The sequence below is a fragment of the Cupriavidus sp. USMAHM13 genome (genome assembly GCF_001854285.1).
In the GTDB taxonomy this organism is placed as follows: Bacteria; Pseudomonadota; Gammaproteobacteria; order Burkholderiales; family Burkholderiaceae; genus Cupriavidus; species Cupriavidus malaysiensis.
Window position 1 is genome coordinate 338537 of the sequence record NZ_CP017751.1, and the last position, 57671, is coordinate 396207.

45 protein-coding genes (2 of these 45 running past the window's edge) are annotated in these 57671 nt (G+C 69.9%); 23 read left to right on the forward strand and 22 right to left on the reverse strand.

Annotation, left to right across the window (positions count from 1 at the left end; genetic code table 11):
- The 3 genes from dprA to BKK81_RS01610 form a co-directional block, all read left to right on the forward strand.
- On the forward strand, window positions 1-797 hold the 3' portion of the coding sequence (dprA, locus tag BKK81_RS01600) for a DNA-processing protein DprA (RefSeq protein ID WP_071010464.1). It extends 349 nt beyond the left edge of the window; only the last 797 of its 1146 coding nucleotides appear in the window; its start codon lies beyond the left edge, outside the window; its stop codon occupies window positions 795-797.
- Window positions 798-902: 105 nt separating this feature from the next.
- Entirely contained in the window at window positions 903-1301 is a 399-nt protein-coding gene (locus BKK81_RS01605; RefSeq protein WP_071010465.1) for a thioredoxin domain-containing protein, read from the forward strand.
- Between the two features lie 142 nt (window positions 1302-1443).
- A complete protein-coding gene (locus tag BKK81_RS01610; protein ID WP_071010466.1) occupies window positions 1444-4122 on the forward strand; it encodes a DNA topoisomerase III in 2679 nt (892 codons plus the stop codon).
- A 57-nt stretch (window positions 4123-4179) separates the two neighbouring features.
- Here BKK81_RS01610 and BKK81_RS01615 read toward each other — a convergent pair whose 3' ends face one another.
- A complete protein-coding gene (locus tag BKK81_RS01615; RefSeq protein ID WP_071010467.1) occupies window positions 4180-5076 on the reverse strand; it encodes a LysR family transcriptional regulator in 897 nt (298 codons plus the stop codon).
- 191 nt (window positions 5077-5267) lie between these two features.
- Here BKK81_RS01615 and BKK81_RS01620 point away from each other — a divergent pair, with 191 nt between their 5' ends.
- Window positions 5268-5531, forward strand: coding sequence for a hypothetical protein (locus BKK81_RS01620; protein ID WP_071010468.1), 264 nt, complete (start codon window positions 5268-5270; stop codon window positions 5529-5531).
- A 361-nt stretch (window positions 5532-5892) separates the two neighbouring features.
- Here BKK81_RS01620 and BKK81_RS01625 read toward each other — a convergent pair whose 3' ends face one another.
- From BKK81_RS01625 to BKK81_RS01635, 3 genes are all read right to left on the reverse strand, one after another.
- The gene (locus tag BKK81_RS01625) at window positions 5893-6345 is read right to left on the reverse strand and encodes a hypothetical protein (RefSeq protein ID WP_071010469.1); all 453 of its coding nucleotides are present in this window, start codon (window positions 6343-6345) and stop codon (window positions 5893-5895) included.
- A gap of 210 nt (window positions 6346-6555) precedes the next feature.
- A complete protein-coding gene (locus tag BKK81_RS01630; protein ID WP_071010470.1) occupies window positions 6556-6753 on the reverse strand; it encodes a YbdD/YjiX family protein in 198 nt (65 codons plus the stop codon).
- A 20-nt stretch (window positions 6754-6773) separates the two neighbouring features.
- Window positions 6774-8846: a carbon starvation CstA family protein gene (locus tag BKK81_RS01635; RefSeq protein WP_071010471.1), complete on the reverse strand. Its 2073-nt coding sequence runs from the start codon at window positions 8844-8846 to the stop codon at window positions 6774-6776.
- Between the two features lie 372 nt (window positions 8847-9218).
- On the opposite strand from BKK81_RS01635, the gene BKK81_RS01640 reads away from it, so the two are divergent.
- Entirely contained in the window at window positions 9219-10601 is a 1383-nt protein-coding gene (locus tag BKK81_RS01640) for a cache domain-containing protein (protein WP_071010472.1), read from the forward strand.
- Window positions 10601-11293, forward strand: coding sequence for a response regulator (locus tag BKK81_RS01645; RefSeq protein WP_071010473.1), 693 nt, complete (start codon window positions 10601-10603; stop codon window positions 11291-11293). The genes BKK81_RS01640 and BKK81_RS01645 overlap by 1 nt, the downstream gene beginning before the upstream one ends.
- Window positions 11294-11388: 95 nt before the next feature.
- Here the strand turns inward: BKK81_RS01645 and BKK81_RS01650 are convergent, their stop codons facing one another.
- Window positions 11389-13245: a phosphoenolpyruvate carboxykinase (GTP) gene (locus tag BKK81_RS01650; protein ID WP_071010474.1), complete on the reverse strand. Its 1857-nt coding sequence runs from the start codon at window positions 13243-13245 to the stop codon at window positions 11389-11391.
- A gap of 498 nt (window positions 13246-13743) precedes the next feature.
- Here BKK81_RS01650 and BKK81_RS01655 point away from each other — a divergent pair, with 498 nt between their 5' ends.
- The 6 genes from BKK81_RS01655 (at window position 13744) to BKK81_RS01680 (ending at window position 22880) form a co-directional block, all read left to right on the forward strand.
- Window positions 13744-14766, forward strand: coding sequence for a D-2-hydroxyacid dehydrogenase family protein (locus BKK81_RS01655; protein ID WP_071010475.1), 1023 nt, complete (start codon window positions 13744-13746; stop codon window positions 14764-14766).
- 257 nt (window positions 14767-15023) lie between these two features.
- The gene (locus BKK81_RS01660) at window positions 15024-16196 is read left to right on the forward strand and encodes an MFS transporter (protein WP_071010476.1); all 1173 of its coding nucleotides are present in this window, start codon (window positions 15024-15026) and stop codon (window positions 16194-16196) included.
- A 49-nt stretch (window positions 16197-16245) separates the two neighbouring features.
- Window positions 16246-16893, forward strand: a complete 648-nt coding sequence (locus tag BKK81_RS01665) for an MOSC domain-containing protein (RefSeq protein WP_071010477.1) — start codon at window positions 16246-16248, stop codon at window positions 16891-16893.
- Window positions 16894-17135: 242 nt separating this feature from the next.
- Entirely contained in the window at window positions 17136-18374 is a 1239-nt protein-coding gene (locus BKK81_RS01670; RefSeq protein ID WP_071010478.1) for an efflux RND transporter periplasmic adaptor subunit, read from the forward strand.
- A gap of 4 nt (window positions 18375-18378) precedes the next feature.
- Window positions 18379-21561, forward strand: coding sequence for an efflux RND transporter permease subunit (locus tag BKK81_RS01675; RefSeq protein WP_071010479.1), 3183 nt, complete (start codon window positions 18379-18381; stop codon window positions 21559-21561).
- A gap of 440 nt (window positions 21562-22001) precedes the next feature.
- A complete protein-coding gene (locus tag BKK81_RS01680) occupies window positions 22002-22880 on the forward strand; it encodes a ChaN family lipoprotein (RefSeq protein ID WP_083383866.1) in 879 nt (292 codons plus the stop codon).
- A 106-nt stretch (window positions 22881-22986) separates the two neighbouring features.
- Here BKK81_RS01680 and BKK81_RS01685 read toward each other — a convergent pair whose 3' ends face one another.
- The 9 genes from BKK81_RS01685 to BKK81_RS01725 all read right to left on the reverse strand — a co-directional run bounded on the left by BKK81_RS01685 (window position 22987) and on the right by BKK81_RS01725 (window position 33102).
- The gene (locus BKK81_RS01685; protein WP_071010480.1) at window positions 22987-24471 is read right to left on the reverse strand and encodes a dihydrolipoyl dehydrogenase family protein; all 1485 of its coding nucleotides are present in this window, start codon (window positions 24469-24471) and stop codon (window positions 22987-22989) included.
- A 107-nt stretch (window positions 24472-24578) separates the two neighbouring features.
- Window positions 24579-25475 (reverse strand): patatin-like phospholipase family protein, encoded by an 897-nt coding sequence (locus tag BKK81_RS01690; protein WP_071010481.1) that lies wholly within the window; start codon window positions 25473-25475, stop codon window positions 24579-24581.
- A gap of 10 nt (window positions 25476-25485) precedes the next feature.
- On the reverse strand, window positions 25486-25902 hold the full coding sequence (locus tag BKK81_RS01695; RefSeq protein WP_071010482.1) for a PaaI family thioesterase: 417 nt from the start codon (window positions 25900-25902) through the stop codon (window positions 25486-25488).
- A gap of 167 nt (window positions 25903-26069) precedes the next feature.
- Window positions 26070-27128, reverse strand: a complete 1059-nt coding sequence (locus tag BKK81_RS01700) for an AbrB family transcriptional regulator (protein ID WP_071010483.1) — start codon at window positions 27126-27128, stop codon at window positions 26070-26072.
- 145 nt (window positions 27129-27273) lie between these two features.
- Complete coding sequence (locus tag BKK81_RS01705; RefSeq protein WP_071010484.1) at window positions 27274-28788, reverse strand: tripartite tricarboxylate transporter permease; 1515 nt, start codon at window positions 28786-28788, stop codon at window positions 27274-27276.
- 67 nt (window positions 28789-28855) lie between these two features.
- A complete protein-coding gene (locus BKK81_RS01710; protein ID WP_071010485.1) occupies window positions 28856-29329 on the reverse strand; it encodes a tripartite tricarboxylate transporter TctB family protein in 474 nt (157 codons plus the stop codon).
- A gap of 262 nt (window positions 29330-29591) precedes the next feature.
- Window positions 29592-30554: a Bug family tripartite tricarboxylate transporter substrate binding protein gene (locus BKK81_RS01715; protein WP_071010486.1), complete on the reverse strand. Its 963-nt coding sequence runs from the start codon at window positions 30552-30554 to the stop codon at window positions 29592-29594.
- A gap of 384 nt (window positions 30555-30938) precedes the next feature.
- Window positions 30939-32426 (reverse strand): sensor histidine kinase, encoded by a 1488-nt coding sequence (locus BKK81_RS01720; protein WP_071010487.1) that lies wholly within the window; start codon window positions 32424-32426, stop codon window positions 30939-30941.
- Between the two features lies 1 nt (window position 32427).
- A complete protein-coding gene (locus BKK81_RS01725) occupies window positions 32428-33102 on the reverse strand; it encodes a response regulator (protein ID WP_071010488.1) in 675 nt (224 codons plus the stop codon).
- Window positions 33103-33287: 185 nt separating this feature from the next.
- Between BKK81_RS01725 and BKK81_RS01730 the strand changes: the two genes are divergently transcribed.
- Complete coding sequence (locus BKK81_RS01730) at window positions 33288-34448, forward strand: ABC transporter substrate-binding protein (RefSeq protein WP_071010489.1); 1161 nt, start codon at window positions 33288-33290, stop codon at window positions 34446-34448.
- 24 nt (window positions 34449-34472) lie between these two features.
- Here BKK81_RS01730 and BKK81_RS01735 read toward each other — a convergent pair whose 3' ends face one another.
- Window positions 34473-35186, reverse strand: a complete 714-nt coding sequence (locus tag BKK81_RS01735) for a TetR family transcriptional regulator (protein ID WP_071010490.1) — start codon at window positions 35184-35186, stop codon at window positions 34473-34475.
- Between the two features lie 476 nt (window positions 35187-35662).
- On the opposite strand from BKK81_RS01735, the gene BKK81_RS01740 reads away from it, so the two are divergent.
- The 4 genes from BKK81_RS01740 to BKK81_RS01755 all read left to right on the forward strand — a co-directional run bounded on the left by BKK81_RS01740 (window position 35663) and on the right by BKK81_RS01755 (window position 43172).
- The gene (locus BKK81_RS01740; protein WP_071010491.1) at window positions 35663-36883 is read left to right on the forward strand and encodes an efflux RND transporter periplasmic adaptor subunit; all 1221 of its coding nucleotides are present in this window, start codon (window positions 35663-35665) and stop codon (window positions 36881-36883) included.
- Between the two features lie 30 nt (window positions 36884-36913).
- Complete coding sequence (locus BKK81_RS01745; protein ID WP_071010492.1) at window positions 36914-40069, forward strand: efflux RND transporter permease subunit; 3156 nt, start codon at window positions 36914-36916, stop codon at window positions 40067-40069.
- A gap of 1 nt (window position 40070) precedes the next feature.
- Window positions 40071-41549: an efflux transporter outer membrane subunit gene (locus BKK81_RS01750; RefSeq protein ID WP_071010493.1), complete on the forward strand. Its 1479-nt coding sequence runs from the start codon at window positions 40071-40073 to the stop codon at window positions 41547-41549.
- A 297-nt stretch (window positions 41550-41846) separates the two neighbouring features.
- Window positions 41847-43172 carry an RNA polymerase sigma factor gene (locus BKK81_RS01755; RefSeq protein WP_071010494.1) on the forward strand — a complete coding sequence of 442 codons (1326 nt, stop codon included), beginning with the start codon at window positions 41847-41849 and terminating at the stop codon, window positions 43170-43172.
- Window positions 43173-43188: 16 nt separating this feature from the next.
- Here BKK81_RS01755 and BKK81_RS01760 read toward each other — a convergent pair whose 3' ends face one another.
- The 6 genes from BKK81_RS01760 to BKK81_RS01785 all read right to left on the reverse strand — a co-directional run bounded on the left by BKK81_RS01760 (window position 43189) and on the right by BKK81_RS01785 (window position 50378).
- A complete protein-coding gene (locus BKK81_RS01760; protein ID WP_071010495.1) occupies window positions 43189-44037 on the reverse strand; it encodes an OmpW/AlkL family protein in 849 nt (282 codons plus the stop codon).
- A 90-nt stretch (window positions 44038-44127) separates the two neighbouring features.
- Window positions 44128-45489, reverse strand: a complete 1362-nt coding sequence (locus BKK81_RS01765) for a DUF2957 domain-containing protein (protein WP_071010496.1) — start codon at window positions 45487-45489, stop codon at window positions 44128-44130.
- A 275-nt stretch (window positions 45490-45764) separates the two neighbouring features.
- Complete coding sequence (locus BKK81_RS01770; RefSeq protein WP_071010497.1) at window positions 45765-46682, reverse strand: DUF1571 domain-containing protein; 918 nt, start codon at window positions 46680-46682, stop codon at window positions 45765-45767.
- 233 nt (window positions 46683-46915) lie between these two features.
- A complete protein-coding gene (locus BKK81_RS01775) occupies window positions 46916-47854 on the reverse strand; it encodes a TetR/AcrR family transcriptional regulator (protein WP_071010498.1) in 939 nt (312 codons plus the stop codon).
- 282 nt (window positions 47855-48136) lie between these two features.
- Window positions 48137-49732 (reverse strand): GMC family oxidoreductase, encoded by a 1596-nt coding sequence (locus BKK81_RS01780; RefSeq protein ID WP_071010499.1) that lies wholly within the window; start codon window positions 49730-49732, stop codon window positions 48137-48139.
- A 7-nt stretch (window positions 49733-49739) separates the two neighbouring features.
- Window positions 49740-50378: a hypothetical protein gene (locus BKK81_RS01785; RefSeq protein ID WP_231907958.1), complete on the reverse strand. Its 639-nt coding sequence runs from the start codon at window positions 50376-50378 to the stop codon at window positions 49740-49742.
- Between the two features lie 189 nt (window positions 50379-50567).
- On the opposite strand from BKK81_RS01785, the gene BKK81_RS01790 reads away from it, so the two are divergent.
- The 6 genes from BKK81_RS01790 to BKK81_RS01815 all read left to right on the forward strand — a co-directional run bounded on the left by BKK81_RS01790 (window position 50568) and on the right by BKK81_RS01815 (window position 56723).
- On the forward strand, window positions 50568-51650 hold the full coding sequence (locus BKK81_RS01790; protein WP_071015902.1) for an AraC family transcriptional regulator: 1083 nt from the start codon (window positions 50568-50570) through the stop codon (window positions 51648-51650).
- 329 nt (window positions 51651-51979) lie between these two features.
- On the forward strand, window positions 51980-53560 hold the full coding sequence (locus tag BKK81_RS01795; protein WP_071010500.1) for a flavin-containing monooxygenase: 1581 nt from the start codon (window positions 51980-51982) through the stop codon (window positions 53558-53560).
- Window positions 53561-53741: 181 nt separating this feature from the next.
- A complete protein-coding gene (locus BKK81_RS01800; protein ID WP_071010501.1) occupies window positions 53742-54641 on the forward strand; it encodes an SDR family NAD(P)-dependent oxidoreductase in 900 nt (299 codons plus the stop codon).
- Window positions 54638-55696 carry an alpha/beta fold hydrolase gene (locus BKK81_RS01805; RefSeq protein ID WP_071010502.1) on the forward strand — a complete coding sequence of 353 codons (1059 nt, stop codon included), beginning with the start codon at window positions 54638-54640 and terminating at the stop codon, window positions 55694-55696. Before BKK81_RS01800 ends, BKK81_RS01805 begins: the two co-directional genes overlap by 4 nt.
- Window positions 55693-56562 (forward strand): metal-dependent hydrolase, encoded by an 870-nt coding sequence (locus BKK81_RS01810; RefSeq protein ID WP_071010503.1) that lies wholly within the window; start codon window positions 55693-55695, stop codon window positions 56560-56562. The genes BKK81_RS01805 and BKK81_RS01810 overlap by 4 nt, the downstream gene beginning before the upstream one ends.
- Window positions 56559-56723 carry a rubredoxin gene (locus tag BKK81_RS01815; protein WP_071010504.1) on the forward strand — a complete coding sequence of 55 codons (165 nt, stop codon included), beginning with the start codon at window positions 56559-56561 and terminating at the stop codon, window positions 56721-56723. Before BKK81_RS01810 ends, BKK81_RS01815 begins: the two co-directional genes overlap by 4 nt.
- A gap of 908 nt (window positions 56724-57631) precedes the next feature.
- Here BKK81_RS01815 and BKK81_RS01820 read toward each other — a convergent pair.
- A protein-coding gene (locus BKK81_RS01820; RefSeq protein WP_071010505.1) for a MerR family transcriptional regulator crosses the window boundary here: on the reverse strand, window positions 57632-57671 show its end. It continues 827 nt past the right edge of the window; only the last 40 of its 867 coding nucleotides appear in the window; the start codon falls outside the window, past its right edge; the stop codon is at window positions 57632-57634.

A 57671-nucleotide genomic window follows, 5' to 3' on the forward strand; every position in this document is an offset into this window, starting at 1 on the left:
TGCTCTACCTGCATGGCGATCTCGCGGCGCTGCGGCGGCCGGCCATCGCCCTGGTGGGCGCGCGCAGCGCCAGCGCCCAGGGCGCGCGCGATGCGCAGGCCTTCGCGCGGGCGCTGGCCGGTGCCGGCCTGTGCGTGGTGTCGGGGCTGGCCGCCGGCATCGACGCGGCCGCCCATCTCGGCGCCCTCGAGGGCGCCGGCGGCACGCTGGCCGTGGTCGGCACCGGGATCGACCAGGTCTATCCGGCGCGGCACCGCGCCCTGGCCGGACGCATCGCCGGGCACGGCGCCATGCTCAGCGAGTTCGCGCTGGGCACGCCGCCGCGCAGCCACCATTTTCCGCAGCGCAACCGGCTGATCGCGGCCCTGGCGCGCGGCGTACTGGTGGTGGAGGCGGCAGCGCGCTCGGGCTCGCTGATCACCGCACGGCTGGCGGCCGAGCTGGGGCGCGAGGTCTTCGCCATTCCCGGCTCGATCCATGCACCGTTGTCACGCGGTTGCCACCTGCTGATCCGTGATGGCGCCAAGCTGGTCGAATCGGCGCAGGATGTGCTCGAGGAGCTGGGCACCCCCGGCCAGCCGGCCGCCGAAGCCCGTGGCGCGGTCCCGCGCGGGCGGCACGCTGCCGAGGCGGGGTGCGCGCTGGGGGCTGCCCTGGGATTCGAGCCGGCCAGTCTCGACGAACTGTGCCGGCGCAGCGGCCTGGGCGCCAGCCAGGCCCTCGCCGGCCTGCTCTCGCTCGAACTGGCCGGCCTGGCCGAGCGGCTGCCGGGCAACCTGTTCCGGCGCCTGGCTTGAAGATCCACAGGGAGGCCGGCAAGGCGGCCCGGGTTCGCCCCCTTTTCCGCACAGCCGCTACAATCAAGCCAAGTCAGCCCCAGAAGGGCTTATGTTTCACTTGCCATGACCGTTTACCTCCCCGAACGCGACGCCGACGCGCTGGCGCAGGCCCTCTCCGACCGACCGCAAGGGCGGCTGGTGGCCTGCCTGTGCGCGGCGTGGTGCCGTACCTGCGGGGAGTACCAGGCGGCGTTCGCGGCCGTGGCCGCGCAGTACCCGCGGGATTGCTTCGTCTGGATCGATGTCGAAACCCATGCCGACCGGCTGGGCGACCTCGATATTGAGAACTTTCCAACCATACTGGTGCAACCGATCACTGGTGGCGCGCCGCAATTCTATGGGACGCTGCTGCCACATGCAGAAGTGCTCCAGCGCATGCTGGGGCGCGACGTTTCGATGCAAGGGACGGCGCAGGAGTTGCCGGATGTGCTCGACTGGCTGCTTGAGAGCCGCGCACACTAGATCCGGGCAGCGGCGGTGGCTGGCTTGCACCGTCGTCGAGACCGCGCTTATTATTGGCGCCTCAAAGAAGCCAGCGCCCTGTTTACATACGCCGTAGTGCAATTCGCAGGCTGCCAGAAGGTGGCCGGCAAGGACCCGTTCAATGTCAAAAGCCCTCATCATCGCGGAAAAGCCATCGGTTGCTGCCGATATCGCCCGTGCCCTCGGGGGCTTTACCAAGCACGACGAGTACTTCGAGAACGACGACTTCGTGCTGTCGTCCGCCGTGGGCCACCTGGTGGAGATCGCCGCCCCGGATGAATACGAAGTCAAGCGTGGCAAGTGGAGCTTCGCCAACCTGCCGGTGATCCCGCCGCACTTCGACCTGCGGCCCATCGCCAAGACCGAGTCGCGCCTGAAGGTGCTGAACCGGCTGATCAAGCGCAAGGACGTCACCGGCCTGATCAACGCCTGCGACGCGGGGCGCGAGGGCGAACTGATCTTCCGCCTGATCGCGCAGCAGGCCAAGGCCAAGCAGCCGGTGCGCCGGCTGTGGCTGCAGTCGATGACGCCGCAGGCGATCCGCGACGGCTTCGCGCGCCTGCGCGAGGACGAGGAGATGCTGCCGCTGGCCGACGCCGCGCGCTGCCGCTCGGAGGCCGACTGGCTGGTCGGCATCAACGGCACCCGTGCCATGACCGCCTTCAACAGCAAGGGCGGCGGCTTTTTCCTGACCACGGTGGGCCGGGTGCAGACGCCGACGCTGTCGATCGTGGTCGAGCGCGAGGAGAAGATCAAGCACTTCGTGCCGCGCGACTACTGGGAAGTGCGCGCCGAGTTCATCGCCGCCGCCGGCCTCTACGAGGGCCGCTGGTACGACCCCAAGTTCAAGAAGAGCGAGCTCGACCCCGAGGCGCGCGAATCGCGCCTGTGGAGCGAGGCCGAGGCCATGAGCATCGTCGCGGCCTGCCGCGGCAAGCCCGGCACCGTCAGCGAGGAATCCAAGCCCTCGACACAGCAGTCGCCGGCCCTGTTCGACCTGACCACGCTGCAGCGCGAGGCCAACTCGCGCTTCGGCTTCTCGGCCAAGAACACGCTCGGGCTGGCGCAGGCGCTGTACGAGAAGCACAAGGTGCTGACCTACCCGCGTACCGATGCGCGCGCGCTGCCCGAGGACTACCTGGGCACGGTCAAGCAGACCATGGACATGCTGGCTGAGAGTTCGCACAACTACCTGCCGCACGCCAAGAAGATCCTGACCAACGGCTGGGTCAAGCCGAACAAGCGCATCTTCGACAACAGCAAGATCAGCGACCACTTCGCCATCATCCCCACGCTGCAGGCGCCGAAGAACCTGTCGGAGCCGGAGCAGAAGCTGTACGACCTGGTGGTGCGCCGCTTCCTGGCGGTGTTCTTCCCGGCCGCGGAATTCCAGGTCACCACGCGTGTCACCGAGGTGGCTGGCCATCACTTCAAGACCGAGGGCAAGGTCCTGGTCAACCCGGGCTGGCTCGAGATCTATGGCCGCGAGGCGCAGGGCAAGGACGACAAGGACGCCAACCTGGTGCCGGTGGCCAAGGGCGAGAAGGTCAAGACCGACAAGGTCGAGGCGGTGGGCCTGACCACCAAGCCGCCGGCGCGCTACAACGAAGCCACGCTGCTGTCCGCCATGGAAGGCGCCGGCAAGCTGGTGGACGACGACGCGCTGCGCGAGGCCATGGCCGGCAAGGGCCTGGGTACGCCGGCCACGCGCGCGGCCATCATCGAAGGCCTGCTGACCGAGAAGTACCTGGTGCGCGAAGGCCGCGAACTGATCCCGACCGCCAAGGCCTTCCAGCTGATGACGCTGCTGCGCGGCCTCGGCGTGGAGGAACTGACCCAGGCCGAACTGACCGGCGAGTGGGAGCACAAGCTCGCGCAGATCGAGCGCGGCCGCCTCAAGCGTGACGAGTTCATGCGCGAGATCGCGCAGATGACGCAGCAGATCGTCAAGCGCGCCAAGGAGTACGACAGCGACACCATCCCCGGCGACTACGCCACGCTGGACACGCCGTGCCCGCAGTGCGGCGGCCAGGTCAAGGAGAACTACCGCCGCTTCGCCTGTACCGCCTGCGAGTTCTCCATCAGCAAGATCCCGGGTGGGCGCCAGTTCGAGATCGAGGAAGTCGAGGAACTGCTGCTGAAGAAGGAGATCGGTCCGCTGCAGGGGTTCCGCAGCAAGATGGGCCGGCCCTTCGCCGCCATCCTCAAGCTCGGCAAGGACGACGACGGCCATTACAAGATGGAGTTCGACTTCGGCCAGAACGATGACGAAGGCGATGGCGAACCGGTGGACTTCAGCGGTCAGCAGGCCGTCGGCACATGCCCGAAGTGCGGCGGCGCGGTGTTCGAGCACGGTATGAAGTACGTCTGCGAGAACACGGTGGCCAGTCCCAAGTCCTGCGACTTCACCACCGGCAAGATCATCCTGCAGCAGGAGATCTCGCGCGAGCAGATCGGCAAGCTGCTGACCGACGGCCGCACCGACCTGCTGACCGGCTTCAAGTCTTCGCGTACCGGCCGCAATTTCAAGGCCTTCCTGGTCAAGCAGGCCGACGGCAAGATCGGCTTCGAGTTCGAGGCACGCGAGCCGAAGGCCGGGGCCAAGCCGGCGGCCAAGTCCGCGCGCGCGGCGGCGGCGGCGGACGATGGCGTGGCAACGGCCGAGAGTGCGGTGCAGAAGGCGCCGGCGCGCAAGGCGGCGGCCAAAACCACCAAGACCGCAGCGGCCAAGACCACCAAGGCCCCGGCAGCCAAGACGGCAGCGGCCAAGAAGAGCAGCAGCGGCAAGGCTGCCGCCTGAGGCCAAGGCGGCTGCCGGGGGAGGATTCCCGGCGGCCCGCCCTGCGCTGCGCCAGTTTCAGGCGCGCCGGTTCTCGCCCTCGCTCAGCAGGAAATCGATGAAGGCCCGTACCTTGGTCGGCAGGAACTTGCGGCTGGGGTAGACCACGCTCACGTCGCGCCGCGGCAGCTGGTATTGCGGCAGGATGTGCGTCAGGCGCCCCGCTTCCACATTGGGACGCGCCAGGTAGGACGACAGCATCGCCACGCCCATGTCGGCCAGGGCCGCCTGGTGCGCCAGTTCGGCGTTGCTGCACAGCAGGCCTGGCCGGATCGGCACGGTCACCTCTCCTTCCGGCCCGGACAGGGTCCATTCGTGCGCCACGTTGGGCAGGCGCAGCAAGATGCAGCGGTGGTTGGCGAGATCCTGCGCGTTGCGCAGTGGCGGGTGCTGGCGCAGGTAGCCGGGCGAGGCACACAGGATGATCTCGGCCGACAGCAGCGGCCGCGCCACCAGGTGCGAGCCCAGGCCCAGGTCCGACAGCACGATGCCGATGTCGCGCCCTTCTTCCACGATGTCGACGATGCGGTCGGACAGCAGCACGTCGAACACCATGTCCGGGTACTGCTTCTGGAAGCGCGCCAGCATCTCGGGCAGCAGGTGCAGCCCGAACATCACCGGCGCGACCAGGCGCAAGGTGCCCGACAGCGACTGGCTGCGCGCGGTGACCAGCGACTCGGCCTCGTCGACGTCCTCCAGGATCTGCTGGCAGCGCTGCAGGTAGGACTCGCCGGCATCGGTCAGCGACAGGCTGCGCGTGGTGCGGTTGAGCAGGCGGGTGCCCAGGTGGCTTTCCAGGTCGGCGACGTAGCGCGTGACGACGGCGTTCGACATCTCCAATTGCTGCGCCGCACGTGCAAAGCTGCCAAGTTCAACCACCTTGGCGAAAACGCGCATCGATTGCAGCCGATCCATGACATAGTCTCCCGTCCGTTTTGCGGATCTTTACGCTATCCGGCCTATTTATTGTGAAAACTACAATCAATCATTGTCGTTGGCAATATTTATTCATATAAGGGGAATGCCTAATATCTAGCCATCGGATGCCGCACCGCAGCGAACCAATGCCGGTGAAGAGGCGTCCCAGCCTGTGGAAAGGATTAGCCATGAAGACCCAACGCTCCGCCCTGATCGCTGTCGCGACCCTCGCCGCCGCCCTGCTGGCCGCCCCCGCCTTTGCCAAGGCAGGCAAGTTCGACCCGTACACCGACGGCGCCAAGGTCGGCAAGTTCGACACCTACACCGATGGCGCCAAGTCGGGCAAGTTCGACACCTTCACCGACGGCGCCAAGTCGGGCAAGTTCGATACCTTCACCGACGGTGCCAAGATCGGCAAGTTCGATCCGTACACCGACGGCGCTGCCCTCTGACCGGTCCTCGCGACCGGCCGGCCTGCATCGCCCGGGGCGCGCCTGCCGCGCGTCCCACCGCTTTCGGCTGATCTCCACAGGCCGGCGGGAGGGGGTCACAAGCCCGCTTCCCGCATCTCATGGAGCCAACGCCCGTGCCTTCGGCACGGGCGTTTTCGTTGGCGCGGGCAAGTCCTGCGCGCCTTGCTGTCGTGCGCGCAGGGGGAGCATACGTCACCACCTCGATCATTATGCCCGACCCCGCACATGAAAAACGGGCCTGTTGGCCCGTTTCCCTGATGCGGAGCAATCGCCCGCTGGTGGTACACGAGGGCGGGAACGGGGATGCCGTTGCCTGCGCCCGCCGTGCCGCCGGCGACGTTCAATCGTCGTGGCGATGCCACTTCTTGCGCTTGCCGTGGTGCCAGCGGTCGTCACGGCGCTCGTCCGCATAGGAGTTGCTGCGCGAGACGTTGCCACCCAGTGCCGCGCCGGCGCCGCCGCCCACGGCCGCGCCGACCAGGCCACCGGCGCGGCCGCCCATGGCATTGCCGGCCGCGGTGCCGGCGCCGCCGCCCAGGGCACCGCCGATGATGGCGCCGGTGCGCTCGCGGCGGTTGGAGGTGACCGCACCGCCGGCGCCGCCGCCGACCGCGCCACCGATCACGGCGCCGGTGCTGCCGCCCAGGGCGCCGCCGACCGCGGCACCGGCTACGCCGCCGAGGGCGCCGCCGAGGGCATTGTTCATATCGCCTGCAAATGCCGGCAGCGCCGGGAGCGTGGCAGCGGCCATGGCGATGGCCAGGGTCAGGTGGCGGACGGAGTGGCGGTTCATGGATTTTTCCTTGTTCGGATTGGCTCTTGCCTTACTTGTCGCCAGTGTAGAGAAGCGTTCTCCGCTTTGCTGTAACGACCTGTAAGCCCTGTAACGTCTGCGGATTCTTGCGTGCAAAGAAAAAGACGGCTGCTTGCGCAGCCGTCTTTTCGTCACGTCATCAGCCTTGTGCCGCCGGCGGCGCCTGAGGGGCGGCGCCGCGGCCCGGCTTCAGCAGCACCTGCCGCCCTGCCCGCCGCCGTAGCGCGCCTGCTGGCGCTCGCGGAAGAACTCTTCATAGCTCATCGGCTTGCTGTCGGGGTGGGCGTTCTGCATGTGCGCCACATAGGTCTCGTAATCGGGCAGCCCGACCATCAGGCGCAGCGACTGGCCGAGGTAGCGGCCGAAGGTCTCCAGTTGCTCCAGCATGGCGATTCTCCCTGCCGCGCTCAGCCGCGTGCCGAGGCACCGGACGGCAGCGGCTCGAACGGCGTTTCCTGGTCGGTGCGGCGTCCGACCTGGCGTGCCTGCAGAGCGGTCTTGAAGCCGTAGAACACGATCGACAGCACTACCACCATGAAGAGCGCGCACAGGCCGGCATCGAGGTAGTCGTTGAAGACGATGCGGTGCATCTGCTCCATCGACTTGGCCGGTGCCAGCACCTTGCCGGCGGCGATGGCATCGCTGAACTTGGCGGCGTGTGTCAGGAAGCTCACCTTGGGATCGGCATCGAACAGCTTCTGCCAGCCCGCGGTCAGCGTGCAGACCAGCAGCCACACGGTCGGCAGCAGCGTGACCCAGGCGTACTGGCCGCGCTTCATCTTGACCAGCACGCAGGTCGACAGCACCAGCGCGACCGCGGCGAGCATCTGGTTGGAGATGCCGAACAGCGGCCACAGCGTGTTGATGCCGCCCAGCGGATCGACCACGCCCTGATAGAGGAAGTAGCCCCAGGCGGCCACGCACAGGGCCGTGGCGATCAGGTTGGCCGGCAGCGAATCGGTGCGGCGCATGGCCGGAACGAAGCTGCCCAGCAAGTCCTGCAGCATGAAGCGGCCGGCGCGCGTGCCGGCGTCCACGGCGGTCAGGATGAAGAGCGCCTCGAACAGGATGGCGAAGTGGTACCAGAAGGCCATCATGGCCTGGCCGCCGACCACCTGGTGCAGGATGTGGGCGATGCCCACCGCCAGCGTCGGCGCGCCGCCGGCGCGCGAGATGATGGTGTTCTCGCCGACGTCCCTGGCGGTCTGCAGCAGCACGTCAGGGGTGATCACGAAGCCCCAGCTCGACACCACCTGCGCCACCGATTCCGGCGAGGTGCCGATCACCGCGGCCGGGCTGTTCATGGCGAAGTAGACGCCCGGCTCGATCACCGAGGCGGCCACCAGCGCCATGATGGCGACGAAGGACTCGGCCAGCATCGCGCCGTAGCCGATGAAGCGCGCATGCGATTCGTTCTCCAGCAGCTTGGGCGTGGTACCCGAGGAGATCAGCGCATGGAAGCCCGACACCGCGCCGCAGGCGATGGTGATGAAGAGGAAGGGGAACAGGTTGCCCGACCACACCGGACCGCCGCCCTGGGCGAACTGGGTGAAGGCCGGCATCTTCAGCTCCGGCGCCACGACCAGGATGCCGATGGCCAGCGCGATGATGGTGCCGATCTTCAGGAAGGTCGACAGGTAGTCGCGCGGCGCCAGCAGCAGCCATACCGGCAGCACGGCAGCGATGAAGCCGTAGACGATCAGCATCCAGGTCAGCGCCTTGCCGTCGAAGGTGAACAGCGGCGCCAGCGCCGGGCTCTCGTGCACGTACTGGCCGCCGATGATGGCCAGCATCAGCAGCACGAAGCCGATCACCGACACTTCGCCGATGCGCCCCGGACGGATGTAGCGCGTGTACAGGCCCATGAAGATGGCGATGGGGATGGTCACGGCGACGGTGAAGGTGCCCCAGGGCGAGCCGGCCAGCGCCTTCACCACGATCAGCGCCAGCACCGCCAGGATGATGATCATGATCATGAAGCAGCCGAACAGCGCGATCAGGCCGGGCACCGTGCCCATCTCGGATTTGACCAGGTCGCCCAGCGAGCGGCCGTCGCGGCGGGTGGAGATGAACAGGACCATGAAGTCCTGCACCGCTCCGGCGAACACCACGCCGGCCAGGATCCACAACATGCCCGGCATATAGCCCATCTGCGCGGCCAGCACCGGGCCGACCAGCGGGCCGGCGCCGGCGATGGCGGCGAAGTGGTGGCCGAACAGCACGGCCTTGTTGGTGGGTACGTAGTCGAGCCCGTCGTTATGGCGCCAGGCCGGCGTCATGCGCTTGGGATCGAGCTGCATCACCTTGTCGGCGATGAACCTGCTGTAGTAGCGGTAGGCGATCAGGTAGATGCAGACCGCGGCGACCACGATCCACAATGCGCTGACGGCCTCGCCGCGTGCGAGCGCCACGGTGGCGAAGGCGAAGGCGCCGAGGACGGCGACGGCCAGCCACACCAGGTGTTTCCCGATGCGATTCATATGAGAGTCTCCTCAATGGGTGCCGATGAATAATAGGTCCGCCACGCCGTCCTGGCTCGCCATCTGGCGCTGAAGCGTCGTTTCCGACGAAACATCGGAATCGCGAGCAATCAGCTAAGGATTTGTACCCTCCACATTAGGAAAGTACTTGGCAAGATCAGAAATGAACCCGGTCAGACTCAGCTGGGCCGGATTCCGTCGTCGCAGACAACGGACGTGGTCACCCGCCGGGGCAGGTGGCGTCGGGCGGGGTGTAGTATTGACACCCGCTCCGTACCGCACAAGCGCGTAACTACGCAAGTGATCTGCGTAGTACTACGTAGCCCGACGAAGGCAAGCCGCTTCGCCGGCATCCATGTTTACCCGCACGTGATGAAACTCCGCCAGAAAATCCTGCTGCTCGCTGTCGCGCCGCTTGCCGTGGCCATGCTCGGCATCGCGCTGGCCGTGCGCCACCAGGCCACGGCGCTGGTGCGCCACGAGCGGGGCCTGGTCGAGGCGGCCTACCTGCAGAGCAAGGAAACCGAGCTGCGCCATTACGTCGAGCTGGCGCAAAGCGCGATCGCACCGCTGGTGCGCGCCGGGCGCGACGATGCCGCCGCCCGCCAGGCCGCGATGGCGGCCCTGGCCAGGCTCGACTACGGTCCCGATGGCTACTTCTTCCTGTACGACATGCAGGGCCGCAACCTGATGCACCCGCGCCAGCCGGAACTGGTGGGCCAGGACCTGTGGGAGCTGCGCGACCCGCAGGGCGTGCCCACCATCCAGCGCCTGATTGCCACCGCCCGTGCCGGCGGCGGGGCGGTGCGCTACCTGTGGAAGAAGCCGTCCTCGCAGCAGCTCGCGCCCAAGCTCGGCTACGTGGTGGCGGTGCCCGAATGGGGCTGGATGCTGGGCACCGGCATCTACCTCGACGACGTGGAAGAGACGCTGCGCCAGCTCGATGCGCGCGCCGAGACCGATATCCGCGAGACCATGGCCTGGATCGGCGTGATCGCCGCCATCAGCATCCTGCTGGTGGCGGCCGGCGGCCTGGCCCTCAACATCAGCGAGCACCGCGAGGCCGACGCCAAGCTGCGCCAGCTGGCCCAGCGCGTGGTGCAATCGCAGGAGGAGGAGCGCGCGCGCCTGTCGCGCGACCTGCACGACGGCGTGAGCCAGCTGCTGGTGTCGGTCAAGCTGCTGCTGGAGACCGCCGCCAACCGTCTGCGCCAGGCACCCGCGCAGGCCGAGGTGGTGGTGCCGGTGCTCGACACCACGCTGGTGCGGCTGGATGCCGCCTTCAACGAGGTGCGCCGGGTCTCGCGCAACCTGCGCCCCGCCCTGCTCGACGACCTCGGCCTGCTGGCCGCGCTGCGCCACCTGGCGCGCGAGATGGCTGACGAGAGCGGCCTGGCCATCGACGTGGCGCTGGAAGGCACGCCGCGCCCGCTGGCCGACGAGCAGGCCACCGCGCTGTTCCGCATCGCGCAAGAGGCGCTGACCAATGTCGCGCGCCATGCGCACGCGCGCCGCGTCGGCGTGACCCTCTCTTTCCTGCCGGCCCACACGCGCCTGGCCGTGCGGGACGACGGCAGCGGCTTCGACGTCGCGCGCATGCAGAGCGACCCGCGCCGCGGCATCGGCCTGCGCAACCTGCGCGAGCGCGTGGCCGCGCTCGGCGGCCACTTCGATCTCGCCTCCGGGCCCGGCGGCACGTGGCTGTGCGCCACGCTGCCGCTGGCGCCCGATTCACCGGCAAGGATGCCCGCTTGATGATTTCTTCTCCCACGGCACACGACAACGCGCCGGCGCGCGTGCTGCTGATCGACGACCACGGCCTGGTGCGCGACGGCATGCGCCTGCACCTGAGCCTGCAGCCCGGGCTCCAGGTCGTGGGCGAGGCCGACGGTGGCGAAGCCGCGCTGCAATGGCTGCAGGGCGCCGCGGCCGACGCCCTGCCCGACCTGGTGATCACCGATATCGCCATGCGCGGCATGAGCGGCATCGCCCTGGCCGAAGCGCTGCACGAGCGCTACCCGGAGCTGGCCGTGCTGATCGTCTCGATGCACGACAATCTCGAATACGTGCGCCAGGCGGTGCGCGCCGGCGCGCGCGGCTATGTCCTCAAGGATGCGCCCGGTGGTGAACTGCTGGCGGCCATCGAGGCCGTGCTGGCCGGGCGCATGTTCTACAGCGCGCGCATCGCGCGCGGCATGGCCGAGCAGTCGCCGGCGGCCGGGCCGCTCGACGCGCTGACCCCGCGCGAACGCGAGATTCTCGACGGCATCGGCCTCGGACTGGCCAACAAGGAGATGGCCGCGCGCCTGGGCGTATCGGTGCGCACGGTGGAGACGCACCGGCTCAACCTCAAGCGCAAGCTCGGCATCGAGGGGCGTGCGGGGCTGGTGAAATTCGCGGTGGAGCAGTCGGGCGAACCGGGCGAGGGCGGCGGGCCGGCGGGCTGAGCGGCCCGGCGCCTGCCGCGCGCGGAAAAAGAAAAACCCACCGCCGGGGCGGTGGGTTTGTCCATGGCCCCGGCGCCAGGCGCCGCGGCTGGAGTTCAGCCCTGCAGGCGTTCGGCCAGCGTCGCCTTCGCTGCCACCAGCGCCTGCGGCAGGCCGTGGCTGAGCTGCTGGAACAGCTCTTCGTGCAGCGCCAGCTCCTTCAGCCAGGCCTCGCGGTCGATCGAGGTGACCTGCTCGAACTGCTCGCGCGAGAAGTCCAGGCCTTCCCAGTTCAGGTCCTCGTAGCGCGGCGAGGTGCCGAACACGTGCTCGCCGCCCTGGCCCTTGCCTTCGACGCGGTCGATCATCCACGACAGCACGCGCATGTTCTCGCCGAAGCCCGGCCACACGAAGTTGCCGTCGGCATCCTTGCGGAACCAGTTCACGCAGTAGATCTTCGGCAGCTTGGCGCCGGCGGCTTCCAGCTTGGCGCCCAGCGCCAGCCAGTGGCCGAAGTAGTCGCTCATGTTGTAGCCGCAGAACGGCAGCATGGCGAACGGGTCGCGGCGCACCACGCCCTGCTGGCCGGCGGCCGCGGCGGTGGTTTCCGAGCCCATGGTGGCGGCCATGTAGACGCCCTCGGTCCAGTCGCGGGCCTCGGTCACCAGCGGCACCGTGGTGGAACGGCGGCCGCCGAAGATGAAGGCGTCGATCGCCACGCCGGCCGGGTTGTCCCAGTTCTCGTCGATCGACGGGCACTGCGAGGCCGGCGCGGTGAAGCGCGCATTCGGGTGGGCCGCCTTGGCGCCGGTCTGCTTGGCGATCTCGGGCGTCCAGTCCTTGCCCTGCCAGTCGATCAGGTGGGCCGGGGCCTCCTTGGTCATGCCTTCCCACCACACGTCGCCGTCATCGGTCAGTGCGACGTTGGTGAAGATGATGTTCTCCTTCAACGTCGCCATCGCGTTGAAGTTGGTCTTCTCGCTGGTGCCCGGGGCCACGCCGAAGTAGCCGGCTTCCGGGTTGATGGCGTAGAGGCGGCCGTCCTGGCCGGGCTTGATCCAGGCGATGTCGTCGCCGATGGTGGTGACCTTCCAGCCGCCGAAGGCCTTGGGCGGGATCAGCATGGCGAAGTTGGTCTTGCCGCAGGCCGACGGGAAGGCGGCCGCGACGTGGTACTTCTTGCCCTCGGGCGAGGTCACGCCCAGGATCAGCATGTGCTCGGCCAGCCAGCCCTCATCGCGGCCCATGGTCGAGGCGATGCGCAATGCGAAGCACTTCTTGCCCAGCAGGGCGTTGCCGCCGTAGCCCGAGCCGAACGACCAGATCTCGCGCGAGGCCGGGAAGTGCACGATGTACTTGGTCGGGTTGCACGGCCACGCCACGTCCTTCTCGCCGGCCGCCAGCGGCTTGCCGACGGTGTGCACGCAGGGCACGAACTCGCCGTCGGTGCCGAGCACGTCATACACGGCACGGCCCATGCGGGTCATGATGCGCATATTGACCGCCACATAGGGCGAATCCGACAATTCCACGCCGATGTGGGCGATCGGCGAGCCCAGCGGGCCCATCGAGAACGGCACCACGTACAGGGTGCGGCCGCGCATGCAGCCGTCGAACAGGCCGGACAGCGTCTGGCGCATCTCCGCCGGGGCGACCCAGTTATTGGTGGGGCCGGCGTCTTCCTTCTTGTCGCTGCAGATGAAGGTGCGGTCCTCGACGCGTGCCACGTCGGACGGATCGGACAGGGCCAGGAAGGAGTTCTTGCGCTTGGCCGGGTTCAGGCGCTTCATGGTGCCGGCGGCGACCATCTGTTCGCACAGCCGGTCGTACTCTTCCTGCGAGCCGTCGCACCAGTAGATCTGGTCGGGCTTGGTCAGGGCGGCGATCTCGGCCACCCAGGCCAGCAGTTTCGGGTTCTTGACCCAGGCCGGGGCATTGAGTGCCGGCGTGCCCTGCATGGTGGGGTGATTCATGGTTTGCTCCAAAACAGAAGGGAAATCTGGAAATCCGGCTCAGCCTCCTGGCCGCCGCGGGCTCCTGCGGGGCCTGCTGCGGCATGCGCATCGCTATGACTGTCATTAGTGAACTAAGTGAACTAAGGATCACTAATCGTCACATCCCGTTACAACTCCGGCGAGGGTAATTCCACGCAAAAGTGCGCGGCTTTGCCTGTGGCTGCGCTACAGTTGCGCTTTGCCGGTACGCGGGCCGGTCGAGGCTTTCCCGCCTGCGGCCGGAAGCGGGAGCGAGGCTCTACCGACATACCGGTGCAACGGCGGGGACGGCAAGGATACCACCGCTGCCAGCGTACGTTTTCCGCTGTGCAGCATTGTCATCGCCCGCACGGTATCCGCCACATCGCGCGCAGATTTGCCGCGACAGTTTCTATAACAATAGTATCGAGCGGTGCCGCCGGCCGCTGTTGTCGCGCGCACCGAACCATTGCCAGCCAAGAATTGACCGAGTTGCCGATGAAGATTGCCGTACTCGACGATTACCAGGACGCGGTCCGCAAGCTGTCCTGCTTCAGCCTGCTCGACGGGCACGACGTGAAGGTCTTCAACAACACCGTCAAGGGCGTCGGGCAGCTCGCCGCGCGCCTGTCGGACGTCGAGGCCGTGGTGCTGATCCGCGAGCGCACCCGTATCACGCGGCAGCTGCTGGAAAAGCTGCCCAAGCTGAAGATCATCAGCCAGACCGGCCGCGTCGGCGGCGCCGGCAGCCATATCGACCTGGATGCCTGCACCGAGCGCGGCATCGTGGTGCTCGAGGGCGTCGGTTCGCCGGTGGCGCCCGCCGAACTGACCTGGGCCCTGATCATGGCGGCCCAGCGCCGCATTCCCCAGTACGTGGCCAGCCTCAAGCACGGCGCCTGGCAGCAGTCCGGCCTGAAGTCGGCCACCATGCCGCCCAATTTCGGCCTCGGCCAGGTGCTGCGTGGCCAGACCCTGGGCATCTGGGGCTACGGCAAGATCGGCAGGATCCTGGCCGGCTTCGGCCGTGCCTTCGGCATGCGCGTGCTGGTCTGGGGCCGCGAGGCCTCGCGCAGCAGCGCCGTCGCGGACGGGCTGGACGTGGCCGCCTCCAAGGACGAACTGTTCGCCGACAGCGACGTGCTGTCGCTGCACCTGCGGCTGAACGACGAGACGCGCGGCATCGTCAAGCTGTCCGACCTCAGCGCCATGAAGCCCACCGCCCTGTTCGTCAACACCAGCCGTGCCGAGCTGGTCGAGGAGAATGCGCTGCTGACTGCGCTCAACCGCGGGCGGCCGGGCATGGCGGCGGTCGATGTGTTCGAGTCCGAGCCCATCCTGCAGGGCCACGCGCTGCTGCGCATGGAGAACTGCATCTGCACGCCCCACCTCGGCTATGTCGAGCGCGACAGCTACGAGCTGTACTTCCGCACGGCGTTCCAGAATATCCTCGACGTGCTAACGGGCAAGCACGACAGCATCGCCAACCCGAAGGCGCTGGCGCCGGCGCTGGCGCGCTGAGCACGCCGGCGGCCTGGCGCCGCCGCTTGTGCTTCCCTCCCCCATCATTCCCCGTGCCGGCCGGCTGCGCGCCGGCCCGCCGGCGCAGGCAGCCGCCTGCATCCAGGCGTGGCCACGTGCGCCGCTTCCGGCACGCCGGCGGCAAAACCATTACACTCAGCCAATTCCGAAGCCCCGCGCGGTAGCGCCGCCGCCGGCTTCCGTCCATCCATCCTTCCCTGCTCCTTCGATTCGCGCACCGCTGCCCTCAGGCCACCATGGATCCCAGGCTCCTGACCTTGTGCGTCGGCAATTTCGTCATTGGCACCGGCGCGATGATCGTGACCGGCATGCTGAACGACATCGCCGCCGATTTCGGCCTCGGCGCGGCCAGCGCCGGCCAGCTCATCTCGGTGTTCGCGCTGGCCACCTGCGTCGGGGCGCCGCTGTTCGCCACGCTGGGCTCGCGCATCGACCGCCGCAGGCTGCTGGCCGGTGCCCTGCTGGTGTATGGCGTGCTGCACCTGGCTGCCGCGCTGGCGCCTGGCTTCGGCAGCCTGATGGCGATCCGCTTCCTGTGCGCGATCGGCGCCGCCATCTTCACGCCGCAGGCGGCCGCCACCCTGCCCCTGCTGGTCGAGGCGCATACGCGCGGGCGCGCCATCAGCTTCGTCTTCCTGGGCTGGAGCGTGGCCAGCGTGGCAGGCGTGCCGCTCGGCACCTGGATCGCCAGCACGCTGGGCTGGCGCTTCAGCATGGGACTGGTCGGCCTGCTCGCGCTGGCGGTGGCGCTGGCGGTGTGGCGCGTGCTGCCGCGGGGCCTCTATGTGGCGCCGGTCGGGCGCGCCGCCTGGGGCGCGGTGCTGCGCCATGCGCCGATCCTGCTGGTGGTGGCCACCACCATGATCCAGTCGGCCGGCATGTTCACGCTGTTCACCTATATCGCGCCGCTGCTGCGTGACGTGCATGGCATCAGCGGCGGCGCATTGAGCCTGATGTTCCTGGCCTACGGCGCCTGCGGCGTGTGCGGCAACGTGCTGGCGGCGTCCTACATGGACCGCGCCACGCCGAGCCGCATCGTCCACGTCACCCTGCTCACCTCGCTGGCGGCGATGCTGCTATGGCCGCTGGCGGCGCTCGGCGGCACGGCCCTGGTGCTGCTCTTCATGCTGTGGGGCGCGGGCGGCTTCGCCACCAACAGCGCCCAGCAGGCGCGCCTGCTGGGCCTGGCGCCGGAACGCGCGGCCGCCTCGATCTCGCTGAACTCCTCGTCGATCTACCTGGGCCAGGCGCTGGGGGCCATGAGCGGGGCCGGCATCTACACCTTGGCCGGCCCCGATGCGCTGCACTGGGGCGCGGCGGCCCTGCTGCTGCTGGCGCTGGCGGTTTCGCGGCGCGCCAGCGCGCTGTCGGGCCGGCCGGCGGGCTGCGAGCGGCCCCGGCAGGCCTGAGGCGGGGAGGCGGCAGCATGTCGGGGCGGCCCGCAATGCGGAGGGTGAGATGAGCGGCAGCCGCGAGCCGGCGGCCCACGATGGCAGGCAGGCGGCCTGCCTGCTGGCGGTCTGTGTCGGCCAGGTCCTGCCCCTGGTCGTGTCGGGCGCGGGCACCGAGGCCGTGGTGCTGTCCGGCATCCGCAAGCATCCGGCCAGCACCCTGGCCCATCCCTTGCCGGTGGCGCTCGGCCCGCTAGGCCTGGCCGGCGACGAGCAGGCCGACCTCAGCGTGCACGGCGGCCTCGACAAGGCCGTCTACGCCTATCCCGCCGAGCACTATCCCTGGTGGGACGCGCACCGGCGCGCGGCCGGCGTGCCCGGGGCGGAGCGGGCGCTGGCCTTCGGCGCCATGGGCGAGAACCTGGTGCTGCGCGGCTGCCTGGAAGCGGACCTGTGGGTCGGCGATCGCCTGCGGGTCGGCGCCGCGGTGCTGCGCGTCGAAGCGCCACGCCAGCCCTGCTACAAATTCAACGCCGTGCTCGGCTATCGCCATGCGGTGCGCGACATGGTGCAGAGCGGCCATTCCGGCATCTACCTGAGCGTGCTCGAGGCGGCGCCGTTGCAGGCGGGCGACACCGTGCAGGTGACGCCGGGGCCGCGCGAGGTCTCGATCGCCAGCATCAATCTCCGGCGCCGGGCGCCGACCGCGCGGTAGGCCCTCCCCGGATGCGGCGCGATAGACGTCGGCTCAGGCTTTTCTGATAATGTTTCGCACCAGATACAAGAAGTGCGCCGGTACTGCGATCCTGGAGCAGACGTTTTCCGCCAGGGTCGCCGGCCGGACGTGGGACCGCGCCGGCCCGGCACGGCGGTGGTCTTTCCGCGGCGGCACCGGCACCCACAAGCCGGGCCGTGGGGAGCGGGCGTGAAAGGCACGGGTTGAGCGAAGGGTCTCGCATGAAAACGAACGGGATCGACCAGGCCAAGGGCTTCGTCGACGAGCAATGGAGTCCGGCGATGGGAACCGGCAAGGGACGCGCGGCACCGTGGCTGGCCGGCCTCGGCCTGGTCGTGCTGGGCGGGGCCGCCTGGTTCGGCTGGCGCCACGCCTTCGCGCCCAAGCCCGCGCCCAAGGCACCGGCCGCTGTCGTGGTGACCACCGCGCTGGCACGCCAGTCCGACGTGCCGCTGCAGGTCTCGGCCAACGGCAATGTCACCGCGCTGTCCACCGTGGAAGTGCGGCCCCAGGTCTCCAGCACCGTGCGTACCGTGCATATCAAGGAGGGCCAGACGGTCAAGCCGGGCGACCTGCTGTTCTCGCTCGATACCCGCATGGACGAGGCCAACCTCGACAAGGCGCGCGCCCAGCTGATGCGCGACCAGGCCGACCTGGCCGACGCGCGGCGCACGCTGGCGCGCAGCCAGGACCTGCTGGAGCGCAACTTCATCTCCAAGAGCGCGGTGGACACCGCGCAGGCCAAGGTGGATGGCTTCGAGGCCACCATCCGCGCCGACCAGGCGGCCATCGAGGCCAGCCGCGTGGCGGTCAGCTATGGCGCCATCCGCGCCACCATCGGCGGGCGCACCGGTGTCATCAATGTCTTCCCCGGCTCGCTGGTCACGCCCACCAGCGGCCTGCCGATGGTGACGGTGGCGCAGATCCAGCCGATCGCCGTCACCTTCAGCCTGCCCGAGCGCCAGCTCGCCGCGCTGCGCGAGGCGCTGCACAAGGGCCCGGTGCAGGTCACGGCACTGCCCAACGATGGCAGCAAGACGCCGGTCAAGGGCGAGATCGCCTTCATCGACAACACCGTCGATCCGCAGTACGGCACCATCCGCGTCAAGGCCCGCTTCGGCAATGAAGAGCAGCGGCTCTGGCCCGGCACCTATGCCAGCGTGCAGGCCGTGGTGCAGGTGCTCAAGGGCGTGCTGTCGGTGCCGCCACAGGCGGTGGTGACGGGGCCGGAGGGGCGCTTCGTCTATGCCGTGCAGGCCGACGGCAAGGTCGCGCGCATGCCGGTGCAGGTGCTCGCCACCACCGCCGAGGCCGCCGTGGTCGAGGGCGTGCCGCCGGGCACGCGGGTGGTGCTGGAAGGGGTGCAGAACCTGCGCCCGGGCAGCACCGTGCGCGAGGCCACGCCGGGCAAGGCCGCCCCGGCCGCCCCGGCCGCTTCTGCTGCTGCCGGGAAGCACTGACACCATGACGCTGTCCGAGCTCTGTATCCGCCGTCCGGTGATGACGGTGCTGCTGTGCCTTGCCGTGATCGTCTCCGGCATCGTGCTCTATCCCACCATCCCGATCGCCGCGCTGCCCAGCTTCAATTCGCCGGTGATCCAGGTCACGGCGACGCTGCCCGGGGCCAGTCCCGAGACCATGGCCGCTTCGGTGGCCACCCAGCTGGAGAAGCAGTTCGCCACCATCCCCGGGGTGACGGTGATCAGCTCATCGAACACGCTGGGCAATTCGAGCATCACCATCGAGTTCAACAACGACCGCGACATCGATGCCGCCGCGGTCGACGTGCAGGCCGCGCTGTTCCGCGCGCAGCGCTCGCTGCCGATCGAGATGACGGTGCCGCCGTCCTACCGCAAGGTCAATCCGGCCGACGCTCCCGTGCTGCTGCTGGCCATCAACTCGCCGGCGATGAGCCTGGGCGAGCTCAATGCCTTCGGCGACAACCTGATCTCGCCCTCGCTGGCCACGCTGCCCGGCGTGGCCCAGGTGCAGGTGTACGGCCAGAAGCGCTTCGCCGTGCGCGTACGCGCCCACCCCGACGCGCTCGCCGCGCGTGGGCTGACCCTGGACGAGCTGGCCACCGCGCTGAACCGCGCCAATGCCAACACGCCGATGGGGACGCTGGACGGCGCGCGCCAGACGCTGACCATCCAGGCCAACCGCCAGCTCGCCAGCGCCGACGCCTTCCGCAACATCATCGTCGCCAGCCAGCCCAACGGTGCGGTGGTGCGCCTGTCGGACGTGGCCGAGGTCGAGGACAGCGTCGAGACCATCAAGACCGGCAGCTGGCTCAACAACGAGCGCTCCATCGTGCTGGCCGTGCTGCGCCAGCCCGATGCCAACACCGTGGCCGTGGTCGACGCCATCCGCCACGCGCTGCCGCGCCTGCTGCAGCAGATGCCGGCCTCGGTCAACGTCAACGTGGTCAACGATCGCTCGGTGTCGATCCGCGAATCCATCCACGACGTGCAGTTCACGCTGGCCCTGACGGTGGCGCTGGTGGTGATGGTGATCTTCCTGTTCCTGCGCCGCGCCGCCGCCACGCTGATCCCCACCGTGTCGCTGCCGATCTCGCTGATCGGCACCGTGGCCCTGATGAAGGCGCTGGGCTACAGTCTCGACAACGTCTCGCTGCTGGCCATCACGCTCGCGGTCGGCCTGGTGGTGGACGATGCCATCGTGATGCTGGAAAACATCGTGCGCCACATCGAGGAGGGGCTGCCGCCGCTGAAGGCGGCGCTGATCGGCTCGCGCGAGATGGGCTTCACCATCCTGTCGATCTCGATCTCGCTGGTCGCGGTGTTCATCCCGATCTTCTTCATGCCGGGTGTGATCGGCCTGCTGTTCCATGAATTCGCCGCGGTGGTATCGCTCGCCATCCTGGTCTCGGCGCTGGTCTCGCTGACGCTGATCCCGATGCTGTGCGCGCGCTTCCTGTCGGCCGAGAACGTGCCCGTCGACGAATCGCAGCACGCCTATGGCGAGCAGCCGGCGCCGGCGCACCGCCCGGCGCAGCGGCGCACGCTCGGCCTGCGCGCCACGCAATGGTTCGAGGACCTGTTCGAGTTCTCGTTGCATGCCTATGCGCGCGGGCTCGACTGGTGCCTGGCGCACCGCAGGACGGTGCTGGCGGTGGCCGGCCTGACCTTCGTGCTGACCGCCGTGCTGTTCGCCGCCATTCCCAAGGGCTTCTTCCCGGAAGAGGACATCGGCCAGATCCAGGTCAATGCCGAAGGCCCGCAGGACATCTCCTTCGACGCCATGGCCGCGCGCCTGCGCGACGCAGCCGAACGCATGCGCGCCAATCCGGCGGTCAAGAGCATCGTGGTGTCGATCGGCGGCGGCCCGTCGCCGGCCATCAACACCGGGCGCATGTTCGTCGAGCTCAAGCCGCTCGGTGAGCGGCCCAGGATGCCGCAGGTGGTGGAGTCGCTGCGCCGCGACGTGGCTGGCATCGCCGGCCTGGCGGTCTACTTTTCGCCGGTGCAGAACCTGCGCCTGGGCGGGCGCCAGAGCAAGAGCCGCTACCAGTACACCTTGCAGAGCGTGAAGTCGGCCCAGCTGCAGGAGTGGTCCGACAAGCTGATGGCCAGCATGCGCGCCGACCCGATCTTCCGCGACGTCACCAGCGACTCGCAGCAGTCCGGCCTGGAGGCCCATCTCACCATCGACCGCGACAAGGCCAATGCGCTCGGCGTGCAGATGCAGGACGTGCGTACCGCCCTGTACTCGGCCTTCGGCGAGCGCCAGGTGTCGACCATCTACACGCCGATCGACAACTACTACGTGATCCTGCAGGCGGCCGACACCGACCGCGCCGACGAGACCGCCTTCGCCAAGCTCTACGTACGCAGCAAGACCGGCCAGATGGTGCCGCTGTCGGCCTTCGCCACCACCGAGCGCCGCGTCGGCCCGATCGCGGTGAACCACCAGGGCCAGCTGCCCTCGGTGACGGTGTCGTTCAACCTGGCACCGGGCGCGGCGCTGGGCGACGCCTCGGCCAGGATCGCGCGCTTCCAGCAGCAGATCGGCATGCCCGGCTCCATCTTCACCAGCTGGGGCGGCGACGCCGCGGTGTTCCAGTCCTCGCAGGCCACGCAGATCGTGCTGCTGGTGGCGGCCATCGCCGTCATCTACACGCTGCTGGGCGTGCTGTACGAGAGCTACATCCACCCGCTCACCATCCTGGCCGGCCTGCCCTCGGCGGCCGTGGGTGCGCTGCTGACGCTGTTCCTGTTCCAGGTGGAGCTGTCGCTGATCGCCACCATCGGCGTGCTGATGCTGATCGGCATCGTCAAGAAGAACGCGATCATGATGATCGACTTCGCGCTGGCGGCGCAGCGCGAGCAGGGCATGGCCCCCGCGCACGCGATCCGCCAGGCCTGCCTGCTGCGCTACCGGCCCATCATGATGACCACCTTCGCCGCGGTGATGGGCGCGCTGCCGCTGGCGCTCGGCCTGGGCGCCGGGGCGGAACTGCGCCAGCCGCTCGGCCTGGCGGTGGTGGGTGGCCTGCTGTTCTCGCAGGTCATCACGCTGTTCATCACGCCGGTGATCTACCTGGCGCTGGACCGCTTCTCGGGCACGGGGCCGCTGCAGATCGACGCGGAAGGGAACCGGTTGCCGGCAACGGTGGGCGGGGCATAGGTCGGTCCGGCCGGCGTGCGCGTCCTGGTGGCGCGGTCGAGGACGAGTCGTCCCATATCGCGCCGGTTGTCTCCCCTCTCCCGCTTGCGGGAGAGGGGCCGGGGGAGGGGGCAGGCGCTGGCTGAGCGCAGCGGTTGGGATCACACCATCGGCTCCGTTTCCGTGCTCGCGTGCTGGACCACACCGTCGGCTTCGTTTGGGTGTGGCGCCTTGCTAGACCACCCCTCTCCCCCACCCTCTCCCGTGCGGGGAGAGGGAGCCAAGACCTTGTGCTTGGCGAGCAGTGTTGGCGCATCTCGCCGGCTTCGTTCAGCGTGACGGGGTTTGCACCGCGCCGGTTCTTTCCGTCGGCCCGGGTGCATCATCGGCATTGCCTGCCTTATCATCCACGCAGGCGGCCGGTGCCGCGCCTTCCCTGCGATCCATCCGAGGACTTCCGCATGCTTCTCCCGCATCCTTCCCGCCGGGCCGCGCTCGGCACGCTGGCTGCGTTCGGCGGCCTGGCCCTGCTGGGCGGCTGCGCCGGCGTTTCACCCCAGGCGGTCGCGGGTGATGTCGCGCAGCAGTTCCAGGGCAAGACCTATGTGCTGCTGGGCGAGGTGCATGACAACGCCGATGGCCAGAAGCGCCGCCGCATGGCGCTGGTCGATGCGCTGGCGGCGGGCTGGCGGCCCGCGCTCGCGATGGAGCAGTTCGACCGCGAGCGGCAGGCCGATATCGAGCGGGCGCGCCGCGAGCGGCCCGGGGATGCTGCCTACCTGGTGGCGCAGGCCGGTGGCAAGGGTTGGGACTGGGCGCTCTATACGCCGGTGGTGGGGCTGGCGCTGCAGTTCGATCTGCCGTTGCTGGCCGCAAACCTGTCGCGTGACGATGCGCAGCGCATCGTGCGCGGCGGGCTGGGCGAGGTCTTCTCCGCGTCCGAGCAGCGGCGCCTGGGCCTCGACCGGCCGCTGCCGCGCGATCTGGTGCGGGCGCAGACGGCGGTGCTGGACGCGGGCCACTGCGGCCGCTTCCCGGAGGCGATGCTGCCGGGCATGCTGGCCGCCCAGGCGGCGCGCGACGCGGTGATGGCGGACGTGCTGCGCGCCCAGGCCGCGCGCGGCGCGGTGCTGATCGCCGGCAATGGCCATGTGCGGCGCGATCTCGGCGTGCCGCGCTGGCTCGGCGCGGCAGCGGGCGAGATCTACAGCGTGGGCTATCTGGAAGACGCGGGGCCGGGAGAGGCCGGCGCCTACGATCGCGTCGTGCTGGTGCCGGCGCAGGCGCGGCCGGACCCGTGCCGGGACGTGGCACCGATGCCGGCACGCAGCGCGTCCTGAGCCCGGCGCGGCGCCAGCTCTCCTGCATCGCGGTTTCCCGGATCCCAGCCCCGCACGACTTCCCGCGGCTCATCCACGGGGCTCAGGACCTCAGGACCTCAGGACCTCAGCCGAACAGTTCCTCGGCCACCGTCGGGTGCAGCCGTACCGTGGTCTCCAGGTGATGCTCCTTCACGCCCAGGCGCAGCGCCACGGCGAAGGCCTGGATGATCTCGGGCGCGGCGCCGTCCATCATGTGCGCGCCCAGCACGCGGCCGCTGCGCGCGTTGATCACCAGCTTGACCAGCGAGGCCTGCTCGCTGCCGCCGAAGCGGTTCTCCAGCGAGACGAAGCGCTTGACCACGGTGCGGATGCGCTCCGCCTTGCCGGCCGCCTCCGCCGCCGCGGCCTCGCTCAGGCCCACGCTGGCGATGGCCGGCTCGCAGAACACGGCGAAGGGAATGTAGTCGAAATCGGCACGGTCGCCGCGGCGGCCGAACAGGCGGTCGGCCAGCCAGCGGCCCTGGGCGATCGCCACGGGCGTCAGCTGCGGTCCGTCGGTGGCATCGCCGACGGCGTAGAGCCCGCGCACCGAGGTGCGGAGCTGGCGATCCACCGCGATGCCGCCGCGCGTGCCGCGGCGCACGTCCAGCGCCTCCAGCCCCAGGCCGTCGCTGTGCGCGACGCGTCCGATCGCAGCCAGCACGGCCTGCGCGCGCAGCGATTCCGTGCGGCCGCTGCCCTGGTTGCCGTTGCCACCCTCCGTGCCGCCGCGCGGGCGGTAGCAGACCTCGACCGCGCCGTTGGCCGCAGCCAGCAGCGTAACCTCGGCATTCAGGTGGATGCGGATGCCTTGCGCCACCAGTGCGTCATGCAGCGCGGCCGCGAGATCGTGGTCGAAATGCGGCAGCAGCCGCTCGCCACGTACCAGCAGATCGACCTTGACGCCGAAGCGCGCCAGGATGGAGGCCTGCTCGACCGCGATATAGCCGCCGCCGACCACGGCCAGCGAGGCCGGCAGGCTCTTCCAGGTGAAGATGTCGTCCGAGCTGCAGGCCAGCTCTCCGCCCGGCACCGGCAGCCGGCGCGGCGCCGCGCCGGTGGCCAGCAGGATGCGGCGCGCTTGCAGGATCTCGTCGCCCACGTGTACTTCGCCGGGCGCGCCCAGGCGGGCCTCGCCGTGCAGCAGCGTGACGCCGGCCTGCTGCAGCCGCTCGGTGTAGACCACGTTGAGGCGGGCCACCTCGGCGTCCACGCGCACGATGGCATCGCCCCAGTCCTCGCGTGCGCCGGTGTGCGACAGGCAGCCGGACAGGATGGCCGCCAGGCCGGCGCCGTAGGACAGCATCTTCTTGGGCACGCAGCCGCGGTTGACGCAGGTGCCGCCGACGGCATCGCGCTCGACCAGGATCACGCGGGCGCCGTGCGCGGCGGCGCGCCGCGCCGCGGCCACGCCGCCGGAGCCGGCGCCGATCACGATGAAGTCGGCTTCACGCCGGCGCGCGCCGGCTTTGCCGCGCCCGCGCCGCGGCACGCGTTCGGGCACCGGCTCGGCGCTGACCTGCGAGGCACGCTTGCGGGGCGTGGCGGGGTTGGCTTGGCGCTTGCTCATCCGTTCCTCCTGTTGCGGCAGCGGGGACACGGCAGCGCTGCCGGCCCGGATGCCTGGCACATCAAAGAACCGCCGGCAGCCGCCGGCGCGCCCGCCGCTGGCGGCCCTCAGGCCGCGGCGGGCAGCTCGTGGCGGCGGATCGCCGGCCACTCGCGCAGGAAGGCCTCGCCGTCGCGCCGTCCCAGCGCGTAGGCGAGCTCCATGCCCTCGGGCCGCGTGTAGTCCCAGCTCGACACCGGCACGCGCTGCGAGGGTTGCAGATAGAGGCGCCGCTGCCCGCGCCGGGCCAGCACGAAGCGCGGCGGCCGCGGGTACAGGCGCGTGACCAGCACCAGCACATCGCCCTCAGCATCGTCCAAGGCGTCCACCGGCACATTGTCGACCAGGCCGCCGTCAAGTACCGCGCGGCCGGCGCGGCGCAGCACCGGCGTGAAGGGCGGTGTGCAGGACGACTGCAGCAGCAGGTCGGCCAGCGCCTCGGGCGTGGCGCAGTCCTGCGCCAGCACGAATTCGGGGTGGAAGCCGAGCTTGCGCCCCAGGCGCGGATGCAGCGTCTTGAGCAGGTGCTTGTCGATGTTGTAGGCCAGCAGGCCCGCCGCCACCGCCAGGCGCGGACCGCTCCAGCCCGGGATGTGGGCCAGCCCGACGCGGATCTCGGGGGCGTCGCCCAGCCGCGCCAGCCGTTCCTGGCCGAACAGCGTCAGCAGCGCGGCGCGGTAGATGCCGAAGTGCGGGAATACGCGCTTGCCGCGCAGCAGGTTGCCCCAGTAGGCATTGCTGCGGTTGTCGGCCAGCACTTCGCGGTAGTACGCCAGGGTCTCGCGCGAGTCGTGCGCGTACAGCATGCAGGCGGTGGCGGCGCCGGCCGAGATGCCGGCGATCACGCGCGGGCGCAGGCCCAGCTCGGGCGCCACCGTGTCCCACCAGCCGGCCTGCCACCAGCAGCGGTTGCCGCCGCCGGCGAAGACGACCTGGTCGAAGGGGCTGGCTGCCGCGTCGCTCATGGCCGGGTCCTCACAGCAGCGCGTAGGTGGTGGTGGCCTGCACCGCCAGCTTGCCGTCGGTGCCGCTCAGCTCCATCTCGCCGAACACCACGGTCTTGCCCAGGCGCAGCACGTTGGCGCGCACCAGGATGTCGCCCTCGATCACCGGGCGCATGAAGTTGGTGGTCAGCGTGACCGTGGTCATCGGGCGGAAGGCGCCCAGCGCATTGGCCACGGCGACGATCATGGCGGTGTCGGCCGCCGCCATCAGCACCTGGCCGCACACCACGCCGCCGGCATGGCGCAGCGAGGCGTCGAAGGGCAGGCGCAGCGTCACGCCCTGGCCATCCACCTGCTCGGCGCGCAGGCCAAGCTGGCGCACCCAGGGCGCCAGCACGCGCTCCAGGGTGGCATCGATGTCGGCAAGGCTCAGGGTGGGCTCGGGCATGGCTGCTTCTGTCTCCGTTCTTGTTCCGTTCTTGCCGGTGTGCCGGACGGGTGGCGCGGGGCCCCCGGACTCGGCGATCCGCCAATCATACAAGGCGGCGGCCGGGCCCGCCGGGAGGGGGGCAACCCTGCCCTTGCCCCGTGCGCCGGGCAGGTCGCCGCGTTGTCCTATTCGGTCTCCGCCGGCGCCACCCGGTGCTTGAGCCAGTGGTACAGCGGCCCGGTGCACAGTACCACGAAGGCCATGCGGATCACATGGAAGGCGGTGACCAGCGGCACGCCCAGTTCCAGCACCTTGGCGGTGATGCACATCTCGGCGATGCCGCCGGGCGTGGTGCCGAGGATGGCGGTGGCCGGATGGACGCCGGACAGTGCCGACAGGCCCCAGCCGAACAGCGCCGACAGCAGCAGCGCCAGCACCGTGTACAGCACCACGCCCGAGAGAAAGCGCGGCGCCGTGTGCAGGAATTCGCGCGAAAAGCGCGCACCCAGCGAGACCCCGATCAGCAGCTGGCCGGCACGGCTCATCCAGCTGGGGATGGCCGACAGTTCGATGCCGGACGCGGTCAGCAGCGCAGCTGCCAGCAGCGTGCCGATGACGAAGGGATTGGGCAGGTTGAGCCGCTTGAGCGCCAGCGCCGCGGCCAGCGTGATGGCGATCAGCACCAGCAGCCCGGGCACGTTGACGCTGCGCGGCCCCGGCACGAAGGGGTCGAGGCCGTGCACGCCGCCGTATTGCAGGATGGCTGGCACCACCACGACCACCAGCAGCACGCGCAGCGAATGCGCGGCGGCCACCTGGTCGATGCGCGCGCCGTTGCGTTCGGCCAGGTTGGCCATCTCGGAGGCGCCGCCGATGGCGGTGGAGAAGTAGGCCGTCTTGAACGCCACCCCGGTGGCGCGGCGCAGCAGCAGCGCGCCGCCGGCGCCCAGCGCCAGCGCGAGCAGCGAGGCGGCGACGATATAGGGCAGGAACTCGACCAGCTTGGCCACCACGTGGGGCGTGAAGTAGAGGCCGAGCGCGGTGCCGATGGCCCACTGGCCGGCGTTGCGTGCCTGGGTCGGCGCGCGCAGGTCGGCGCCCAGCATGCGCGCGGTCGCCACCGACAGCAGCGGGCCGATCATCCAGGGCAGCGGCGTGCGCAGCAGCGAGCAGGTCAGCGCGGCGGCGAGGCCGAGCAGCAGCGTCAGCAGGACCGGACGCCAGCGGTGAAGCAGAGAAGGCATTGGGAGGCGGCCTGGCGGCTGGCGCCGGCGCGTTTCTTCTTGTGGAAGGGTCGGGGGGTGCCGCCGGGGCGGCGCCGGCCGTCCCCGGCAATGGAAAAGGCCCGGCGCGCGCCTGGCGTGCCGGGCCTTGCCGGTGCGTGCGTGCTCAGCCCGCCGGGTCGGCGACGCCGCGGCCGGCGCTGCGCCGGGCCAGCCAGCCCAGCAGGCGCGGGATCAGCACCACGGCCACGGTCATGGCCAGGATGGTGGCGGAGATCGGCTGGGTCACGAAGACCGACCAGTCGCCCTGGCTGATCGACAGCGCGTTGCGCATCTGCTTCTCGGCGATCGGCCCCAGGATCAGGCCGACGATCACCGGCGCGGTGGGGAAGTCGAAGCGGCGCATCGCCATGCCGAGCAGGCCGATCACGAACAGCAGCAGCAGGTCGAACCACGATTGGCGGATGCCGTAGGCGCCCAGGCCGGCGAAGATCAGGATGCCGCCGTACAGCAGCGGCGTGGGGATGCGCAGCATGCGCACCCACAGGCCGATGGCCGGCAGGTTCAGCACCAGCAGCATCACGTTGCCGATGTAGAGCGAGGCGAGCAGGCCCCAGACCAGGTCGCCCGAGGTCTGGAACAGCATCGGGCCCGGCTGCAGGTTGTAGTTCTGGAATGCCGCCAGCAGGATGGCGGTGGTGTTCGAGGTGGGGATGCCCAGCGTCAGCAGCGGTGCCAGCGTGGCGGTCACGGCCGAGTTGTTGGCGGCCTCGGGGCCGGCCACGCCTTCGATCGCCCCCACCTTGCCGAACTCATCCTGGTGCTTGGACAGCTTCTTCTCGGTGGCGTACGACAGGAAGGTCGGGATCTCGGCGCCGCCGGCCGGGATCAGGCCGAAGGGGAAGCCGATGACGGTGCCGCGGATCCAGGCTGGCACCGAGCGCTTCCAGTCGGCACGGTTCATCATCACCGAGCCGACCTTGTTGAAAGTGCCGGCCGGCTGCGGGAAGAAGGCGTTGAAGAGTGCCTCGCCCACGGCGAACAGGCCCACCGCCACCACCACGATGTCGACGCCGTCGTACAGCTCCTGCACGCCCATCGAGTAGCGCGTCTGGCCCGACAGCGAGTCCATGCCGATCAGGCCGATGCCCAGGCCCAGGAACAGGCTGGTCATGCCGCGCAGCAGCGAGGAGCCGAGCACCGCCGAGACCGTGGTGAAGGCCAGCAGCATGATCATGAAGTACTCGCCCGGACCGAACTGCAGGGCCACGTCGGCGGCCACCGGCGCGAACATCGACAGCAGCACGGTGGCGATGGTGCCGGCCACGAAGGAGCCGATCGCCGCAGTGGCCAGCGCCGGGCCGGCGCGGCCGTTCTTGGCCATCAGGTTGCCTTCCATCGCCGTCACCATGGTGGACGACTCGCCCGGGGTGTTCATCAGGATGGACGTGGTGGAGCCGCCGTACATGGCGCCGTAGTAGATGCCGGCGAACATGATCAGGGCGGCGGTCGGGTCGACCTTGGTGGTCAGCGGCAGCAGCATGGCCACGGTCAGCGCCGGCCCGATGCCGGGCAGCACGCCGATGGCGGTGCCGAGGAAGCAGCCCACCAGGGCCCACATCAGGTTCAGCGGCGTGATGGCCACGGCGAAGCCGTGCATCAGCTGGTTCAGGGTATCCATATCAGACTCCGTGCCGGATTCAGGACCGACGAAACGAGGGCTTGGGGATTCGGTCTGAGGCGCGGCTTCAGAAGCCGGCCACCGGCAGCAGCGGCAGGTTGATGCCGAGCAGGAATTCGAACAGCGCCCACATCGGCAGCGTCACCGCCAGGCCGATCAGGGCATCGCGCACCAGGCGGCGGCTGCCGTAGCCGCGCGCCACGCACACCATCAGCAGCGTCGACGACAGCACGAAGCCGAGCGTGCCGATCAGGGCCATATTGGCCACCAGGCCGGCCGACACCCACAGGAAGCCGCGCAGGTTGTGCGGCGCGGAGGGCAGTTCGGCGTCCTCTTCCGGCATGTTGCGGAAGCCGCCGCGCACGCCCTGCCAGGTCAGCAGCGCGCCGCACACGGCCAGGCCGATGGCCACCAGCGTGGGCACGAAGCGCGGCGACAGCCCGGCATAGCCGGCATCGTCGGAGATGCCGGGCAGGCCGGTGAAGAAGAAGACGGAAAGCGCCAGCACGGCGATGCCGATGGCGAGATGCGAGGGCTTCATGGGGTGGGGCTCCTTCAGCCGGCTGGTGCCGGCGGGAGTCGATCGGATCCCGCGCGAGCGGGGGCCCGGCGACGTATATGGTTCTGGTTTTTCGGTATCGCAGGTGGCAGACGCCGGGCCCCGGCCCGTTCTCCACCGGCCGGCGCATGCCGGTCGGGGGCGGGTACGACGGGTGAAACGGTAGAAACGACGGAAACAGCGGCAACGACGGCAACGACGGCAACGGCACGGGCGCCGGCGCTGGCGCCCGCGGGACGCGACCTTACTTGGCCACGCCCAGCTCGCGCAGGGTCGAGCCCAGGCGGGCCGATTCGCTGTCGACGAAGCGGGCGAACTCGTCGCCGGTCAGCAGGAAGGGCGTCCAGTCGTTCTTGGCCAGGGTTTCCTTCCACACCGGGCTCTCGGTCGCCTTGACCACCGCGTCGATCAGTGCCTTGCGCTGGGCGTCGCTGATGCCGGGTGCGCCGTACACGCCGCGCCAGTTGTAGATCTCGACGTTGATGCCCTGCTCCTTCAGCGTCGGGATGTCGGCGGTGCGGTCCTTCGAGGTCACGGCCAGCGCGCGCATCTTGCCGCTCTTGATGAAAGGCAGGAACTCCGACACGCCGGCGATGCCGGCGGTCACGTGGCCGCCCAGGATGGAGGCCGAGGCCTCGCCGCCGCCCTGGAAGGGCACGTAGTTGATCTTCTTCGGATCGACGCCGCCTTCCTTGGCGATCAGGCCGGCCAGGATGTGGTCGATCGAACCCTTGGAGCCGCCGCCCCAGCTGACGCTGCCCGGGTTGGCCTTGAGCTGGGCCACCAGGTCCTTCATCGACTTGATCGGCGAGGAGGCCGGCACCGTGATCACCATGGTGTCGGCGAACAGGCGCGCGATCGGCGTGGCGTTCTTCAGCGTGACGGGCGGCTTGTTGGTCTCGATGGCGCCCACCATCACCGCGCCGGTCACCACCAGCGCGTTCGGGTTGCCCTTGTCGGTGTTGACGAACTGGGTCAGGCCGATGGTGCCGCCGGCACCGCCCTTGTTGTCGTAGGAGGCAGACTTGGCCACGCCCGCGGCGACCATCGCGGCGCCCAGCGAGCGGCCGGTCTGATCAAAGCCGCCGCCGGGGTTGGCGCCGATCATGAACTTCACGCTGTCCACCGCATGGGCGGGGGCCGCGGCGATGGTGAGGGTGGCGGACGCCAGCACGGCGTAGGCAAGGCGATGCAGGTTGCGACGCATGGGTTCTCCTCTCGGGTTTGCCGGCCCGCCCGTTTGGGGCCGTGGCTCCGGCGGGCGCCGCGCGGGCGGGAGGAGCGATGCCGGCGCCCGGCCGGCACATGCCCGGCACCTGGGTGTCGCGGGTGTCGCGCTGTCTCCCGTCCCGGCATGGTCGACCTGCCGGACTCGTTGTTGTGCTTCTGCTTGTCTGGCCGGTAATACTTGAACCGGACCATGGCCGGATTCTAGGCGGGTGAAACTGTCAATTGGCTGTCAAAGCCGGCCCGATTCCCTAGGGGTTAACCTGGGGTTGAATGTCCTGTGCATAAGACATGGGGTCGTGGCGGCCCGCCGTTGCCGCCATGTCTCCCATTGCTTGGCCCCGAACGGTGCGAGCCGCGCGGGTCAGGCCAGCGGCAGGGTCAGCACGGCCCGCACGCCGCGTCCGCTGGCCGCCTCGCCCAGCACCACGGTGCCGCCGAAGCGCGCCGCCATCTCGCGCGAGATGGCCAGGCCGAGGCCCGAGCCCGGCTCGGTGTGGCCGACGCGGCGATAGAAACGTGCGAAGACCTTCTCGCGCTCCTCGGGTGGAATGCCCGGGCCGTCGTCCTCCACCACCAGGCGGGCGCTGTCGCCGGCGCGGGCGGCGGACAGCGTGATGCGGCTGCCGCGCGGCGAGTACTGGATGGCGTTGTGCACCAGGTTGGCCAGCGCCTCGCGCAGCAGCGCGGCATCGGCGCGCACCGGCAGCGCCAGCCCCTGCTGGCCCTCCCAGCCGAAGTCCTGCTGCTTGCCGCGTGCCAGCGGCAGGTAGTCGAGCGCCACCTGTCCGGCCACGGCCGCCGCGTCGACGACCTCGACCGTGTCGGCCGGCGCCGCCGCGCCGGCGCCTTCGCCATGGTGCTGGCGCACGCGCGCCAGCGCCAGCAGCTGGTTGGTCAGGCGCGCCGCCTGTTCGAGCTGGGCCACCATGCCGCCCACGGCCTCGCCCGCGGCCTGCTGCGCGGGGGCGGGGTCGGCCAGGCTGCCGAGCTGGCGCTGGGCGAACTCCGCCTGGGTCTTCAGCACCGCCAGCGGCGTGCGCAACTGGTGCGCGGCGTCGGCGATGAACTGTGTCTGCGCCTGCGTCAGCGCCGCCGAGCGCGAGACGTGGCGGTTGACCGCGTCGACCAGCGGCCGCACCTCGACCGGCACGTGCTCGAAGGCCAGCGGGGTGAGGTCGTCGGGCGAGCGCGCCTCGACGTCGTCGCGCACCCGCGCCAGCGGGCGCAGCACGAAGGTGACGCCGCCGATCACGATGGCCGCGCTGACCAGGATCAGCAGCAGGTCGCGCGCCAGCGCGCCACGCCACACGGTGCCGATCAGCGCCTGGCGCGGCTCGGCCGTCTCGGCCACCTGGATGACCACGCGCAGATGGGCGTTGGGACGGTAGACCGGATGGGCCAGCACGGCGATGCGGACCGGGTCGCCGCTGTAGCGGGCGTCGTAGAAGCGCGGCTGGTTGCTGACCAGCGGGCCCGCCGGCAGCGGCAGGTCGCCATAGCCGGTGACGGTCTCGATGCGGCCCTCGCGCTCGACCGAGACGCGGTAGAACACGCGCGTCTGGGCCGCCGTCTCGAAGGCTTCCATGGCGGCGTCCGGCAGCGTCAGCTGCACGTTCTCGCCGTCCATGCCGATGGCGTTGTCGATGGCGCGCACCGAGCCGTACAGCGAGCGGTCGTAGGCGGCGTTGGCGGCGTCGCGCAGCGTGCCGTAGGTCAGCCAGGTGTCCAGCGCCATCATGGCGGCCAGCGCCGGCAGCAGCAGGATCAGCAGTTGCCGGCGCAGGCTGCCGCGCAGCCAGCGCCGCACCGGGCGCGCCGGCCGGGCCGGCGCGGAGGCCTCGGCCGCCATCTCAGTGCGCGCCCTCCGGCTCGAGCAGGTAGCCGAAGCCGCGCAGCGTCACGATGGTCACGCCGTGCCCGCTGAGTTTCTTGCGCAGGCGGTAGATCAGCACCTCGATGGCGTCGGGGCTGACATCGGCGTCCAGCGAGAAGACCTTGTCGAGCAGCTGGGCCTTGGTCAGCGGCTGCCCGCTCCTGGCCAGCAGCGCGCCCAGCAGCGTCGATTCGCGCGGGGTCAGCGCGAGCGGCGCGCCGTCCAGCGTGAAGCCGCGCGTCTCGCCGTCGAAGACCAGGGTGCCGCACTGCAGGCGCGGGTGGGCGCGACCGCGGCTGCGCCGGATCAGCGCCAGGATGCGGGCCTCCAGCTCGGCGATGGCGAAGGGCTTGGGCAGGTAGTCGTCGGCGCCCAGGTTGAGACCGCGCACGCGCTCGTCGAGCGTGTCCTGTGCGGTCAGGATCAGCACCGGGGTGCGGTCGTCGCGCGCACGCATCGCCTTGAGCACCGACAGGCCGTCCTTGCCGGGCAGGCGCAGGTCCAGTACGACGGCGTCGTACTCTTCGGCCGCCAGCCGTGCCTCGGCCTTGAGGCCGTCGGCCACGTGCTCGATCACGAAGCCGCCCTGCTCCAGCGCGCGCGCCACCCAGCGCGCCAGTTCGATCTCATCTTCCACCAGCAGGATGCGCATGCCGGACCTCCCTACCACCCGATTGCCAGAAATGCGGGGCGCCGGCCGGGCCGCCGGTGCGCAGGGCGCACCGCGCGGAGGCGCGGCGGGCGCTCCGAGGGCGCCTATAATACCCCCGCCCCGCTCCCCCCGCCGCGCACGGGTCCGAGGCGCGCGGGCACGCCCCCGCTCCGCCGCCACCGCCGATGCCCAGCTCGCCCATCCTTCCGCCCGCCGGCACCCTGCGCCGGCGCTTGCTCGCCGCCGCCGGCGCCACTGTGGCCGGCTCCGCGCTGCCGGTGCTGCCCGCGCTGGCGCAGTCCGGCGCCCCGGCCGTGCCGGCCGGCTATCCCGACGACTACGAGCAGACCATCGCGCGCGGCCAGCGCGAGGGCGCGGTGACGGTGTATGCGACCACTGATCTCGACATCGTGCGGCCGCTGATCCTGGCCTTCGAGGCGCGCTATCCCGGCATCAAGGTCCACTACGAGGACCTGAACTCGCTCGCCCTCAACGACCGCTTCCTGGCCGAGTCGGCCCGCGCGCTGGGCGCCGGCGGTGCCGACGTGCTGTGGAGTGCGGCCATGGACCTGCAGGTCAAGCTGGTCAACGACGGCCATGCGCAGCGCTACGAGTCGCCCGAGCGCGGCGGTCTGCCGGCGCGCGCGGTGTGGCGTGACGAAGCCTGGGGCACCACCTTCGAGCCGGCGGTGATCGTCTACAACCGCCGCCACCTGGCGGGCGTGCGGCTGCCGCGCAGCCGCAGCGGCCTGGCGCGGCTGCTGCAGGACAAGGCGCCGGGCTGGCGCGGGCGGGTGGTCACCTACGATGTGGAGAAATCGGGCGTGGGCTACCTGCTGGCGCAGCAGGACGCGCGCATGGGCAGCGAATTCTGGTACCTGGCGCAGGCGCTGGGACGCTCGCGCGTGCAGCTGCAGGCTTCGACCGCGGGCATGATCGAGCGCATCGCCAGCGGCGAGCTGGTGCTCGGCTACAACCTGCTGGGCGCCTATGCCCTGTCGCTGATGGAGCGCGGCGCCGACATCGACGTGATCGCCCCGCGCGACTACACCCTGGTGATCTCGCGGGTGGCCTTCATCGCCCGCCGCGCGCCGCATCCCAATGCCGCGCGGCTGTGGCTGGACTTCCTCTTGTCGGGCGAGGGCCAGGGCCTGCTCGGGCGCTCCAGCTCGCAGCTCTACACCGTGCGCACCGATACCGAGAATCCCTACAACGCCACCGCGCTGGCCGAGCGGCTGGGCTACGCGCTCAAGCCGATCGGCCTGGGCCCCGGGCTGCTGGCGGCCCAGGATGCGATGCGCAAGCGGGCCTTCCTGGCGCGTTGGCGCGCGGCGCTGGCCGGATAGGCCGGCGCGGGCCGGCGCGCCGGCTCAGGGCTGTGGCGGCGTGCCGCCGCCGTGGCCCGATGCCTCCGGTTGGTCGCCGATCGGGTTGGCGGGGCGCGGCACGTAGCCCCGGCGCAGCGCGGGCGACAGGCGCAGCATATCGATGATGCCGTCGGCCAGGCGCTCGGCGCTGGCGTCCAGGTCGAAGCTCTCGGGGGCAAACAGCCAGTGCGCCAGCAGGCCGTGCACCGAGGCGTGGAACAGTTGGGTGGCGGCGTCCAGGTCGAGTTCGGCCGGCAGCTGGCCGCGCTCGCGCGCCAGGCGCAGGTGGTCGCGGATCTTGATGTTGCCGTCCTCGTGCGACTGGCGCTGGCGCTCGAAGATGGCGCCGTTCTCCTGCACCATCTCGCACTTGTGGAAGATGATCTCGTAGACGCGCCGCCATTGGGCGTTGCGCACGGTCTGGCGCATCACGAAGACGCAGATGTCGCGTACGCCGCCCAGCGGGTCTTCCTGGCGCTCGATATGCTCGGGCTCGCACAGGGTCTCGATCGGCAGGTGCACGCGGTCGCACATGGCGGCGAACACATCGCTCTTGTTCTTGAAGTGCCAGTAGATGGCCCCGCGTGTCACGCCGGCGGCCTCGGCAATGTCGGCCAGCGAGGGGCGCGCCACGCCGCGGGCGTGAAAGACGGCTTCGGCGGCATCGAGAATGCGATTGCGCGTCTCCTGCGCCTCTTCCTTTGTGCGTCTGACCATATTCCTTTCTCTGCGGCCACGCGGACCGCGTCGGTTCCTCTCCCCAGGTCACGCCAGTGCCGGCGCGTGACGTCCGTTTCCTTGGTTGCGTCGAACCGGCGCCGAAGCGGCACGGCGAACGGCGCGCATGCTAACGCATGCCCACTCCTTTGCGCACAAGAACATTGCGCCATGTGCAAATCCCTGCACTGCAGCAGGACTTTTACATACATGCTTGGATGTATATATAATACGCCCTTGCCTGGCATCCGGTAAAGCCGATCTGCCCGGCAGCCTGCCCCATCGATCGGGCAGGTCGTCACCTGAAAGCCGCCGTTCGTCGCATGTGCCGTGCCTGCATCACGGATCGTGGCTAGCATTGCGCTTTTTGCTTGTTTCCGCCGCCGTCCGCGCGGCGGTCGCGGCGTTTTCGCCACCGGCAGTAAAAGTCACCTGTCCGGGCGCCGCCGATTTCAATTGCCATCATGGGGTTATCGATGAGGAAGTCCCAACGAATCACCTGCGTTGCCGCTGCCGCGCTGACGGTACTGGCGTTGTCCGCCTGCGGTGACAAGAAGCCCCAGGCCGGGGCCGCCATGCCGCCGCCCGAAGTCGGCGTCGTCACCGTCACGCCGTCGCCGGTGGCGGTCGTCAATGAACTGCCGGGCCGCCTGGAAGGCGTGCGCACGGCCGAAGTGCGCGCCCGTGTCGAGGGCATCGTGCTGTCGCGTAACTACCAGGAAGGCGGCGAGGTCAAGGCCGGCCAGGTGCTGTTCCGCATCGACCCGGCGCCCTACCAGGCCCAGCTCGCTTCCGCCAAGGCCAGCCTGCAGCGCGCCGAGGCCAATGCCGTGACCGCGCGCCAGAAGGCCGAACGCTACAAGCCGCTGGTCGCCGTCAATGCCGTCAGCAAGCAGGAGTACGCCGACGCCGTGGCCGCCGCCGGCCAGGCCGACGCCGACGTCGCCGCGGCCCAGGCCGCGGTGACCACCGCCCAGATCAACCTGGGCTACACCACGGTGACGGCGCCCATCGGCGGCCGTGCCGGCCGCGCGCTGGTGACCGAAGGGGCGCTGGTCGGCAAGGGCGAGGCGACCCAGCTGGCGCTGGTCGAGCAGGTCGACCCGATCCGCGTGACCTTCACCCAGCCCGCCAGCGAGGTGGCCAAGCTGCGCCGCGCCATCGAGTCGGGCCAGATCAAGGGCGTCGACGGCGGCGCGCGCGTGCATCTGTTCGTCGAGGACGGCCGCGAGTACGAGCACACCGGCAAGCTGCTGTTCTCCGACATGACGGTGGACCCGACCACGGGCGCCATCACGCTGCGCGCGCAGTTCCCCAATCCGAAGCGCGAGCTGCTGTCGGGCACCTTCGTGCGCGTGCGCATCGAGCAGGGCCTGAACGAGCAGGCGCTGACCGTGCCGCAGCGCGCGCTGATCCGCAATGCCCAGGGCGCCAGCGTGCTGGTGGTGGGCCAGGACGGCAAGGTCGCCGCCATGCCGGTCAAGGCGCCGCAGGCGGTGGACGATCGCTGGATCGTCACCGAAGGCCTGAAGGGCGGCGAGCAGGTCATCGTCGAGGGCCTGCAGAAGGTCAAGGTGGGCGCGCCCGCCAAGGCCGTGCCGTTCGTGCCCCAGGGCGCTGCGCAAGGCGCTTCGGCGCCGGCCGCGCCGGCCAAGAAGATCGAAGCCGAGGCCGGCGGCGCAGCCAAGCAGGGTTAATCCAAGCGGAACCAGAAGGGAGCCAGTTTTATGGCCAAGTTTTTTATCGACCGGCCGGTGTTCGCCTGGGTGGTCGCGCTGATCATCGTGCTGGGCGGGATCTTGTCGATCCTGCAGCTGCCGATCGCGCAATACCCCAACATCGCGCCACCCACGGTGTCGGTGACCGCCACCTACCCGGGCGCTTCGGCGAAGACCCTGGAGGATTCGGTCACCACCGTGATCGAGCAGGAACTGAACGGCGCGCCCGGCCTGCTCTACTACAACTCCACCAGTGAGGCCACCGGCCTGGCGACGATCACCATCGCCTTCGAGCCGGGTTCGAACAACGACCTGAACTCGGTCGAAGTGCAGAACCGCCTCAAGCGCGTGGAAGCCCGCCTGCCGGCCGAGGTGCGCCAGCAGGGCGTGCGCGTGGACAAGGCCGGGAACAACTACATGATGTTCCTGACCGTGTCGTCGAAGTCGGGCCGGACCGATGCCATCACGCTGGGCAACTACGTGTCGGCCAACCTGCTCGACTCGATCCGCCGCGTGCCCGGCGTCGGCCAGGCCGACCTGTTCGGTACCGAGTACGCGATGCGCGTCTGGCTGGACCCGGCCAAGCTGACCGGCTTCAACCTGACGCCCAAGGACGTCACCGCGGCCATCTCCGAGCAGAACGTCCAGGTCGCCGTGGGCGAGCTGGGCGGCACCCCCTCGCCCAAGGGCACCGAGCTGAACGCCACGGTGACCACCGAGAGCCGCCTGACCACGCCCGAGCAGTTCGCCAACATCCTGCTGCGCGTGAATCCGGACGGCTCCTCGGTGCGCATCCGCGACATCGGCCGCGTCGAACTGGGCGGTGCCGACTACTCCACGCTGGCCCGCACCAACGGCAAGCCGTCGGCCGCGATCGCCATCAAGCTGTCGCCCAGCGGCAACGCGCTGGCCACCGCCACCGCGGTGCGCGCCAAGATGGAAGAGCTGTCGAAGATCTTCCCCGACGACTACCAGTACTCGGTGCCTTACGACACCTCCGCCTTCGTCAAGATCTCGATCGAGGAAGTGGTCAAGACGCTGCTGGAAGCCGTGGTGCTGGTGTTCCTGGTGATGTACCTGTTCCTGCAGAACATCCGCGCCACGCTGATTCCCACGCTGGTGGTGCCGATCGCGCTGCTGGGCACCTTCGGCACGCTGCTGGCCTTCGGCTTCTCGATCAACGTGCTGACCATGTTCGGCATGGTGCTGGCCATCGGTATCCTGGTGGACGACGCCATCGTGGTGGTGGAGAACGTCGAGCGCATCATGAGCGAGGAAGGGCTGTCGCCACGGCAGGCCACCCGCAAGGCGATGGGCCAGATCACCGGCGCCATCGTCGGCATCACGCTGGTGCTGACCGCGGTGTTCATCCCGATGGCCTTCTTCTCGGGCTCGGTGGGCAACATCTACCGCCAGTTCTCGGTGTCGCTGATCGCCTCGATGGCCTTCTCGGCGCTGATGGCGCTGTCGCTGACGCCGGCGCTGTGCGCCACGCTGCTCAAGCCGGTGCAGGCGGGCCACCATCATGAGAAGACCGGCTTCTTCGGCTGGTTCAACCGCACCTTCGCGCGCGGTGCCAGCAGCTACCAGAGCGTGGTCGGCCGCGTGCTGGCGCGTACCGGCCGCTACCTGATCGTCTATGCGCTGATCGTCGGTGCGATGGTGGTGCTGTTCAAGCGCCTGCCCTCCTCCTTCCTGCCCGACGAGGACCAGGGCTACATGATCACCGTGGTGCAGCTGCCCAACGGCGCCACCCAGGAGCGCACGCTGGGCGTGCTCAAGCAGATCGAGGACTACTACCTGACCAAGGAATCGAAGGTGGTGGACCAGATGATCACGGTGGCGGGCTTCTCCTTCTTCGGCCGCGGCCAGAACGGCGGTATCGCCTTCGTGCGCCTGAAGGACTGGAAGGAGCGCACGGGCCCGGGCGAGACCGCGCAGGCGATGGTCGGCCGTGCCTTCGGCGCGCTGTCGGGCATCAAGGACGCCATCATCTTCCCGCTCAACCCGCCGGCGATCTCTGAGCTGGGCAACTCCTCGGGCTTCGACTTCCGCCTGCAGGACCGCTCCGGCCAGGGCCACGCCAAGCTGATGGAAGCCCGCAACATGATGCTCGGCATGGCGGCCAAGAATCCCGCCCTGGCCGGCGTGCGTCCGGAAGGGCAGGAAGACGCGCCGCAGCTGCAGATCGACATCGACCGCGAGAAGGCACGCGCGCTCGGCGTCGCCGTGGCCGACATCAACAGCACGCTGTCGGTCGCCTTCGGCTCGCTGTACGTCAACGACTTCATCTACGAAGGCCGCGTGCGCAAGGTGATCGCGCAGGCCGAAGGCAACGACCGCAAGCTGCCCGACGACCTGAGCAAGCTGCGCGTGCGCAATGCCAACGGCGACATGGTGGCGTTCTCGGCCTTCTCCACCTCGAAGTGGGTGATGGGTTCGCCGCGCCTGGAGCGCTACAACGGCCTGCCCGCGGTGAAGATCGCCGGCCAGCCGGCGCCGGGGCACAGCACCGGCGAGGCGATGAAGGAGATGGAGGCGATGTTCGCCAAGCTGCCGCCTGGCTTCAGCTACGAGTGGTCCGGCCAGTCGTACGAAGAGCGCCTGGCGGGTTCGCAGGAGCCGATGCTGTACACGCTGTCGATGATCATCGTGTTCCTGTGCCTGGCCGCGCTGTACGAGAGCTGGACGATCCCGGTGGCGGTGCTGCTGGTGGTGCCGCTGGGCGTGCTCGGCGCGCTGCTCGGCGTGACGCTGCGCGGCATGCCCAACGACGTGTACTTCAAGGTCGGCCTGATCGCCACCATCGGCCTGTCGGCCAAGAACGCGATCCTGATCGTGGAGTTCGCCAAGGACCTGCAGGCGCAGGGCAAGGGCCTGGTCGAAGCCACGCTGGAAGCGGTGCACCTGCGCTTCCGCCCCATCCTGATGACCTCGATGGCCTTCATCCTGGGCGTGCTGCCGCTGGCGATCGCCACCGGCGCGGGTTCGGGCAGCCAGCGCGCCATCGGTACCGGCGTGATCGGCGGCATGTTCACTGCCACGGTGCTGGCCATCTTCCTGGTGCCGGTCTTCTTCGTGGTGATCCGCAAGCGCTTCGGCAGCAAGCCGCAGCCGGAGCTGGAACACGGACAGGGCTGGAACGAGCCGCAAAAGGAAATCTGATATGACCAAGACTCTGACCGCACTGCTGCTGGTGGCCGGCGTCCTGTCCGGCTGCACGATGGCGCCGCGCTATGAGCGTCCCGAGGCGCCCGTGGCCGGCGGCTATCCGGCCGCGCCGGAAGGCTATGCCGCCGCCGAGGTGAAGAGCGGCGAGACCCGCCGCGCCACCGAGATCGGCTGGCGCGAGTTCTTCCGCGATGCGCGCCTGCAGGCGCTGATCGCCGCCGCGCTGGAGAACAACCGCGACCTGCGCACCGCGGCGCTGCGCATCGAAGAAGCGCGCGCCCAGTACCAGGTGCAGCGCGCCGACCTGCTGCCCACGCTGAATGCCCAGGCGGGCTACACCCGCCAGCGCTACGCGGCGGCGCAATCGGCCACCGGCCAGCCCTATGTGGCGCAGTTCTACCAGGTCGGCGGCGCCGTCGCCTCGTACGAGCTGGACTTCTTCGGCCGCGTGCGCAGCCTGTCCAACGCCGCGCTGGCGCAGTACTTCTCCACCGAGGAGGCACGCCGCGCCGCGCAGGTCTCGCTGGTGTCGGAAGTGGCCAAGGCCTACCTGTCCGAGCGTTCCTACGCCGAGCAGTACGACCTTGCCGCCGATACGCTGAAGACGCGCCAGGACACCTACGAGTTGTCCAAGCAGCGCTTCGCCGCCGGCGCCACCTCGGCGCTGGACCTGCGCGACAACGAGTCGCTGGTGGCGCAGGCACGCGTGTCGGCCGCGCAGCTGGCGCGCCAGCGCGCGCAGGCGCAGAACGCGCTGGAAGTGCTGGTGGGCAAGCCGATCGCGTCCATCGCCGGCCTGCCCGCGCCGATGCGCCTGTCCGACGAGCGCATCATCAGCGACATCCCGGCCGGGCTGCCGTCCGACCTGCTGGAACAGCGTCCCGATGTGCGCCAGGCCGAGCAGGCGCTGCTGTCGGCCAACGCCAACATCGGCGCGGCGCGCGCGGCCTTCTTCCCGCGCATCACGCTGACCGCCAATGCCGGCACCATCAGTCCGGGCTTCAAGAGCCTGTTCGATGCCGGTACCGGTGCCTGGTCGTTCGCGCCGCAGCTGGTGCTGCCTATCTTCGACTACGGCCGCAACCTCTCCAACCTGGACCTGGCCAATGTGCGCAAGAACATCCAGGTGGCCAACTACGAGAAGACGATCCAGAACGCCTTCGCGGAAGTGGCCGATGCGCTGGTGGCGCGCGGCACGCTGGAAGAGCAGGTGGCAGGACAGGAGCAGGTGCGCGAGGCCGAGGCGGCACGCTACGAGCTGTCGACCATGCGCTTCAAGAACGGTGTGTCGAGCGAGCTGGACCGGCTCGACGCGCAGCGCCAGCTGTTCACCGCGGAGCAGGCACTGGTGCAGGCGCGGCAACTGCGCCTGAACAATGCCATCGACCTGTATCGCGCGCTGGGCGGCGGCCTGGTGGAGACGGGCACGGTGGCCGCCGCGCCGGCGCCGCAGGCCGGCACCGCCACGCAATAAGCAACAGGCAGCAAGTCACAGGCAAGACGGCGCGGCCCGCAGCGCGGGCCGTGCAACCAGGCTGGGCGGAGCGCGCGAGCGCTCCGCCCTTTTTTTCCGGCGCGCCACCACGCCACCGCGCCGTAACCTACCCCCATACCGGGCGGCTATCATTGGTCATCATGGCAGGACCATCGCGGCGCCCCGCTCGCGGCACCACGATCCTCCAGCACCCGCCAGCGTGGCGGACAGATCACCGGAGACTTCCGTCATGCCGACCCTCCTACCGATGCCCGAACCGTCCGGCCCCGACGCGCCATGAGCGGCAGCCCGGACGGCCATGCGCCGCAGGCAAGCGCCGCGCGCGAGGCGGTACGGCGTGCCGTCGCCACGGTCTGGCGCGAGGAATCGGCCCGCATCGTCGGGGCGCTGGCGCGCCTGGTGCGCGATCTCGGCCTGGCCGAAGAGCTGGCGCAGGATGCGCTGGTCGCCGCGCTGGAACACTGGCCGGCGGACGGCCTGCCGGACAATCCCGGTGCCTGGCTGATGGCCGCCGCCAGGCACCGCGCGCTCGACCAGCTGCGCCACGGCAAGATGCGCGCGGCCAGGCTGGAACAGCTCGGGCAGGAACTGGAGGCGCAGCAGGCCGCGATCGTGCCCGATTTCGTCGATGCGCTCGATGCCGCGCGCGCGGACCCGATCGGCGACGACGTGCTGCGTCTCATCTTCACCGCCTGTCATCCGCTGCTGCCCGCCGCATCGCGCGTGGCGCTGACCCTGAAAGTGGTGGCCGGGCTGAGCACGGCGGAGATCGCGCGCGCCGGGCTGGTGCCGGAGGCCACCGTCGCGCAGCGCATCGTGCGCGCCAAGCGCACGCTGTCCGAGGCGCGCGTGCCGTTCGCGCTGCCGCCGGCGGCAGCGCTGGGCGAGCGCCTGGCCTCGGTGCTGGAGGTGATCTACCTGATCTACAACGAGGGCTACACCGCCACTGCCGGCAGCCACTGGATGCGGCCTGACCTGACCGCGGAGGCGCTGCGGCTGGGCCATATGCTGGCGGCGCTGGCGCCGCAGCGCGCCGAGGTGCACGGCCTGCTGGCGCTGATGGAGCTGCAGGCTTCGCGCGCGGCGGCGCGCACCGATGATGCGGGGCGTCCGGTGCTGCTCGCCGAGCAGGACCGCGCGCGCTGGGACCGCGTGCAGATCCAGCGCGGGCTGGCAGCGCTGGCACATGCCGAGGCGCTGGCGGCGGCGCAGGAGGATGGCCCGGGGCCCTACCAGCTGCAGGCCGCCATCGCCGCCTGCCACGCGCGCGCGGCCAGCGCGGCGCAGACCGACTGGGCCCGGATCGCCGCGCTCTATGGCCTGCTGGCGCGCGTGGCACCCTCGCCGGTGGTGGAGCTCAACCGCGCGGTGGCGGTCGGCATGGCCGAAGGGCCGCAGGCGGCGCTGGAGATCGTCGACACCCTGCGCGGCGACAAGTCGCTGCAGGCCTACCAGTGGCTGCCGAGCGTGCGCGGCGACCTGCTCGCCAAGCTGGGCCGCGAGGCCGAAGCCCGTGCCGAGTTCGAACGTGCGGCCGCGCTGGCCGGCAACGCGCGCGAGCGGGAACTGCTGCTGGCGCGCGCGGCCGCCATGCGCGGCTGAGGCAGGCCGGAGCCGCTCAGAACTTGTAGGAGGCGGCCACGAAGACGATCAGCGGGTTCGGTTCCAGGCGCGTGGTCGAGGACGACAGGATGGTGCCGTTCGAGGCCTTGATGGTCATGGTCGAATCCGTCTTCAGCGGGATGTAGGTCAGCGCCGCGGTCAGGCCCCAGTGTTCGGTGAAGTTGTAGGTGCCGCCGATATTGAAGATCGGCGCCCACGAGGGCGATGCGCTGGCTTCCACCGAGGTCGGGCCGGGGATGCCGGCGCCGGCTGCCAGGATGGCGCCGAGGTTGTTGTTGACCGAGCTGGCGAAGGCCGGGTTCACCGTGATGTTGGTGAAGAAGTTGTACGACACGCCCAGGCCAAGGAAGGGGCGGAACTTCGAGGTCGGCTCGAGGAAGTGGTACTGCACCATCGCCGCCGGGCTCCACTGGCGCGCCTTGGTGACGATCGGGTTGAGCGAGGGGTCGCCCAGGCTCTGGCGGCCGAGCGCGCCGGCCGGTCCCGGCGGGATCAGCTCGCCGTGGCCGTACAGCTTGAACTCGGGCGGGATGCCGCCCACCCCCGTCACCGCGATGTGGTCGGTGAAGAAGTGGCTGAAGGTCAGGCCCAGCGTATTGGCGTTCGAGCTGGAGATGCCGCTGCCCGGGGCGCTGAAGGTGCTGGGCAGGCCGAGCGGATAGTTGATCGGCGTGTCGGCCAGGCTGGTGGTCAGCGGGCCGCTGGTGCCGCGCGTGTTGATGTAGAACCAGCCGGCCGATACCACGTTGTCGCCGGCCTTCTGGGCGAAGGCGGCGGGAATGGCGGCGCAGGCGGCCAGGCCGGCGAGCAGGCAGTTCAGGGCGAGGCGTCGGATGTTCTTCATGGTCTTGTCTCCCGCGTGAAGCGTGGTTCAGGCTTTCTGTCGTTTTCTGTTGTCGTCAGGCCGGCGGGCGGCGTGGCGCCGCCCGCGCTCTCATTGCACGAAGGCGCCGATGGTGAAGTAGGGGCCGCTGCTCTGCGCCTCGAGGAAACCGAACACGCCCCCGGTGAAGACCAGCTTGCCGAAGGGGCCGCTGCCGGCGGCGGCGTCGCGGCGCGTGGTGGTGACCACGCCCGCCACCGTCTGCGTGTAGTTGAGCGTGTAGGGAGTCGCCAGCGAGGCATTCGAGGCCTGGAACGGGTCGAGCATGGTCGCCGCGGCATCGACCAGCGCGGTGGTGCGGTAGGCGAAGTTGCTGTCGACGCCCACGTACTCGCCGTTGACCGAGCCCACCCCGATGCGCGATGCCGGTGCCATCATGCCGATGCCGATCTCGTCGTCGGCGCCGAACGGGCCGCCGCCGAGCAGGCTGCCCGACAGATTGTCGTTGGCATAGCCGACGCGGATCATGACCGGCACCAGCTGGCCGCGCAGCTTGCCCACGATCAGGTAGGCGCGCCCCTGCACGGTGCCGATCGAAGGCGACACCTCGCCGGCGTAGTTGGTCGACAGCAGGGTGCCGCTGGCCGCCTGCGCCACGAAGTTGTTGCCGCGCTGCGAGCAGGTACCGGTGGCGTTCTGGCATACGGAGAACGAGCCGTTGGAGGCGAGCGCCATCGTGTAGTCCTGGCTGACCTGCTTGAAGTTCTGCGACGGCACTTCGTGGAAGCCCAGGCCGTTGTAGTAGCCGGCCACCTTGGACAGGTCGGTCTCGGTCTGCGTGAAACCGATGAACTGGAAGTAGTTGAAGGTGGTGTCTGGCACGTTCACGGTGCCCGGCAGGCCGGTGTACTGGATGCGCGCGCCGGGAATGGTGCCGCCCGCCACGCCCATGCCGACGAACATGCGGGCCGGCTTCGAAGCGTCGAGGCTGGCGCCGTTGAGGCGGAAGGCGCACTGGTTGAGCTTGTCGGTGGGCAGTCCGGTCTCCTGGGACAGCGTGCCGGACATCACGTTGGAGCCGCTGCTGGTATCGCTGCGCGATGGCTGCACGGTGCCGGTCTTGCGCGGCACCGACGAGTCGAGGAAGGTGACCTGCCAGGTCATCCTGGCGGTGTCGAGCTGCACCTTGACCAGTTCGCCCGCGCCGCTGCCGCCGATATAGGGCGTGGAGTAGTCGATCGCGGCCGGGCACAGCCGGTCCTGCGTGGTGGCGGCGGTGCTCGTGCCGCCATTGCTGCCGCTGCTGCTGGATGCGGCGGTGCTGCCGCCACCGCCATCGCCGCCGCCGCCGCAGGCGCACAGCGCGGCGGCCGCCAGCAGGGCGGCGGCGCGTGCGGCCAGCCCGTGCCTGGCGGCACCCGGCGTGGCGATGGTGGATGCGGAACGGTGCTGCGGATTCGTGTCGCGCTGCATGGTATGGGTCTCCTCTCCTCTAGGTTCCAGGCGTTCGGTACGGAACGGGCTGTCCTGCCGTCTGCGCGGCCGCCTGGTGTGCGGCGACTCTCGCCGCCGCCTCACTGCAGCGTCAATAGAGCGCGCGTTCCAAACATCGGGCCGGCGCACGGCACGCGGCGCGAGGCTTGCCGCAGGCCGGCGCCGGAGGCACCGCGCGCCCGCTGTTCAAACGCAGCGCGTGCCGGCCCGTTGCCTCCGTTTGAATGGCCGCCGCTGCCGCGCGGCGGTCCGGTTCAGAAGCGGTACTCGCTGTTGGCCGGATCGAAGGCCGCGGCGTCGAAGGTCTTGCGCACGGCTTTCTCGAAGACGATCTTCTCGACCATCTCGCCGTTCTCGTTCCACGCGGTTTCCACGCGCGGCCAGGGATTGCGCAGGTCCAGCATCAGCTGCACCTTCTTGGCGTAGTAGGCCGGCGCGCCGGCCGGCAGGTCCCAGGTCAGCGCCACCATGCGCGTGCCCTGCTCCTGCACGATGTCCACGCGGCTGTATTTCTCGCTCAGGCCCGCGGCGCGCAGCGAGCGGGCGTCGCGCTCGAGCATGGACAGCACGAACTGGAAGCCGAGGTCGCGCACGGTATGGTTGGACTGGCCGCGCGCCAGCGAGCCGTCGAGCGCGATCCACATCGAGGCGAAGCTCATCAGCCCGCCGAGATGGCCGTACATCTCGTCCTTGCGCCTGGTCTCGTCGTAGACGATCTCCTGGCCGGCCTGCGCGCCGCCGGGCAGCCACTTCGCGTACAGCTGGCGCGGCTGGTGGCGGTAGCGGATCATCATGCGCGCGGGCTGCTCCTGCCACTGGCCGTTGAGCCGCTCCTGGCGGCTCATCCAGTATTCGTATTCCGGATAGCGGTTCATCTCGGCGCGTGCCCACAGCAGCAGGGTCCCGGGCTGCAGTGCGTGGAAGGTCGCGAGCAGCTGGGCGTCGTCGAGCTTGCGCAGCTCGCCGCTGGCGACCTGGCGCGAGAACAGGCTCGCCTGCTGGCCGGCGGGCAGGCCATCGTAGGGGGTGCCCTGCGCCGGCGCGGCAGCGGGCGCAGCGGCGGCTGTGGCGGCGGGCGCCGGCTGGGCGAAGGCCGCGGGCGGCACGGCCAGCGGGGCGGCCATCAGGCCCAGGGCGCAGCCGATGGCGGCGGCGATGAACAACGGTCTCATCTGAAGTCTCCTGTGTCTTGGTGCGTCCTGCTGCGGCTTCGGCTTCTGCGGCTTCTGCTGCTTCTGCGGCCACTACGGTGCAGCTTCGGGCGATGCAGGCCGCCGTCGGGCGACAGCGGGGCGACAGCGGGCGGCAAGCGCCCGTGCGCCTGGCGCGCGGCGCCATCGCAGTCGGATTGCGGTTGGGGAAGACGGGCCGGCGAGGCGGCGCGGACGCTGCCGCCGTGGCGGCCCTAGTTCCTGGAGCGCGTGCGCATCCAGTCGTCGAGCGGATTGCTCGGGAACGGCGGTGGCCGCTCGCGCGAGCTGCCGCGTACCGGCAGGCTCGTCACGGCGGCGCGCGCGGCTCCCTCGCTGCGCGTGCTGGTGCGCACGCGCCGCGCGGGCTCGGCCGCGGCCCTGGTGGACGGCTGGGATGGCGCCGACCCTTCAGGCTGCGCCGGCTGCCGCACGCTCTCGTCGGCGTGCTGGCGCTCGCCGATCTCGAACACCGCGTGCAGCGCGCCGAGCTGCTGCTCGGCCGGCGCGGGAGCCTTCAGCGCAGCCACGACCATCGCGCTGAGCTGGGCCAGCACATGCGCGTCGCTCATGGTCTTGCCCTGCGTGAAGGCGGGCATCAGGTTGCCCAGGTCGTCGCCGGCCAGCACGCCGGCGAGCGCCTTGAGGGCGAAGTGCAGGCGCCAGCCGAGTTCCTGGCGCGGCAGCTCGGGCAGGGCCCGTGCGAAGGCGTCGAAGAAGCGGCCGAACACCGGGGCGTAGTGCCCCATCAGGTAGGACTGGATGAAGGGCGAGGTATCCGAGTAGACCCGGCCCAGCAGGCGCAGGAAGGCCGGCCCGCCGATGCCGGGCTCGCGCGCCATCTGCAGCGCGGGCACGAACAGCGCGCCCATCACGTGCTCGCAGCGGATCTGCTCGCCGGGCCAGCTGGCCTCGCAGGCGTCGAGCAGGGCCAGCCGCCGCGCGTTGAGCGGATCGAGGCGGCGGCTCAGCACCGCCTGCATCATGATGTCCTTGCTGCGGAAATGGTAGTTGACGGCGGCCAGGTTGACGATCGCGCGCGACGTGACCTGCCGTAGTGAGGTGCCTTCGTAACCGACTTCGATGAACAAGCGCTCGGTGGCATCCAGTATCCGAGCCTTGGTGTCTCCCGCCGTGCTTCTCCCGGTCTTCATGGGGGGCGTCTCTCTGCTTGTGCTGCGTGAACCCCAAGCAACAAACACTGCAACTGTCCCGCTCCATGCTCTTGTCGGCGAACGGATGCTTGAAACAGTTGTACGAAGCCTAGCGACGCAATCGAGCGTTTCACAAGCCCGAAATTCGAAGAATCCTTCTAGGCTTCGCGGTGCACCGGCGGATGCCGCCAAGGACCGCGGCACGCGGCCCGGCGGCCGCTGCGGCCTCTGCGGCCTCTGCGCCGGCGCGTGGCAAGGCGTTCCGGGCGGCCCCGGGCATTGCTACGCGGCCAGCCGCTGCACCAGCGCATGGGCATTCTGCGCCGTCAGCGCGAACACTGACAACTGCGGATTGGCCCCGATACTGGTGGGGAATGCCGATCCGTCGAAGACCGACAGGTTGCCCAGCTGGTGATGGCTGCCGTGGCTGTCCACCACGCCCTGGCGCGGGTCGTCGCTCATGCCGCAGCCGCCCATCAGATGCGCGCTGAACAGCGCGGCGCGGAAGGCCTTCAGCGGTAGCGCGGGAATGGCCTGCCGGGCCTCGGCCCAGCTCGTGTAGTAGGGTGCGTCGAGGTGGGCCGGCCGCACGCGCGCCGCGCCGCCGGCGAACTGGGCCTCGGCCATCGACAGCCAGGCGCGGCGCACGCCGTCCCACAGGTAGTCGCTGACCTCGTAGTCGAGGATGGGGCTGCCGTCGGCCGCCACGCGCACGCGCCCGCCTGCGCTCTGCGGCACGAAGCCGTCGCGCAGCAGCGCCAGCATCGCGCTGGTGTTCGGCAGCGCCGCCATGTCGTGCCGCAGCGGTTCGCCGATCGCATTGAAGACGCCGGCGCTGATGCCGGGGAACAGCGGCGGCACCTCCAGCTTGTAGCCGGCCGGCCCGGTCGCGCCGTCCTTCCACTGGAAATGGTCGGAGGCGATCGACTGCGGTGCGCCATAAAAGGGATCGATGCGATCTGGCATCTGTGCGATGCTGAGATTCACCGGATGGATAAAGGTGCGCTGTCCCAGCCGCTCGTGCGGGTCCGGCGCGCCCGAGCGCAGCAGCAGCGCGGGCGTGTTGATGGCACCGCCGGCGGCGACGTAGTGACGGGCCTTGACGGTGACGGTGACGCCGGTCGGCGTGACCCCGTCGGCGCCGAGCGCCGCGCCGGCCAGCCCCTGCACGCGCTTGCCGTCGTGCTGCAGCGCGCGCACGCGCACGCGGTGGACCAGGGTGGCGCCCTTGGCCAGCGCCGCCGGGATGGTCGAGACCAGCATCGACTGCTTGGCATTGACCGGGCAGCCCAGGCCGCAGTAGCCCGAGTTCCAGCAGCCCTTCACATTGCGCGGGATCACGTGCCATTCCCAGCCGAGCTGCTCGCAGCCGCGGCGCAGCACGTCATTGTTGGCGTTGGGCGCCATGGCCCAGGGTGCCACGCCCAGGCGCTCCTCCATGCGCGCGAACCAGGGCGCCATGTCCTGCGCGGAGTGGCCGCTGACCGCATGCTGCTCGGCCCAGTGCGCCAGCGTCTGCGGCGGCGTGCGGAAGCTCGACGACCAATTGACCGTGGTGCTGCCGCCGACCGAGCGGCCCTGCAGGATGGCGATGGCGCCATCGGAGGTGGCGCGCCCGGCTGCCTCCTGGTACAGCTCGCGGTAGGCGCGCCCCTCGTCCATGTCGCGGAAGCTGTCCGAGGTGCGCAGCGCGCCCTCCTCCAGCAGCACCACGCGCAGGCCGGCGGCGCTGAGGGTCTCGGCGGTCACGCCGCCGCCGGCGCCGCTGCCGATGATGGCCACGTCCGCCTCGAAGTGGCGCGGGGCGGTGAAGGTGGAGGCGTCGTGCACCTGCCAGCCGGAGGCGATGCCGGCCGTGTAGAGATCGTCGATGGGCATGGCGGGATCAGGCGTGGATGGCGCGGTAGACCGCGGCGTTGGGACCGGGATAGCCGCTACCGCTCCAGGCAGCCGGCGTGACGAAGTAAGCGACGCTGGAGAGCTTGACCAGCACCACCGCGCCCGCGTTGAGCGTGGCGAAGCGGCTGGCGCGCCAGCGTGCGAGGAAATCCTGCACGCGCGCGTTGTCCGCATCCGCCCAGTCGCTGCCGACGCCGGTCAGCGCCCAGCGCAGCGCGCGGTTGTCGAGCAGGCCGAGCAGCTTGCGCAGCTCGCCCTGGGCATGGCTGCCCATGGCCGCGCAGGTGCGGTCGATATTGGACAGCGCGAGCTGCAGGCGCGCCTCGCGCGTCTTGGCGTCGAGGGCGGACAGTTCGCTGACTACGGCGCCGAGCAGCGCGCGGAACAGCGCGGTGTCGGCCTCGCGCAGGAAGGCTAGGCCGGGCGCCGCCGTCGTGCTGGACGGCGCGCAGCCCGACAGTGCCGGCAGCAGCGAGGCACAGGCCAGCGCGGCGGAAAAGCCGAAGCCGACCTTGAGGAAGCCGCGGCGCGACAGGCCGGCGGCGGTGGCTGCGAGGCCGGCGGCGCCAGGGTGGCCGGCGGCGGCCGGCCCGGCACCGCGCCGCGCGGGCGAAGGGGTTGGCATGGTTGTCTCCTGTGGCGTCATCGGCGCAGGCCGGCGGTGGCCGGCTGCACGCTTTCTTTCTGCTTCGACTGATGCGGACTGTGCGTCCTGCGGCGGCATGGCGGAACCTGCGGCGGCCCCGCATTGACGCTCGCCGGAGTTTGGATAAAGATCGGCTCCCGGTCTTGATTCCCGATGACAGGTGATTTGATGCCACGCGCCAACGCAAGGCCAGGCGGGGCGGCCTTCCCCGACAGCGGCGCTGCCGCGAGCGGCGGCACGGTGTCGGCCGCCTATCTGCGCACCGTGCTCGACTATGGCGAGGCCGCGGGCGTTTCCACCGCCGAGCAGCTCGCCGCGGCGGGCATCGACGGGCAGGCGCTGGCGCTGCCCGCTGCGCGCGTGCCCTGCGCACGCTACCTGGCCCTGCTCGACTGGCTCGAGGCCCGCACCGGCGATCCCCATGTCGGCCTGCATGCGGGCGCGCAGTTCCGCCCGCGCCACTACGCCGAGATGGGCTACGTGGTGCTGACCACGCCGACCGTGCGCGAGGCCGTCCTGCAAGGCATCCGCTATGAGGCGCTCGCCAACGACATCGGCCGCACGCGGCTGGTGGAGAGCGCCGAGGGCGGGGAAATGCGCTGGGCGCCGCTGCACGGCCCGCTGTCGCGCCACGCGCACGAACTGCACATGGCCACCTGGAGCGTTTTCGCACAATGGCTGCTGGGCGATAGCGTGCATGCACGCCTGGTGTTGTTCCCGCACGCCGCCCCGCCCGATGTGCGCGAGCATGAACGCGTGTTCGGCTGCCCGGTGGTGTTCGGCGCCGACCGGCACGCCATGCAGCTCGATGCCGCGCTGCTGGCGCGGCCCTCGCTGCAGGCCGACGCCGAGATGCAGGCGCAGATGACGCGCATCGCCGACGCCCAGCTGCGCCAGCACGCCGCCGCCGATGCCGGCAGCGACGAGATCGCGCGCATGCGCGCTTTCGTGCGCGGCGCGCTGGCCCAGGGCGAGCCCACCCTGGCGGCCGCCGCGGCCTGCCTGCGGCTGCCGGTGCGCACGTTGCAGCGTCGGCTGCAGGCGCGCGGCCTCAGCTACAGCATCCTGGTGGACGGCGAGCGCCATGCCCTGGCCGTGCAGTACCTGGCCGATCCCGCCATGCCGCTGGCGCAGCTCGCGATGCAGCTCGGCTTCTCCGAACAGAGCGCGTTCACCCACGCATTCAAACGCTGGACGCAGCAGACGCCGACGGCATGGCGCCAGCATCACGTTCTCGGCGCGCGCGACTGAAAGCGGGCCGGCACTGACACGGCAATGCGACATTGCTGCATCGCCGCAAGAAAAATTCCAAGCCAGCGTTCCGGTTTCAAACGCACGGGGCCATGCCCCGCCAGAGGCGCCTCATCACGCACGAACGGCGTTTAATGTGATGCAAACGACGCTGGAAAAGACCGAAAAATAGAGTAATCCTTCAAATCACGGCATTGACCCGACCTGGGCGGCTACCTACGATGACATTCGTCAATGTCACAATAAACAGTGTTGCAAAGCCGTTCCCGTCTCATCCGCCCTAGCGGCGGCCAGGCGACCGGGGCGGCGGCGCGGCACGAGGAGCGCCCATGAATGCCCCCCGCGTGGACTTCCCGATCGACAGCGTGCCGGCGGCCGCCGGCGGCGAGCACATCGACATCGCCATCGTCGGCAGTGGTTTCGCCGGCCTGGCCATGGCGATCCGCCTCAAGCAGAGCGGCCAGCACGATTTCGCCATCCTCGAGAAGGCCGACGCGGTCGGCGGCACCTGGCGTGACAACCACTATCCCGGCTGCGCCTGCGATGTGCAGTCCCACCTCTACTCCTTCTCCTTCGCGCCCAACCCGGGCTGGTCGCGCATGTTCTCCACGCAGCCGGAGATCCGCGCCTACCTGGAGCACTGCGCCGACCGCTTCGGCCTGCGCCCGCACCTGCGCCTGTCGCATGAGCTGCGCCGTGCCGCCTGGGACGAGGCCGGCGCCTGCTGGCGCCTGGAGATGGCCGATGGGCGCCGCCTCAGCGCGCGCGTGCTGGTATCGGGCATGGGCGGGCTGAGCCGCCCGGCCTACCCGCGCATTCCGGGCCTGGACAGCTTCGCAGGCGAGGCCTTCCACTCGCAGCACTGGAACCACGGCTACGACTTCCGCGGCAAGCGCGTGGCCGTGATCGGCACTGGCGCCAGCGCCATCCAGTTCGTGCCGCAGGTGGCACCGCGCGCGGGCCACCTCGATCTCTACCAGCGCACGCCGCCGTGGATCATGCCCAAGCCGGACCGCCGCGTGACGGCGGCCGAGCGCTGGCTGTTCCGCCACCTGCCGTTCACGCAGAAGCTCGTGCGCACCGGCATCTACTGGGCGCTGGAATCTCGCGTGCTCGGCTTCGTGGTGCATCCCGGGCTGATGAAGCTGGTCGAGCGCGTGGCCCGGCGCCATATCCAGCGCCAGGTGCCCGATGCCGCGCTGCGCGCCAGGCTCACGCCCGACTACACCATCGGCTGCAAGCGCGTGCTGATCTCCAACGACTACTACCCGGCGCTGACGCGCGCCAACGTCGACGTGGTGAGCACCGGCATCGCACGCGTCGAGCCCGACGCCATCGTGCTGGCCGACGGCACGCGCCGCGAGACCGACTGCATCATCTTCGGCACGGGCTTCCACGCCACCGACCCGATCCCGCGCGGCGTCATCCTCGGCCGCGACGGCGTCGACATCCTCGATGCCTGGCGCGACGGCGCGCAGGCCTATCTCGGTACCACGGTGGCGGGCTTCCCCAATTTCTTCATGGTGGTGGGCCCCAATACCGGACTGGGGCACAGCTCGATGGTGTTCATGATCGAGTCGCAGGTCGCCTACATCCTCGATGCCCTGCAGCGCATGCGGGCGGGCCACGTGCACGCTGTCGACGTGCGTGCCGAGGTACAGCGCGACTTCAACGACGGCCTGCAGGCGCGGCTCGGCCACGCGGTGTGGTCGGCCGGCGGCTGCGCCAGCTGGTACCTCGATCCCAGGACCGGGCGCAACACCACGCTGTGGCCAGGCTTCACCTGGCAGTTCCGCCGCGCCACCGCCACCTTCCGCCTGGCCGACTACCACACCCTGCCGCAGCGGCGCAGCGCCGTGCGCCCGGGCGAGGAGCGGCATGCGGGCGCGGCGCAGGTGCAGGGCGCCTGAGGCAGCCCGGGGGGAGGAGCGCCGCTTTCGCAGCCCGCCACGCGTCACCACATCGCCACCCATCGCCACACATTGCCACCCATCGCACTCCGCGGCCGCGCCATGCGCAGCCGTGCCGGGGGCACGAACCCGATCCGGACCCGATCCAGACCCAACACTGACAAGAACCAGGAGACCCGTCATGAAGGACTTCCGCAACAAGGTCGCCGCCATCACCGGCGCCGGCTCGGGCATCGGCCGCGCGCTGGCGCTGGCGCTGGCGCGCGAGGGCTGCCACCTGGCCCTGTCGGACCGCAACGAGAGCGGGCTGGCCCAGACCGTCGGCGAGGTGGCGCGCGCGGCGCCGGGGCTGCCGGTCAGCCAGCACTGCGTCGACGTGGCCGACCGCGCCGCCGTCTATGCCTGGGCCGAAGAGACGGTGCGTGTGCACAGCCGCGCCAACCTGATCTTCAACAACGCCGGCGTGGCGCTGTCGAGCACCATCGAGGGCATGGACTACGACGACCTGGAATGGATCATGGGCATCAACTTCTGGGGCGTGGTCCACGGCACCAAGGCCTTCCTGCCCTACCTGAAGGCCAGCGGCGAAGGGCACGTGGTCAACACCTCCAGCATCTTCGGCATCTTCGCCCAGCCCGGCATGGGGGCCTACAACGCCAGCAAGTACGCGGTGCGCGGCTTTACCGAAGCGCTGCGCCAGGAGCTGGACCTGATGGACTGCGGCGTGTCGGCCACCACCGTGCACCCCGGCGGCATCAAGACCAATATCGCACAGGCCAGCCGGGTCTCGTCCAACCTGAACGGCTTCCTGGTGCGCGACGCGCAGCAGGGACGCGAGCAGTTCGAGAAGTTCTTCATCACCTCGCCCGACACGGCCGCGCGCGTGATCCTGCAAGGCGTGCGGCATAACCGCCGGCGCGTGCTGATCGGGCCCGATGCCTATGCCGCCGACGCGATGGCCCGCCTGCTGCCGGCCGCCTACCAGGCACTGGTGGTGCGCGAGACGCGCCGCACGCGCCAGGTCGGCGACGCATCGGCGCCGGGCACGGCCGCGGCGGCGCAGCGCGGAGAGCGCGCATGAGCCGCGCTGCCCTCGCCCGCCCGGCCGCGCCGTCCGACGCGCTGGCGGCGCCGCCCGGAGTGCTGGCGCGCTGGTTCGGCCAGGGCCGTGTCGGCCTGTTCAGCCTCGCGCGCGAGACGCTGGCCCGCCGCTACGCCCTGCCCGCCTCGCGCTGGCTGCCGGCCATGGACACGCTGGTGCACTACACCGAAGAAGGTCCGGCCGACGGCGAGCCGCTGGTGCTGATCCACGGCTTCGGCGCCTCGCTGCACACCTGGGAAGGGGTGATGCCGGCGCTCACCGCACGCTACCGCGTGCTGCGCCTCGACCTGCCGCCCTTCGGCCTGACCGGCCCGCTGCGCGACACGCGCGGGCGCATCGTGACCATGGACGTCGATCGCTACCGCGCCTTCATCGACGCCTTCTTCGCCGCGCTCAAGCTGCCGCGCGCCAGCGTGATCGGCAACTCGCTGGGCGGCCTGATCGCCTGGGACCTTGCCGCGCGCCATCCGCACCGGGTCGACAAGCTGGTGCTGATCGACGCCGCCGGCTTCCCGATGAAGCTGCCGATCTACATCGGCCTGTTCAACCACGCGCCGGTGCGCTGGTCGGCGCCGTGGGTGCTGCCCGAGTGCATCATCCGCGCCGCCACGCGCGACGTGTACGGCAACGCGCGGCGCGTGCCGGAGGCCACCTTCCGGCGCTACGTCGATTTCTTCTACGCCGAAGGCGCGCGCGAAGCGATCGGCCGCATGGTGCCCCGGCTCGACTTCGACGCCCTCGACACCGCGCGGTTGGCGCGCATCGGCTCACCCACCCTGGTGCTGTGGGGCGAGCGCGACCGCTGGATACCGCCCGCGCACGCGCAAGCCTTCGCCGCGCAGATACCCGATGCCACCCTGGTGCGCTATGCCGGGCTCGGGCACATCCCGATGGAGGAGGACCCGCGGCGCGTCGGCGCCGACCTGCTGGCCTTCCTCGCGGGCAAGACCGCGGCCGCCCGCCGGGCGGCCCCCGCGGCAGACGCCACGCCGGCCACGGCGGGCGCAACCGAAACGACAGGAGAACCCTCATGATGCCAATCCGCCGCGACGTGCATCCCCACCTGCCGCCCGAGCGCATCGGCGACTGGCACCGGCTGGGCCCGCACGTGACCCACTTCGTCAACGCGCTGTCGATCTTCTTCCCGGCAGGCGAGCGCTTCTTCATGGACAGCGTGCGCAACTACCGCGACCAGGTCGACGACCCCGAGCTCAAGCGCGCCATCGCCGGATTCATCGGCCAGGAAGCGATGCACACGCGCGAGCACATGCTCTACAACAAGCTGATGGACGACGCCGGCCTGCCCGCCTCGCGCCTGGACGGCATCGTGTGGAAGCTGCTCGACCTGCTGCGCAAGATCCTGCCGAAGTCCTGGCAGCTCGCGCATACCATCGCGCTCGAACACTACACCGCCATGCTGGCCGGCGGCCTGCTCGCCGACGAACGGCACCTGGGCGGCTCCGAGCCCGGCTACCGGCAGGTGTGGACCTGGCACGCACTCGAAGAGACCGAGCACAAGGCGGTGGCCTACGACGTCTGGAACGCGGTGATCAAGCCCGGTCCCTACCGCTATTTCCTGCGCACCTTCACCATGCTGACCACCACCGTCACCTTCTGGGCCATGGTGTTCGTCTTCCACGTGCGGCTGGTGATGGCGGACAAGCAGTGCAAGCACAAGCTGCTCGGCTTCGGCCGCGTGATGCACTTCCTGTGGGGCTCGCCCGGCGTGCTGCGCAAGATGATTCCCGAATGGTTCGATTACTTCCGGCCGGGCTTCCATCCGTGGGACGACGACAACCGTGCCCAGCTGGCGCGCATCGACCCGCTGATCGCCGAGATCGAGGCCAATGCGATCCGCCATGGGGCTTCCACCAGGGCGCCTTCGGTGAGGGCGGCATGACGGTGTGGCAATGCAGGATCTGCGGCTTCGTCTACGACGAAGCCGCGGGGATGCCTGAGCACGGCATCGTGGCTGGGACGCCTTGGCAGGCGGTGCCGGAATCCTGGAGTTGTCCTGAGTGTGGGGTCAGGAAGGGGGATTTTGAGATGGTGGAGGTGTAGGGTTGCCGTTGTTGCGGTGTCGCCTTGGCTTTGGCGATGTCGGTCTGCGAGGCAACGGCCTGTTTCGACTCCCCTGCGGGGAGCCGACTGGCTTTCGTGACGCAAGGCTTTTGCGCGTGGATTCGAGTGGTATCGGTCAGTGTGACAACGGCCTGTTTCGACTCCCCCTGCGGGGGAGCCGACCTACTTTCTTGGTCTTGCCCAAGAAAGTAGGCAAAGAAGGCGCGCCGGGTGCGGCTCAACCCCCCCTCGCGTGCTGGGGCAAAGAGCGGCCGGGCCCCAACTCGGATCGCCTTAAGGCGATCCTCAGACAGGGGGCCCTCTAATCCGCTCTTTGCCCCAGCACGCGAGGCGCCGCACACGGCAGGGAACAGACGCCACGCCTCGCTTCGCTTCGGGTGGGCTGTGTTCGGCCAACTGCTGGCCGAACACAAAGGCTTAGCAAACCTGGCTGTTATGCAAAAGTGAGCCCGCTCGCAGACCAACGGTTGGCCTTTCCCTCCCGTGTGCGGCGCCTCGCGAATTGGCCCCGGCCGCCGATGAAGCCCGTCCGCTGTCTGAGCGGCCGCAGGCCGCGAGTTCGGACGGGCGCGGCGGCCGGGGCCAATTCGCGAGGGGGTTTCGCCGCACCCGGGTCGCCTTTCTTTGCTTACTTTCTTTGGCGAGACAAAGAAAGTGAGTCGGCTCCCCGCAGGGGAGTCGAAACAGGCTTTTGCCTCGCACACCGACATCGCCCAAGTCAAAGCGCCAAAGCCTCAAGTCACTGGAATCGCAACAGGCCTTTGCCTCGCACACCGACATCGCCCAAGTCAAAGCGCCAAGGCATCAATTCACTGGCGAAGAAGCAGACCACGATCGCCAACACCAAGGCGAGAAGTTTCAATGCATCGAAACGCGCAGACCCCCGCCTACGCCGCAGGCGTACCGCCACCGCCTGAACCGCCGCCA

Bases quoted from the DNA above. Each gene is read 5' to 3' on its own strand.
- BKK81_RS01615 (WP_071010467.1), bottom strand. From the start codon at position 5,076: ATGGATCGGCTGCAATCGATGCGCGTTTTCGCCAAGGTGGTTGAACTT.
- BKK81_RS01625 (WP_071010469.1), bottom strand. From the start codon at position 6,345: ATGAACCGCCACTCCGTCCGCCACCTGACCCTGGCCATCGCCATGGCC.
- BKK81_RS01755 (WP_071010494.1), top strand. From the start codon at position 41,847: ATGAGCGGCAGCCCGGACGGCCATGCGCCGCAGGCAAGCGCCGCGCGC.
- BKK81_RS01620 (WP_071010468.1), top strand. From the start codon at position 5,268: ATGAAGACCCAACGCTCCGCCCTGATCGCTGTCGCGACCCTCGCCGCC.
- BKK81_RS01705 (WP_071010484.1), bottom strand. From the start codon at position 28,788: ATGGATACCCTGAACCAGCTGATGCACGGCTTCGCCGTGGCCATCACG.
- BKK81_RS01770 (WP_071010497.1), bottom strand. From the start codon at position 46,682: ATGAGACCGTTGTTCATCGCCGCCGCCATCGGCTGCGCCCTGGGCCTG.
- BKK81_RS01815 (WP_071010504.1), top strand. From the start codon at position 56,559: ATGACGGTGTGGCAATGCAGGATCTGCGGCTTCGTCTACGACGAAGCC.
- BKK81_RS01610 (WP_071010466.1), top strand. From the start codon at position 1,444: ATGTCAAAAGCCCTCATCATCGCGGAAAAGCCATCGGTTGCTGCCGAT.
- BKK81_RS01630 (WP_071010470.1), bottom strand. From the start codon at position 6,753: ATGCTGGAGCAACTGGAGACCTTCGGCCGCTACCTCGGCCAGTCGCTG.
- BKK81_RS01690 (WP_071010481.1), bottom strand. From the start codon at position 25,475: ATGAGCGACGCGGCAGCCAGCCCCTTCGACCAGGTCGTCTTCGCCGGC.
- BKK81_RS01745 (WP_071010492.1), top strand. From the start codon at position 36,914: ATGGCCAAGTTTTTTATCGACCGGCCGGTGTTCGCCTGGGTGGTCGCG.
- BKK81_RS01655 (WP_071010475.1), top strand. From the start codon at position 13,744: ATGAAGATTGCCGTACTCGACGATTACCAGGACGCGGTCCGCAAGCTG.
- BKK81_RS01605 (WP_071010465.1), top strand. From the start codon at position 903: ATGACCGTTTACCTCCCCGAACGCGACGCCGACGCGCTGGCGCAGGCC.
- BKK81_RS01635 (WP_071010471.1), bottom strand. From the start codon at position 8,846: ATGAATCGCATCGGGAAACACCTGGTGTGGCTGGCCGTCGCCGTCCTC.
- BKK81_RS01715 (WP_071010486.1), bottom strand. From the start codon at position 30,554: ATGCGTCGCAACCTGCATCGCCTTGCCTACGCCGTGCTGGCGTCCGCC.
- BKK81_RS01810 (WP_071010503.1), top strand. From the start codon at position 55,693: ATGATGCCAATCCGCCGCGACGTGCATCCCCACCTGCCGCCCGAGCGC.
- BKK81_RS01735 (WP_071010490.1), bottom strand. From the start codon at position 35,186: ATGGTCAGACGCACAAAGGAAGAGGCGCAGGAGACGCGCAATCGCATT.
- BKK81_RS01800 (WP_071010501.1), top strand. From the start codon at position 53,742: ATGAAGGACTTCCGCAACAAGGTCGCCGCCATCACCGGCGCCGGCTCG.
- BKK81_RS01665 (WP_071010477.1), top strand. From the start codon at position 16,246: ATGAGCGGCAGCCGCGAGCCGGCGGCCCACGATGGCAGGCAGGCGGCC.
- BKK81_RS01785 (WP_231907958.1), bottom strand. From the start codon at position 50,378: ATGCCAACCCCTTCGCCCGCGCGGCGCGGTGCCGGGCCGGCCGCCGCC.
- BKK81_RS01725 (WP_071010488.1), bottom strand. From the start codon at position 33,102: ATGCGCATCCTGCTGGTGGAAGATGAGATCGAACTGGCGCGCTGGGTG.
- BKK81_RS01710 (WP_071010485.1), bottom strand. From the start codon at position 29,329: ATGAAGCCCTCGCATCTCGCCATCGGCATCGCCGTGCTGGCGCTTTCC.
- BKK81_RS01790 (WP_071015902.1), top strand. From the start codon at position 50,568: ATGCCACGCGCCAACGCAAGGCCAGGCGGGGCGGCCTTCCCCGACAGC.
- BKK81_RS01645 (WP_071010473.1), top strand. From the start codon at position 10,601: ATGATTTCTTCTCCCACGGCACACGACAACGCGCCGGCGCGCGTGCTG.
- BKK81_RS01700 (WP_071010483.1), bottom strand. From the start codon at position 27,128: ATGCCTTCTCTGCTTCACCGCTGGCGTCCGGTCCTGCTGACGCTGCTG.
- BKK81_RS01675 (WP_071010479.1), top strand. From the start codon at position 18,379: ATGACGCTGTCCGAGCTCTGTATCCGCCGTCCGGTGATGACGGTGCTG.
- BKK81_RS01670 (WP_071010478.1), top strand. From the start codon at position 17,136: ATGAAAACGAACGGGATCGACCAGGCCAAGGGCTTCGTCGACGAGCAA.
- BKK81_RS01730 (WP_071010489.1), top strand. From the start codon at position 33,288: ATGCCCAGCTCGCCCATCCTTCCGCCCGCCGGCACCCTGCGCCGGCGC.
- BKK81_RS01695 (WP_071010482.1), bottom strand. From the start codon at position 25,902: ATGCCCGAGCCCACCCTGAGCCTTGCCGACATCGATGCCACCCTGGAG.
- BKK81_RS01775 (WP_071010498.1), bottom strand. From the start codon at position 47,854: ATGAAGACCGGGAGAAGCACGGCGGGAGACACCAAGGCTCGGATACTG.
- BKK81_RS01685 (WP_071010480.1), bottom strand. From the start codon at position 24,471: ATGAGCAAGCGCCAAGCCAACCCCGCCACGCCCCGCAAGCGTGCCTCG.
- BKK81_RS01660 (WP_071010476.1), top strand. From the start codon at position 15,024: ATGGATCCCAGGCTCCTGACCTTGTGCGTCGGCAATTTCGTCATTGGC.
- BKK81_RS01740 (WP_071010491.1), top strand. From the start codon at position 35,663: ATGAGGAAGTCCCAACGAATCACCTGCGTTGCCGCTGCCGCGCTGACG.
- BKK81_RS01750 (WP_071010493.1), top strand. From the start codon at position 40,071: ATGACCAAGACTCTGACCGCACTGCTGCTGGTGGCCGGCGTCCTGTCC.
- BKK81_RS01805 (WP_071010502.1), top strand. From the start codon at position 54,638: ATGAGCCGCGCTGCCCTCGCCCGCCCGGCCGCGCCGTCCGACGCGCTG.
- BKK81_RS01780 (WP_071010499.1), bottom strand. From the start codon at position 49,732: ATGCCCATCGACGATCTCTACACGGCCGGCATCGCCTCCGGCTGGCAG.
- BKK81_RS01640 (WP_071010472.1), top strand. From the start codon at position 9,219: ATGAAACTCCGCCAGAAAATCCTGCTGCTCGCTGTCGCGCCGCTTGCC.
- BKK81_RS01795 (WP_071010500.1), top strand. From the start codon at position 51,980: ATGAATGCCCCCCGCGTGGACTTCCCGATCGACAGCGTGCCGGCGGCC.
- BKK81_RS01760 (WP_071010495.1), bottom strand. From the start codon at position 44,037: ATGAAGAACATCCGACGCCTCGCCCTGAACTGCCTGCTCGCCGGCCTG.
- BKK81_RS01720 (WP_071010487.1), bottom strand. From the start codon at position 32,426: ATGGCGGCCGAGGCCTCCGCGCCGGCCCGGCCGGCGCGCCCGGTGCGG.
- BKK81_RS01650 (WP_071010474.1), bottom strand. From the start codon at position 13,245: ATGAATCACCCCACCATGCAGGGCACGCCGGCACTCAATGCCCCGGCC.
- BKK81_RS01680 (WP_083383866.1), top strand. From the start codon at position 22,002: ATGCTTCTCCCGCATCCTTCCCGCCGGGCCGCGCTCGGCACGCTGGCT.
- BKK81_RS01765 (WP_071010496.1), bottom strand. From the start codon at position 45,489: ATGCAGCGCGACACGAATCCGCAGCACCGTTCCGCATCCACCATCGCC.